The sequence below is a fragment of the Salegentibacter sp. Hel_I_6 genome (genome assembly GCF_000745315.1).
In the GTDB taxonomy this organism is placed as follows: domain Bacteria; phylum Bacteroidota; class Bacteroidia; order Flavobacteriales; family Flavobacteriaceae; genus Salegentibacter.
In genome coordinates, this window is record NZ_JQNQ01000001.1 from 3,978,783 (window position 1) to 4,036,453 (window position 57,671).

Below are 57,671 nucleotides of genomic sequence, written 5' to 3' on the forward strand. Positions count from 1 at the left end.
TCTATTAGTATATTTTACTTTTAAAATGATCATAAAATGGTTTGGTCCGCTTATACTTAAATATTTTTTGCGGAAAATGGGAAAACGTTTCGAACAGCAGTTTAGACAACAGCAAGATCCCGCTTCTCGAAAAAAAGAAGGAAAAGTAAGCATTGACAAAAAACCGAAAACTGGCAGGAAATCTAATAAAAACGTTGGGGAATATATAGATTACGAGGAAATTGATTAATTTCGGGATCAATTTTTTATATTGAATAGGGAAGAAGCTGCCCGTTCAGTTTAAACAGAAAGTGATCTAAAAAATTTCAGATGGCCAATCTTAAAAAGTTTCTACCGCATCTTCTCGTTTTGGTAGGCTTCGTAATAATTTCTTTATTTTATTTTAGTCCTGTTCTTGAAGGGAAAAAGATTTTTCAAAGCGATATTGTTCAATATATCGGGATGGCCAAAGAGCAAAATGATTTTCGTGACCAAACCGGCCAGGAACCTTATTGGACAGATTCTGCTTTTGGAGGAATGCCTACCTTTCAATTAGGTGCCTATTATCCGCATAACTACGTAAAAAAACTTGATTCCGTTTTACGATTTTTGCCAAGACCTGCCGATTATCTTTTTCTATATTTTATAGGTTTTTATATTCTCTTACTCTGTTTGAAATTAGATTTTAGGCTCGCGCTTTTAGGTGCTTTAGCCTTCGGATTTTCTACCTATCTTATTATCATCCTTGGAGTAGGGCATAATGCCAAAGCCCATGCAATAGCCTATATGCCCATGGTTTTAGGAGGAATTATTCTCACTTTTAGGCAAAAATATTTATGGGGATTCTTATTATTATCTCTGGCAATGGCCCTCCAAATAGGTGCGAATCATTTCCAGATGACCTATTATCTTTTATTACTGGTAATAGTGCTGGGAATTGCATATTTAATTGATGCCTATCGAAAAAATATAATTCCGAAATTCTTTAAAGCTTTAGGCGTAATGGTTGTGGCGGTTATACTAGCCATAGGTGCTAACGCTACAAATTTACTGGCTACCCAGGAATATACTGCGCATAGTACACGTGGCGACACCGGTTTAACTATTGCCCCCGATGGTTCTGAGAAACCGGCAGCGGGCTTAACTTTCGATTATATTACAACATACAGTTATGGGATTATCGAATCTTTAAACCTGTTTGTTCCCAGGTTTATGGGGGGCTCTAATGCAGAAGATATCGGTGAAGATTCAGAAATTTACGATGCTTTGCTCAAACTGGGTGCTTCCCCGGTGCAGGCAGCTGATTTTGCTAAAAGCGCACCTACATACTGGGGAGATCAGCCTTATGTTGGGGGTGCTCCATATATTGGTGCGACAGTAATTTTCTTATTTATTTTCGCCTTTTACCTGGTTAATGGCCGTTTAAAATGGTGGATTGTAGGAGGAAGTATTTTAGCATTACTTCTTTCATGGGGTAAAAACTTTGCCTTTTTTACAGAGTTTTTCATCGATTATGTTCCACTTTACAATAAGTTTAGAGCAGTTTCTTCTATACAGGTAATTATAGAATTGTGCGTACCAACTTTAGCAGTTTATGGACTATATAAATTATTTGATCCTAAACTTCAAAAAGAGGCAAAAATACATGCGCTTAAATGGTCGGGGATTATTATAGGGGGAATAGGGCTTGCATTATTGCTATTCCGTTCTGTACTATTTGATTTTAGCGGAGCAGGAGATTCGGCTTTAATTCAGCAACTAGGAGCCGATTTTGTAAGAGCACTTAAAGAAGATAGAAAAGCTATTTATACCGAAGACCTTATTCGGTCACTTATTTTTTCAGTATTAACAGCCGCGGCAATTTGGTTATATATTAAACAGAAAATTACACAAAATTGGTTAATACCTGCTTTAGCCGTTCTGATTTTAATCGATTTAATTCCGGTTGATAAGCGTTATGTAAACGATGACGATTTTGTAAATGCCAGTCAAATGGATCGACCTTTTCAGCCAAACCAGGCCGACCAGCAAATTTTACAGGATGATTCACATTACAGAGTTTTGGATGTATCAGCAGATCCTTTTAATTCTTCTCGTGCCTCTTATTTTCACAATGCCATAGGTGGTTATCACGCGGCCAAACCCGGTAGAATGCAAGATTTATATGATTTCTATATTTCACAGAACAATATGGAAGTTCTAAATATGCTGAATGCCAAATACTTTATTGTTCCTTCTGAAGGTGGGCAGCCACAGGCACAGCAAAATCCAAATGCCTTTGGAAATGCCTGGTTTGTAGATAATATTAAATGGGTTGAAACCGCCAACGAGGAAATATTGAGTTTAAAGGAAGTTGATCTTCAAAATACTGCGGTACTAAATTCAGAATTTAAAAGCGATGTTTCTGAAGAGTTTAATGCTAATGGAAATGCAGAAATTCAATTACAGAGCTATCAGCCGAATGAATTGGTATATGAAACCAATGCTTCGTCGCCTCAATTTGTAGTTTTCTCTGAAATGTATTACCAACCTGGTTGGCAGGCATATTTAGATGGGGAAGAGGTTGAACACGTTCGCGCTAATTATCTGCTACGAGCTATGAACATTCCTGCCGGTGAGCATACCGTAACTTTTAGGTTTGAACCTGAAGTAGTAAATACCGGGAGCAGCATTGCCCTGGCAAGTTCTATAATATTGGTTTTAATTATTTTAGGCGGATTTTACTATAAATTCCGAAACAGGGAATAGTGCTTAAATGGAGAAGGTACTCATCATAACTTATTATTGGCCACCGGCCGGAGGTCCGGGCGTGCAACGCTGGCTTAAGTTTGTAAAGTATTTGCGAGATTTTGGAATTGAACCCATAGTTTTTATTCCTGAAAATCCCAATTATCCTATGTTGGATAATTCCCTGGAAAGTGAAATTCCTGAGGGAATTATTATTCTTAAGAAGCCTATTTTTGAACCCTATCAGTTAGCTGGTTTTTTTGCAAAAAACCAAACTAAAACCATTAGCAAAGGAATTATTGCCGCAGAGAAAAATCAGTCCTTTTTACAGAAAAGCCTACTTTTTATTCGTGGCAATTTATTTATTCCTGATGCGAGGAGATTCTGGATAAATCCATCGGTGAAATTCCTAAAAACCTATTTGGAAGAAGAAGGTATTAAAAAAATAATTACTACCGGTCCACCGCATAGCTTGCATCTAATTGGTTTAAAGCTTAAAAAGGAACTCGACTTAAAGTGGATAGCCGATTTTCGGGATCCCTGGACACAAATTGGGTATCATAAAAAATTGAAGCTTACCAAAAGCAGTGAACAAAAGCATAAAGACCTGGAACGGGAGGTGTTAAATTCAGCCGATCAAATTATCACTACCAGTTTTGCAACCAAAGCGGAATTTGCAGTAAAGACTAATAAGCCAATAAGTGTAATTACCAACGGGTTTGATGCTGAAGAAAATGAAGCAAAAACCAACGAATTAGATAATAAGTTCAGTATTTCTCATATCGGTTCCTTGCTTTCAGAAAGAAATCCCGAACATCTCTGGAAAGCCATAGCAGAACTTACAAAAGAAAATATAAGCTTTGCAGAAGATCTAGAGTTAAAATTAGCCGGTACGGTAAGTGAAGAAGTAATTAATTCAATTAAATTGGCTGGATTAGGGGAGAAGCTTCAGTTATTAGGATATGTAAGTCATAAGGAAGCAATTACTCTTCAGCAGGAAAGCAGGTTATTGTTATTAATTGAAATTAACAGCGAAGAAACCCGAGGAATTATTCCGGGGAAATTGTTCGAATATTTAAGGGCTAAAAGACCCATTTTAGCCATTGGTCCGAAAAAATGGGATGTTCAGAAAATCTTAGAAGAAACCGGTGCAGGTGAATATTTTCAATATTCAGAGAAAGACAAACTTAAAAGCCTAATTTTATCTCATTATGAGAAATATAAAAATGGAGATGCTAATATTGTAAAGGGGGATATCCAGCAATACCACAGAAAAAACCTAACGCGAAAACTGGCGAGTTTGATAAAGAACGTATAAAATGGGCGTAATTATAAAGCAATCTTTTACAAACCTAATTACTACCTATTTTGGTTTTGCGATTGGCGCAATTAACACCCTCTTTTTATTTACCTATTTTCTAGAACAAGAGTATTATGGCCTGGTTACTTTTCTACTATCGGCAGCAAGTTTACTTTGGCCCTTTATGGCTTTTGGCGCGCATAGTACACTCACAAAATTTTTTACTTTTTATAAAACTAAAGAAGAAAAAGACAGGCTTTTAAATTTAATCCTGTTTTTACCTATAGTAGTTTCCGCAGTTCTAGGATTGATTACAGTGTTGGGTTATTCTTTTCTAATCGATTATTTTACACAGGGCAATGGACTGGTTAGACCTTATATCTGGTTAATCTTTCTAATCGCTTTCGCCACTTCTTATTTCGAGATCTTTTTTGCCTGGTCTAAGCTATATTATAAAAGTGTCTTCGGAAATTTTATGAAAGAGGTTTTTCATAGGTTCTGCATCAGTTTATTGCTTTTGGCAGTCTATTTTAACTGGATTACGGTTCATCAGTTCATCTATTGCATTGCCGGAGTCTTTACATTACGACTCATTGCGATGATGATCTATGCGTTTTCGCTGTATTTTCCTAAACTAGACTTTAAATTTCCGCAGAATTTATCTCCTGTCTTAAAATTTACTTCACTAATTCTTATAGCTGCTTCTGTGGCTACGGCTTTGTTGGATTTGGATAAAGTGATGATAGAATATTTTATGCCCATAGAAAACGTGGCTATCTACGGAATTGCGATTTATATCGCTACAGTGATTTCGGTGCCGCAAAAGGCAATGCACCAAATTACAAACCCAATGACGGCTGAATTTCTTAATACTAAGAATAACAAAAGTCTCGAAGATCTTTATAAAAAGAGTTCCTTAAATTTATTGATTGTAAGCTTACTGATTTTTATTTTGATAATTACGAACGTAAAACAACTTTACGAACTAATTCCCGATGAATATGAACTAAGTATTCTAGTGGTTTTATTAATCTCCCTGGTGAAGCTTTATGATAATCTTCTTGGAAATAATAACAGTATTCTTTTTAATTCGGACTATTACCGAATCGTCCTATTTATTGGCGTTCTACTTGTGTTAATCGCGTTTGTTTTAAACCTAATTTTCATTCCTAGCTTTGGGATAGAAGGAGCAGCTATCGCTAGTTTTGTAGCTTTTTTTATCTATAATTCGGTTAAGATATGGTTGGTGCATAAAAAGTTCAATTTTCTTCCTTTTACATCCAAAACCTGGTTAGTATTATTGGTTGGAAGTATGCTATCTTTTTGCTTTTATTTCTGGGATTTCGACTTCCATCCAATATTGAACATCGCAATCAAATCTATTTTGATAGGAATAAGCTATGTGGGCTTAGCGTATTTCCTGAATTTCTCTACTGAAGTAAATAATATAATTAATAAAGCTCTAAGGATCAAAACCTCCTAAAAACGGGAAACCCCCGAAGCTTTTGAGGCTTCAAGGGGTTTCCAACTAACCAACCAAAAAATTAAATTATGAATTCTTTATTATCTGTTATCCACATTTCGTGCCGAACTTCTTCCTCTTGAAGAAGAATTTGATGTTCTTCCCGAAGATCTTGTATTAGTGCTACTTTTTACAGCTCTTGTGTTATTACTTCTACTGCTGCTTCTACTGGTTGCCTGAGTTTTTCTTTGAGTAGGTGCAGTTCTAGCATTACTGCTTTGTCTTGCTGGAGAACTCTTTACATTTCTACTCGAAGACCTACTGCTTACCGCTTCACTTCTCGTATTTCTGCCTGTTCTGGCTTCACTCCTGGAACGTGTATTTTTGGTTTTTACAACATCATTAGTGTTTATACTTCTAGATGATCTTACTGCGTTTCCGCGGGAGTTAGTACTACTATTTCTTTCAGAACCCACAGTTCTGCTTCTATTTGCAGTAGCTTTAGATCTTTCAGAATTCATATTACTTCTCACATTATTTGAGTTTGTAGCTACTCGTCCTTCATCATTTCTAATCTCTTTTAAGTCACGTTTTCCGGAAGTTCTTCTTCCATTATTATAGGAAACTGCTGTTTGATTTGGCCTGTAAAAATTTCGATTTATATTTTGATTATAACTGGTATTGTAATAATTAACATGTTGAACATACGTAACCCGGTTTGGCTGGTAATAAGCTCTGTAAGGCTGGCCAAACACTATACTTACCGCACTTCTGGGTCTTGCATAATAATCATGCCAGGGCCTGTAAACGTACCTGTGATTATAATTATTTATGAATCCGGTATAACTGGTAATTCGGTTAAAACGGTTATAATGAATATGTAAACCTCCAACTCTTGCAATACGACCGCGACGGTTATAATCTATAAATACATCACCGGCACGAATAATCCTTCCGTAGTAATCATAAAAAACCGGAACACTTTCAATTTGAATTACCGCTCCATAATCGTCATACTGAACATATGCATCATAATTACGACCAGAATTGAAACTGATATTTGAATTTGGGGTAGAGATATTTACAACATTCGTGCTTCTAAATTCAGGGTTGTAATAGAAATCAAACTCCCCGTTAGGATAAATGGCAAACTCAACACCATTTTCAACAAATATAAAAGCATTATTGTAGGCATTGCGAGGAAAAGCTTCTGAAGCTTCTGTAGCCGATATGCCAATAAATAAAAAGCTGATTAAAAAGGCGATATTTTTCATGGTTTGCGATTTAGTGGTTATTGATGTAATTCTCTATGAAAATCATTACTTAAAATACAAACCGCGTGCCAAAAAAAGAAAACCTCTAAAAAAGCTTATTTTTAGAGGTTTTATGTTGAAAAACGAATAGTTCAGTAGAAAATATTCAATAGAAATGAAATTTTGCGTGTATTTTTTCAGAAATAATAATAATAACTATAATTTTTCCTTGAGATACTTTGCGGTAAAAGATTTTTTTGATTTAATAATTTCTTCGGGAGTACCGTTTGCAACAATATTTCCGCCGTTTACTCCGCCACCAGGCCCAATATCAATAATATGATCGGCACACTTCACCAGATCCATGTTATGTTCTATCACCACCACGCTATGTCCTTTTTCAATAAGTGCATTAAAAGACTTCAATAGCTTTTTAATATCGTGAAAGTGAAGTCCCGTGGTAGGTTCATCAAAAATGAACAATGCTTTTTCTTTGGTAGCACCTTTTACTAAAAATGAAGCCAGTTTTATTCTTTGTGCTTCACCACCAGAAAGAGTGGAGGAACTTTGCCCCAATTGGACATAACCAAGACCAACGTCTTGCAAAGGTTTTAGTTTTCTAACAATTTTGTCAAGTTTGTTTTCAGCAAAAAAGTTAGTGGCGTCATCGATAGTCATATTCAGTACATCGTCAATATTTTTTCCTTCAAACTGAACTTCCAGCACATCTTTTTGAAAACGTTTCCCGTTACAGGCTTCACATTCTAAATGAACATCGGCCATAAACTGCATTTCTATGGTAACTTCTCCTTCACCTTTACAAACTTCACAACGGCCTCCTTCTACATTAAACGAAAAATGTTTAGGTTTAAAACCTCGAATATTCGATAATTTTTGATCAGAAAAAAGGTTTCGAATATCATCGTAAGCCTTGATATAGGTTACAGGGTTGGAGCGGGAAGATCTACCAATTGGATTTTGGTCTATATATTCTACGCTACCCAGGTTTTTAAAATCGCCTTCAATATCGGTGTACTGGCCAGCTTTTTCTCCGTAGCCTCCAATTTTCTTCTGAACTGCGGGATAAAGAATTTTCTTTACCAGTGTACTTTTTCCACTTCCTGAAACTCCGGTTATCGCGGTAAAGGTTTTTAGCGGGATCGTTACATCAATATTTTGAAGATTATTTTCTCTTGCTCCCAAAATCCTGATTTCTCCTGAAGCTTTTCTGCGCTCTTTAGGTACAGGTATTTCCTCTTTTCCATTAAGATATTGAGCGGTGAGCGAATTTGATTTTAAAATTTGTTTTAGTGTTCCTGTGGCTACAACCTCACCACCGTGAGTTCCTGCTTCAGGGCCAATATCAATAATTTCATCGGCAGCGTTCATAATATCCTCATCGTGTTCAACCACAATTACGGTGTTACCAAGATCACGCAGGTTTTGAAGTACCCCAATTAAACGTTCTGTATCGCGTGGATGTAAGCCAATAGAAGGTTCATCTAAAATATACATAGAACCCACTAAACTACTTCCCAGGGAAGTTGCCAGGTTAATTCGTTGCGATTCACCGCCCGAAAGAGTGTTTGACTTTCTGTTTAAAGTGAGATAATCTAAACCAACTTCAGATAAAAACTTAAGTCGGTTGTTGATTTCTGTAAGCAGTCTTTTCGCTATTTGTTGGTCGTATTCATTTAATTTTAGGGTATCAAAAAACTCCCGAACTTTATCTAAAGGTTTTTCAACTAAATCGGTGATGCTATGGCCATCTATTTTTACATAATCGGCTTCCGGCCTTAAGCGTTTTCCTTTACAGGTGGTACAACGCGTTTTTCCGCGGTAGCGGGACAGCATCACTCTATTCTGAATTTTATAAGCTTTGCTTTCTAAAAACTGGAAGAAATCGTTTAAACCTTCAAAATGTTTATTTCCATTCCAAACCAAATCTTTTTGTTCCTGTGTAAGCTGAAACCATGGTTTATGAATTGGAAAATCGAATTTATGCGAATTATTTACTAATTGATCGCGGTACCAACTCATACTATCGCCGCGCCATGGGAAAATGGCATTTTCATAAATAGAAAGTCCAGTATTAGGAATCACAAGATCTTCATCAATCCCTATAACATCACCGTAGCCTTCGCATTTAGGGCAGGCACCATAAGGATTATTAAAGCTAAAAAGGTGCACATTTGGCTCCAAGAAACTAATCCCATCTAACTCAAATTTATTGCTGAAATGTCTCTTTTTTCCAGATTTTAAGTTTTCAATATACAGTTCACCTTTGCCTTCAAAAAATGCGGCATCGGTAGCATCAGCCAATCTATTATAAAAATCTTCTTCATCTTTGGTGATAATTCGGTCTACCACCAATAAAGTATCTTCAGCTTTAATTTTTTCAAGATCAGCCTCGTCTATTCTAAGAACTTTGTCTTTTACTTTAATCCGGCTGTATCCTTGCTGTGCCAGGACTTTTATTTTTTCTGAAAGCGTCCGGCCTTCCTCAATATAAATTGGTGCTAGTAATAATAATTTTGCACGTTCTTCAAAAGATTTTACGTGATCTATTACATCGGCCACGCGATCTCGCTTTACCTGGTTCCCTGAAACAGGGGAGTAGGTTTTACCTATTCTAGCAAAAAGTAGTTTTAGATAATCGTAAATCTCCGTAGAAGTTCCTACGGTAGAACGCGGATTTGTAGAATTTACTTTTTGTTCTATGGCAATGGCGGGAGCAATACCTTTTATATAGTCAACCTTGGGCTTATTTAAGCGGCCTAAGAATTGACGGGCATAGGAGGAAAGACTTTCAACATAGCGCCGTTGGCCTTCTGCATAAAGTGTATCAAAAGCTAAACTGGATTTTCCGGAGCCAGAAAGTCCCGTAATTACCACCAATTTATTCCTCGGGATAACTACATTTATATTCTTAAGATTGTGCAGTTTTGCACCTTTTATAATTATGTTCTCCTTAGGGTTTACCTTGGCAACGTCAATATTCATGCTCATTTTTATAGTTCAGGGATGCAAAGATACTTAATAAGCGGCAGGGTAAAAAGCCATAAAATTCTTATTGTATTGTTAAAAAATTAAACTTTTGTTTGCTTTTGTCGAATTTATCTTGCTATATTTGGCCATTAATATCTTTTAAAATACACCTGCCTATCGCATAAAGTTACTTTTAGAACTAAATAACCTAATCTCGGGAGCCCCTACCGTCCTGAACAAAAGTAACTAATATGAATAACGTTGAAATCACTGACGCTGTTCTTGTGCGTGAATATATGCACGGAAACGAAGGCGCACTAAGCAAGCTTATTAACAGGCACCAGCACCGAATTTACAGTTTTATTTTCTCAAAAGTTTTTGATCGTGATGTCGCCGAAGATATTTTTCAGGACACCTTTATTAAAGTCATCAATACTTTAAAGAAAGGAAAATATAATGAAGAAGGTAAATTTCTCCCCTGGGTGATGCGCATTGCTCATAACTTGGTGATTGATCATTTTAGAAGAAATAAACGTATGCCAAAATTTGATAATAGTGGCGACTTTAATATTTTTTCGGTTTTGAGTGATTCAGATTTAAATGTGGAAACTCAAATCATCAAAGATCAAATAGAAAATGATGTAAAGGAACTTATAAAAGAGTTACCAGAAGATCAATTAGAAGTTCTTACCATGAGAATTTACAAGGATATGAGCTTCAAGGAAATTTCTGAACGTACGGGGGTTAGTATAAATACTGCTTTAGGCCGAATGCGTTATGCTTTAATAAATCTTCGGAAAATTATCGAAAAGCATAATCTCGTTTTAACAAACTGATTTATAATATTTCTCAAAAGATTGCGTTAGAATAAGAAACCAACGCAAAAATTATCTAATGAGGAAACTTTACACTAAGAAACTATCTAAAAAAGATCAGTTCAGGAATTTAGAACCTAAAAAAGAGACTGTACAGTTTCTTTTAAATTATTCTAAAGCATTAAGGATGGTAGATTGCCAGGGAATAAAATTTGGCACTATTCTTAATTAAAATGCAGAAAAAAGACCTGTTGGTTAGCCAACAGGTCTTTTTTGTTTTTAATGCGTTATTTCTTCTTTTTATAATAGTCAGCAATAACTGTTTTCCTGCCTATCTCTGTGGTAATAATATCTTTTTCAAGATCCCAGCCTCTCGCAGGGGAATATTGCCTCCCGTACCAAATAATTTGTAAATGTAATTTGTTCCAAAGATCTTTTGGAAATAATCGTTTCGCATCTTTTTCTGTTTGAGTAACGTTTTTACCATTACTTAAATTCCAGCGAAACATCAAGCGGTGAATATGCGTATCTACCGGAAAGGCAGGAACATTAAATGCCTGCGCCATTACCACACTTGCGGTTTTGTGACCTACTGCCGGTAAAGCTTCCAGGGCTTCAAAACTTTGTGGAACCTGCCCATTATGTTTTTCAAGAATAATTTCAGATAGCCCATGAATTCCTTTAGATTTCATAGGGGATAGGCCAACCGGTTTAATTATTTCCCTGATTTCTTCTACTGAAAGCTTCACCATATCCATTGGGTTATCGGCTATTTCAAAGAGTTTTGGAGTAATCTGGTTTACTTTTACATCGGTACTTTGGGCTGAAAGTAAAACTGCAATTAATAAAGTATAAGGATCTTTGTGATCTAGCGGAATTGGAATTTCGGGATAAATATCGTTTAAGGTATCAATTACGAACTGAACCTTTTCTTGTTTGGTCATATTGCTTAAATTTACTAGATAAATGAGATTTAAAACTAATTATAATACTCTTGAGGTCAACTCAGGATTAAATCGATACAAAAATAAGAATTATGACAACATTAGAAGCGGGGGATAAGGCCCCTGAATTTTCAGTAAAAGATCAGGATGGAAATACAGTTAAATTATCAGATTTTAAAGGCAAAAAACTGGTTCTGTTTTTTTATCCAAAAGCGAGTACACCGGGTTGCACGGCTGAAGCCTGTAACCTAAGAGATAACTGGGAGCGTTTTCAGGAAAAAGGTTATGCAATATTAGGCGTAAGCGCCGATACTCAAAAAAAGCAATCCAACTTTAAAAATAAATACGAATTTCCTTTTCCGCTATTGGCTGATGAAGATAAGGAAGTGATCCAGGCTTACGGCGTTTGGGGGCCTAAGAAATTTATGGGAAAAGAATATGATGGAATTCACAGAACCACTTTCGTTATTGATGAAGAAGGGAAAATTGAAGAAGTGATCAAGAAAGTGAAAACTAAAGAACATACCGATCAAATTCTTTCTGAGTAGATAGAGTCTATAAAAAAGAGTTTGTCTATTAGGTGTAACCTTTAGGCAAACTCTTTTTAATTTAATCTTTTAAAATTGCTTTCTGAATAGTCGCTGTGCTATCGCAATTTTCTATTTGAAGCTCAAGGATTGCTGAATTTACTTCGTTGGTAACCAGGTAAATATTACAAGGTTTTGCATCGGTATTGCTTCGGCTAAAATCTACATCACCATCTTCAAGGCTTTGAGAAACTAAAGCCGTGTCTAATTTATTATTCTCAAAAAAGCTAAAAGCTTCCGCAGAAAATTTGCGCTCTTTTATTTTGATGTTCTTTAAAACACGGGCATCGGGTGAGTAATCGCAAGAAGTCTTTTTTCCACTTAAAAAGAAAAGTAAAAGCACTATCCCGAAGAATAAGCCTACCGAAAAATATCCAATTCTATGAATTAATTTCATTTAAAAAAATTTGGGAAGCAATACTGATAAAAATCGATCTAGAAAATAAGTAAATTAATATCCCTATAAGAAAGATCAAACCAGTCGGCTATAGATTTATTGGTTAAAATTCCGTGGTAAAAATACAAACCATTTCGCAATCCTTTATCAAAACGCAGGGTGTTTTCCAGGCCACCTTCTTCAGCAATGTGCAAAAGGTAAGGTGTGAAAATGTTACTTATTGAAAGTGAGGACGTTCTTGCATAGCGCGATGGAATATTTGGCACACAATAATGTAATACACTGTGTTTAGTGAAAATAGGTTTATCGTGCGTGGTGATCTCGCTGGTTTCTATACAGCCACCCATATCTATGCTCACATCTATAATTACGGCGCCACGTTTCATACTGCTCACCATATCATCGGTAATAAGCACCGGCGAACGGTTTTTACCGCGTACGGCTCCAATTAAAACATCACAACGTTTTATTGCTTTACTCAGGTTTTTAGGCTGAATGGTAGAGGTGTAGAAGGTTTGATTTAAATTAGATTGAATATTTCTAAGCCTGGTAAGAGAACTATCGAAAACCTTGATACTTGCTCCAAGTCCTAAAGCAGATCTGGCGGCAAATTCGCCAACGGTTCCAGCACCAAGAATCACAACTTCAACCGGGGGAACACCGCTAATATTACCAAACATTAAACCATTTCCATTAATGTTATTGCTCATGATTTCAGAAGCAATTAAAACGGAAGCCGTCCCGGCAATTTCGCTTAATGCTCGAACAATGGGATAACTCCCGTCATCGTCCCTAATAAATTCGAAACCAAGAGCGGTAATTCTTTTTGTAGCTAACTTTTGAAAATATTCTTTACACTGCGTTTTTAGCTGAAGCGCAGAAATTAAAATTGTTTGTGGATTTATTAGATCCAGTTCTTCTATAGAAGGTGGTTCGATTTTAAGAATAGTAGGGCAGGAGAAGACTTTCTTAGTGTCTTTAGTAATTTCAGCGCCCGCATTGGAATAATCTTTATCACTAAATCTTGCCCATTTTCCGGCTCCAGATTCTATCATTACCCTGTGGCCGTGAGCGGTTATCGCTGCAACTGCATCGGGACTTAAACATATACGTTTTTCCTGGTAAGAGGTTTCTTTAGGAACTCCAATGAAAAATTGTCCCTTATTTTTGTAGATTTCCAGGGTTTCTTCCTGCGGAATTAATTGCTCTTTGGTAAAAGGCGAAACCTGTTTGGCCATAATTAATTGCTAAAAACTTTAAAGAAGGAAAATTACAACTATTTTTGAAAATAGCGATTATTAAAGTCGGGTATAGTATTCCTCTTCTGCCGGTTCCCAGTATTTTTCTTCCTCTTGCTGGAAAGATTTTACTTCCCGACGCTCAGTTTCAGAAATTGGTGAAAATACAGAAACATCGGTTTCATCTATCTCACTAAGGTCTATACCATAAACACGGTCAAAGATTTTTATCCGGATAAGATAAACCAAAGATAAAATTATGATAAAAAAAGGTGCTAAATATACTAATCCATCTGTATCCATAATAAAAGAACTATCGCCATATACATCGTCATAAAAGGTTACTATAATCTGGTAAAAATACATGGCAATTGGAATTAATATTGCGTGGTACCACCAATGTTTGCATGTGAAAAACCATATAAATAACAAAAAAAGAGGGGTTAGTTTCCCAAGATAAGTCCAAGCTGCGGTCATTACATCTTCATAATATTTGCTTTCATAGGTAAAAAAAGAATTTTCCCAAACTCGACCGTTTGGGAAAATTTCATATGAATAAAATAAATATGGTGAAAATGAAATACTGATCGCAATAATACTACCCAGCAGAAGGAATTTTGATGAGTCTTTTGTCGACAGCTTGTTCTTTAATTTCGTCATTATTAATTGAATCGTTATCTGAAGTTGAAGTTACAAAAAAAGATGCTCCAAAAATTGCTACTGAAAAAAGTACTGCTTTAAGTTTCATAATATTATAGTTTAGATTGTTATTTCGTTTTGTTTACTGAAGCAAACCTATAAAATTATAAAACACTAAAAATTAATACATTAATCGTACTTTTGCGCCCTTTTTTAAGCAAAAATATGGCTATTTTTTATGAAAAAATACTTTACACTGATAAAAGTTTAATGTCGAAAAATATCATTAAAATGCATATTTCTAATTTTAACTTTATTAATCTATACTAAAACCTAATTGATTGCTAACACTACTATTATTTTCAAAAGAGGATACTCTTAACAATCCATTAACACAACTTTAACATTCTTATATTTTTGTCTTCGATAATAATCTCAACTTTTTGAAAGTTTTCCTCCAGGAATTCCTGTATTTTTTGTGGCCATTCAATAAAAATCCAACCTTTAGAATTAAAATATTCTTCAATACCTATATCCAGAGCTTCATTGGGGTCTTCAAGTCTATAAAAATCAAAATGATAAATTGGTTCCCGGGGAGTGTGATATTCATTAACTAATGAAAATGTTGGGCTTGATACTTTATCCTTACTTCCTAAAGCTTCTACTAAAGCTTTTATAAGTGTAGTTTTACCAGCACCCATCTCGCCATAAAATAATAGAACATTACTTTTAGCGTGTTTAATAATATACTGTACAGCCTCGTCAATTTGGGCTAAATTGTAGGTAACAGGCATTGGTAATATAGATTTTAGGCATAGCAAAGATAGGGAATAAATTAATATCCCCTATATTTTGCTAGAAATCAGGGATTAATCCCCTATTTTGGATTCATTACTACAAAAGGAATAATCATTTCTTCCAGGGAAACACCACCGTGCTGATAAGTGTTACGGTAGTAGCTTACATAATGATTAAAATTATTAGGATAAGCAAAAAAGAGATCGCCTTTCGCAAATATAAAGGAGCTACTCATATTTATACTGGGAAGGTGAATACTTTTAGGATCGGTCGCCGCTAAAACATCTTTATCTTCATACGTAAGGCTTTTTCCGGTTTTATATCTAAGATTTAAACTGGTGTTTTTATCACCAATTACTTTAGAAGGATTTTTAGCATTAATAGTACCGTGATCTGTAGTTAGGATCAATTTAAACCCAAGTTGTCTCGCCTGCTGAATAATATCAAGTAAAGGCGAGTTCTTAAACCAACTATGAGTAAGTGATCTATATGACTTATCGTTAGAAGCAAGCTCTTTAATTACTTCCATCTCTGTTTTGGAGTGGGAAAGCATATCTACAAAATTGTAAACGACTACCGTAAGGTCATTGTCCTTTTGTTTTTTAAAGTTCTCGGCTAATTTCTTTCCTGCTTTTAAACTGGTGATTTTATGATATTCGTGCTTATAAGTTTTTCCAAGTCTCTTCAGCTGTTCATTTAAAAACTCGGCTTCATGATTGTTTTTTCCGCCTTCATCAGTATCGTTTTTCCAATACTGCGGAAATCTTTTTTCCATATCGGCGGGCATTAAACCCGAAAACATTGCATTACGAGCATATTGCGTGGCGGTGGGTAAAATACTGTAATAAGGTTCCTCTTTTTCCTTTTTGTAATAATTTGATATCACTGGTTCCAGGGCCTTCCACTGGTCGTATCTTAAATTATCTACAACAACAAGTAAAGTAGGTTGTTCGTTGCTAATTTCCGGAATTACTTTCTCCTTAAAAATAGTGTGCGACATTATTGGTGCATCTCCACCTTTTTCAAACCACTCCGGATAATTTTTATCAATAAACTTGCAAAATTGCGTATTTGCTTCGTTCTTTTGAGATTCCAGAATTTCAAACATCCCACTATCTTCAAGACCTTCAAGTTGAAGTTCCCAGTAAATTAATTTCTGGTAAAGCTCTGCCCATTCTTCAAAAGAATTAACCTGGCTTAGTTCCATCGCAATTTTTCTAAATTCCTGCTGATAGCTGGAAGTAGTTTTTTCAGAAACCAAACGGGAATGATCCAGGTTCTTTTTAATACTCAACAGAATTTGATTTGGATTAACCGGTTTAATAAGATAATCGGCTATTTTACTACCAATAGCTTCCTCCATAATATATTCTTCCTCACTTTTTGTAATCATTACAATAGGAAGGTTTTCCCTTTTCTCTTTAATCTCTGCAAGCGTTTCCAGGCCGGTAAGTCCCGGCATATTTTCGTCCAGGAATACAATATCAAAACTCTCTTCTTCTATTTGTTCTAAAGCTTCAGTCCCGCTTTGGCTGGTTACAACTTCATAATCTTTAGATTCCAGAAACAAAATATGAGGTTTCAGTAAATCTATTTCATCATCTACCCAAAGTATTTTTATCTTATTCATCCTTCAATATTTTTACTCATAATTATGAGATTTGATTCTTTAATTATTGTTTCGACTTTACCAGTCGTTTTCTAAAATTATTTACTCCTCACTTATGTGAGATAGTTTGTTTTTTATAACTTAATTATTGCTTTTTGTACTTCCCAAAGCTATATATGTATATTTGTTATAAATTAATACGTTATATAGCTTGGCTTCAACTAACAAACTTAAAATACTAAACGACCCAATTTACGGATTTATTACCATCCCCAGTGAGCGAATCTTTAGTATTATTGAGCATCCTTACTTTCAACGTCTTCGTAGAATTTCCCAAATGGGAATGTCTTATATGGTATATCCCGGGGCTCATCACACCAGGTTTCATCACGCCATTGGTTGTGTTCATTTAATGCAGAAAGCAGTGCAAATACTTCGGCATAAAGGGGTTGTGATTTCTGAAGCCGAAGAAGAAGCCTTGCAAATTGCAATTTTATTACATGATATAGGCCATGGGCCGTTCTCGCACGCGATGGAACACAGCATAGTAGAAGGCGTTGATCACGAAAGTATTTCATTGCTTTTTATGGAAGAAATGAACCGTGACTTTAACCAAAGTTTAACGCTGGCCCTTCAGATTTTCCGTGGAACCTATAATCGAAGATTTTTAAATCAGTTAATCACCAGCCAGCTGGATATGGATCGTCTCGATTATTTAAAAAGGGATAGTTTTTATACCGGTGCTGCTGAAGGAAATATAAATAGCGAACGTTTAATTACCATGCTAAACGTGGTAAATGACGATTTGGTAATTGAAGAAAAAGGAATTTATTCTGTAGAAAAATTTTTAGTCGCCAGGAGGTTAATGTATTGGCAGGTATATCTTCACAAAACCAGTTTGGTAGCTGAGCAGCTTTTAATTAGGGTCTTAAAACGCGCTAAAGAGCTTATTGAAAAAGGGGAAACATTAAATGCCAGTAAACCACTTTTATATTTTCTTCAGCATAAAATAGGACCTGAAAATTTTACTTCAGAAACCTTAGCGATTTTTGCACGTTTAGACGATTATGATATTATTTCAGCAATGAAAGAGTGGCAGGATCACGATGATTTTGTTTTGAGTAATTTGTGTAGTATGATAATTAACCGGGATCTTTTAAAAGTGAAAATTAAACGGAAAAAACCATCAGCTGAAAAACTTGAAAAACACCGATTAGCGCTTCAGAAGAAGGAAAATATTACTGCTAAGGAAGCCGATTATTTTGTTTTTAGTGGTGAAGTGACCAACACCGCTTATAAAAGTGAAAATAATAATATAAATATTTTACATAAAAACGGAAAGATTAGTGATGTTGCTAAAGCATCAGACCAATTAAATTTAAAAGCGCTTTCAAAAACGGTGGTTAAGTATTATATGTGCTACCCGAAGACCAAACATTAACGCTTTTTTTTTACTTTTGCCAGAATGAAATTTACAGCAGCACAAATAGCAGAGATTCTCGACGGAGAGATTGAGGGCAATCCCGAGGTCGAAGTATCTGAATTAGCTAAAATAGAGGAAGGCGGGGAAGGTTCCCTTACTTTTCTAAGTAACCCGAAATACATTTCTTATATATATACTACCCAGGCTTCAATAACCATTGTAAATAATGATTTTAAAGCTGAAGAACCTATAACTACTACTTTAATAAAAGTTAAGGATGCTTATAAGGCATTTTCTAAATTACTTGAGTATTATAATCAAATAAAGCTAAATAAAAAGGGAATTGAACAGCCCAGTTTTGTTTCAGATTCAGCTGAATTTGGAGAAAACCTCTATTTAGGAGCCTTTGCTTACATTGGTGAAAATGTAAAAATTGGAGATAATGTAAAGATTTATCCTAATGCTTATATAGGTGACAATGTAAAAATAGCCAACGACGTTATAATTTTTCCTGGAGTAAAAGTCTATTCAGAAACAATTATTGGAAATAACTGCGTTTTACATAGTGGAGCAATAATTGGTGCCGATGGATTCGGTTTTAGCCCCGGTGATGATGGAAAATATTCTAAAGTTCCACAAATTGGAAATGTGATTATTGAAGATAATGTAGACATTGGAGCAGGCACAACTATAGATAGAGCTACTTTAGGATCTACGATAATAAGAGAAGGAGTGAAACTGGATAATCAAATTCAGATCGCCCATAATGTTGAAATAGGCTCTAATACAGCCATAGCAGCGCAAACCGGAATCGCGGGTTCTACCAAAATAGGCAAGAACTGTCTTATTGGAGGTCAGGCCGGGATTGCAGGGCATTTACAAATAGGAGATCGGGTTAAAATACAGGCACAATCTGGAATAGGCCGAAATGTGAAAGATGATGAAATGTTGCAGGGTTCACCTGCATTTGGTTATGGAGATTTCGCCAAATCTTATGTTCATTTTAAAAACTTACCTAAATCTATAGATACACTTAACCAATTAGAAAAAAAGATTAACAATGGCTTATAAACAGGCGAAACAACATACCATAGATCAGGAGATTTCCCTTGAAGGAGTTGGGCTGCATACCGGTCAAAAAGTTAAAATGACTTTTAAACCTGCTTCAGAAAATACCGGTTATGTTTTCAAAAGAATAGACCTTGAAGGAGCACCCGAGATTGAAGCAGATGTAAGTTACGTGGTAAATACACAACGCGGAACCAATCTTGAAAAAAATGGCGTGAAAATTCAAACTTCAGAACACGTTCTTGCAGCCTGTGTTGGTTTGGATATAGATAATATTATTATTGAATTAAATGCTTCTGAACCTCCAATAATGGATGGTTCATCAAAATTCTTTGTAGAAGCTCTAGAAAAAGCAGGAGTCGTTGCCCAGGAAGCTGAGCGTGAAGAATTTATTGTAGATGAAGTAATTACCTATCATGACGATGAAAGCGGAAGTGAAATTATCGTTATGCCGGCCGATGAGTACCAGGTCACTACCATGGTAGATTTCGGTACCAAGGTTTTGGGCACGCAAAATGCTTCAATTTCTCATTTATCACAGTTTAAAGATGAAATATCCAATGCGAGAACTTTCAGCTTTTTACACGAATTAGAAGCTTTATTAGATCACGGATTGATAAAGGGAGGCGACTTAAACAATGCTATTGTTTATGTAGATAAAGAAATAAACGAGGATACCTTACAAAAACTTCGGGCAGCCTTTAAAAGAGATAATATTGCCGTTAAGCAAAACGGAATCCTGGATAATCTTACTTTACATTACCCTAATGAAGCAGCAAGACATAAACTTCTTGATGTTATGGGAGATCTTGCTTTAGTAGGAACACGAATTCGAGGAAAAGTGATTGCCAATAAACCGGGACATCATGTAAATACCCAGTTTGCCAAAAAATTGGCCAAAATAATTAAAGCTGAAAAAAGGAATAATGTACCCAAGATAGATTTTGATCAAAAGCCTTTGATGGATGTGACTGATATTATGGATATTTTACCACATCGCTCACCGTTTTTATTGGTAGACAAAATTTATAGTTGTACAGATACATGCGTGATTGGTTTAAAGAACGTAACCATGAACGAGCCTTTTTTTGTTGGTCATTTCCCGGGAAAACCGGTAATGCCAGGAGTGCTTCAGGTAGAAGCTATGGCGCAAACTGGTGGAATCCTTGCTTTAAAATCTGTTCCAGATCCAGAAAATTATCTTACTTATTTTATGAAAATAGATAATGTAAGATTTAAACAACAGGTAGTACCTGGAGATACTTTAATATTCAAATTAGAATTACTGGCGCCTATTCGCAGAGGTATTTGCCAAATGCAGGGTTATGCCTATGTAAATGGTAAATTAGCTACCGAAGCGGTACTTATGGCGCAAATTGTAAAATCAAAATAAAAAATATGAACCAGCCTTTAGCTTACGTACATCCGGGAGCCAAAATTGCTAAAAATGTAGTGATAGAACCTTTTACTACCATACATAATAACGTAGTAATAGGCGAGGGAACCTGGATAGGATCTAACGTAACTATTATGGAAGGTGCCCGTATTGGAAAGAACTGCAGTATTTTTCCGGGAGCCGTTATTTCTGCTATTCCGCAGGATAAAAAGTTTGATGACGAAGATACCATAACGGTTATTGGTGATAATACCACGGTTAGAGAATGTGTGACCATAAATCGCGGAACCACAGATAGAATGAAAACCGTGATTGGTAAAAATTGTTGGATTATGGCTTATTGCCATATTGCACACGATTGTACTGTTGGAGATAATTGTATTTTTTCTAATAACAGTACTCTTGCAGGACATATTAACGTTGGAGATTACGTGGTTTTGGCAGGAATGGCTGCTATTCAGCAATATTGCAGTATTGGTAGACATGCTTTTGTAACCGGGGGCTCTCTGGTTAGAAAAGATGTTCCACCTTTTGTTAAAGCAGGTAGGGAGCCACTTTCTTATGTAGGTATTAATTCTATTGGTTTACGCCGAAGAGGTTTTACAACCGAAAAAATTCGGGAAATACAGGATATTTATAGAATTTTATATCAGAAAAATTATAACAATTCCCAGGCTGTTGCAATTATTGAAGCTGAAATGCAGGCAACCGCCGAAAGAGACGAAATTTTAGAATTTATTAAAAACTCGCAACGAGGTATCATGAAAGGATACTTTAGTTCAAATTAAAATTGATTTAAAATGGCAAGTACAAGTGATATTAGAAACGGGTTATGTATTCGTTACAACCACGATATTTATAAAATAACAGAATTTTTACACGTAAAACCTGGTAAAGGTCCTGCTTTTGTAAGAACTAAACTTAAAAGTGTAACTACGGGGAAAGTAATTGAGAATACTTTTTCTGCCGGTCATAAGATTGAAGATGTACGTGTAGAAACGCATAAATTCCAGTATCTATATAATGATGGTGAATTCTATCATTTTATGAATGTTGAAGATTATACACAAATTCGTTTGGTTGAAAGTGTATTAGATCAGCCGAAACTATTAAAAGAAGGCGAAGTTGTAACTGTAATTATCAATACTGAAGATAATGCGCCACTTTCTGTAGAAATGCCTGCAAGTGTTGTTTTAGAAATAACACATACCGAACCCGGAGTAAAAGGAAATACGGCTACAAACGCTACAAAACCCGCAACTGTAGAAACAGGTGCCGAAGTTAATGTTCCTCTTTTTATAAACGAAGGAGACAAAGTTAGAATTGAAACTGAAAAAGGGACTTACAAGGAAAGAATTAAAGAATAGTTTATATTTTTTTCGAAAAAGCTTTTTTCGTCAATCTGAACTTGTTTCAGCTTCTAATATGTTTTGATAATAAACACGTTAGATCCTGAAAAAAATTCAGGATGACTAATTTTTTAAATTAGCATATGAAATTTCCACAGGAACATACACTTCAGCAAATCGCTACAATTATTGATTGCCAATATATTGGCGATGCCAATTTCCCGATTTTGGGAATGAATGAAATTCACGTGGTGACACCAGGCGATATTGTTTTTGTAGATCATCCAAAATACTATGATAAAGCCTTAAACTCTGCTGCAACTGTAATTCTAATTAACAAAAGAGTTGATTGCCCGGAAGGAAAAGCTTTGCTTATATCTGAAGATCCTTTTTCAGATTTTAATAAACTTACTCAATATTTTAAGCCTTTTAAAAAAGCTGAAAAATCTATTTCAGATTCGGCCCAAATAGGGGAGGGCACAATTATTCAGCCTAATACTTTTATTGGACATAATGTGAAGATTGGAAGTAATTGCCTTATTCATGCTAATGTTAGTATTTATGATAATGCGGTGATTGGAAATAACGTGATTATTCATTCGGGAACTGTTTTAGGTGGTGATGCTTTCTATTATAAGAATCGTACAGAAGGCTTTGATAAACTGCGATCTGGTGGTCGCGTGGTTATTGAAGATAATGTTGAGATTGGCGCAAATTGCACCATAGATAAAGGGGTTACCGGAGATACTACTATAAAAGAAGGCACTAAACTGGATAATTTAATTCAGGTGGGTCATGATACGATAATTGGAAAAAAATGTTTAATCGCAAGTCAGGTAGGAATCGCAGGAGCTGTGATTATTGAAGATGAAGTAACCGTTTGGGGGCAGGTTGGAATGCGTAGTGGAATAACCGTAGAAAAGGGCGGTGTCCTTATGGGAAAAGCCGGAATTACAAAATCGACCAAAGCCAATAAAATTTATACCGGAAATCCAGCTATGGAAGCCAGAGCTAAATTAAAAGAATTGGCACTCTTAAGGCAATTACCTAAATTGCTGGAAAAATTAAAATAAAATATACTATGGGCGTAAAAAGTAAAGAGATTGTTGAGAATTTTTATACTTCCTTATTTAATGGTGATAAAGGAGTTTTAGACAATTATTTGCATCCCAATGTTAATCTTACCTGGTATGGCACCACCGGACTCAAGAAACTGGATTTTGAAGAGATTCTGGTTATTAGAAACGATATGGCTAAAAATTTTGAGTCTTTAAAAGCTGAAGTTGAAAAAGTTGTAGAAGAAGCTAACCAAATCGCTATTCAGTTTACTTATTACGTAAAAACTATAGAGAATCCAGATGAAGAAATGCCTCTTGCGCATTTTATGGCTATTTGGGAACTTAAAGACAATAAGCTTTTTAAAGGTGTTCAAATCTCACAACTTGGTGAGGAGATAGATGAAAGTCCCTGGTCTTAATTTTTTAGCTTTCTTAAATAATATGGTTTTAGGCTAAAATTTTAGTTCAATTTTAAGACTAAAACCCCAATAAAGATTGAAAAAACTTTAGGTTTTATATTTAAAAACCTACTTTTGTAATCGCAAAAATCAAAAAATTTATGAGCGTTTTAGTCAATAAAAATTCAAAAATAATAGTTCAGGGATTTACCGGTAGCGAAGGTACTTTTCACGCTGAACAAATGATAGAATACGGAACCAACGTTGTTGGAGGTGTAACTCCAGGTAAAGGAGGTCAAAAACACCTTAACAAACCGGTTTTTAATACAGTATCTGATGCTGTTGAAAAAACTGGTGCAGATGTTTCTATAATTTTTGTACCACCAGCCTTTGCTGCTGATGCAATTATGGAAGCTGCAGATGCCGGGATTAAAGTAATTATCACAATTACTGAAGGTATTCCTGTTGCCGATATGGTAAAAGCATACGATTATATTCAGGATAGAGATTGCCGTTTGGTAGGACCTAACTGCCCTGGGGTAATCACTCCTGGAGAAGCAAAAGTTGGTATCATGCCAGGCTTTGTTTTCAAAAAAGGAAAAGTAGGAATTGTATCTAAATCGGGTACTTTAACTTATGAAGCTGCAGACCAGGTTGTAAAGCAAGGTCTTGGAATTACTACCGCTATTGGTATTGGTGGAGATCCAATTATTGGAACTACAACAAAAGAAGCTGTAGAATTACTGATGAATGATGATGAAACCGAATGTATCGTAATGATCGGTGAAATTGGAGGCCAATTAGAAGCAGATGCAGCTAAGTGGATTAAAGAAAATGGAAATAGAAAACCGGTTGTAGGTTTTATCGCGGGAGAAACTGCACCAGCAGGTCGTACAATGGGTCACGCAGGAGCAATTGTTGGCGGTAGCGAAGATACAGCTCAGGCTAAGAAAGCTATTCTTAAAGAAAATGGAATTCACGTTGTAGATTCTCCAGCAGAAATTGGAAAAAAAGTAGCCGAGGTTATGAAAGGCTAAATGTGAAAATCTAAATAAAAATGTAACGTTTTAAGTTCGCTGATGTCTAACATTAGCGAACTTTTTGTTTTTAACCAATTTTTATTTAGTATGAAGAAATTCTATTTTCCTTTATTTGCCTTTCTTTTCATTTTAGCTACGGCTTGTAACGATGATAAAAAGGAAGAAAAAGCTTCCGAAAATCACACCGATGATGCTGGCTTTAATTATGTAACTTACGCTAACGATCCCACCGGTTTACGCCTATACACGCTAGATAATGGCCTTAAGGTTTACTTGAGTAAAAACGAGGAGGAACCAAAAATCCAAACCCTTATCGCCGTGAGAGCAGGTTCAACTTACGATCCTGCAGATAATACCGGTCTTGCCCATTATTTAGAACATATGGTATTTAAAGGTACCAGCGAAATTGGCACCCAGGATTGGGAAAAAGAACAGGTACTTTTAAAAGAAATTTCAAATCTTTATGAAGAGCACAAAAGTACTACAGATGCAGAGAAAAAGAAAAAGATTTACAAAAAAATAGATTCGGTTTCTCAAGAAGCTTCTAAACTATCTATTGCTAATGAATACGATAAAATGGTTAGCTCTCTTGGTTCTGAAGGCACAAACGCTTTCACTTCCAGTGAACAAACCGTTTATGTAAATAAAATTCCTTCTAATGAACTTGATAGATGGCTAAAGGTTGAAAGCGAACGTTTTAGTGAGTTGGTATTAAGATTATTCCATACAGAACTTGAAGCTGTTTACGAAGAATTTAACCGTGGCCAGGATAGTGATGGACGTAAGCAATACCAGGCAGTTTTAGAAGGTCTTTACCCTAATCATCCTTACGGAACTCAAACTACTATTGGAGAGTCAGATCATTTGAAGAATCCGTCTATGGAAGCAATACATGATTACTTTAACAAGTATTACGTCCCTAATAATATGGCGGTAATCTTATCTGGAGATCTTAATTTTGATACTACTATTCAAAAAGTGAGTGATGCTTTTGGAACTTATGAGCAAAAAGAAGTAAACCACCCATCCTTTGCGGAAGCTGAACCAATTACTGCGCCTATAGAAAAAGAGGTTTTTGGACCAACTTCAGAATCTGTTTATTTAGCGTATAGAACAAATGGTGTTGGTAGTGAAGACCAAAAGAAGGTAGTTTTAATAGATTATATTTTGGCAAATTCACAGGCAGGTTTAATAGATTTAAATCTTAATCAGCAGCAAAAAGTACAAAGAGCCTCTTCCTTTACCAATTTTGATAACGACTATGGCTTTCATTTGCTTTACGGAATGCCGAAAGAAGGCCAGTCTTTAGAAGAGGTAAAAGATTTATTGATTGGAGAAGTAGAAAAGATTAAAAGTGGAGATTTTGAAGACTGGCTTATTGAAGCGGTTATAAATGATCTTAAATTATCTAATATTCGTCAATACGAAAACGCATCGGCAGTAGCTTATGCGCATTTAGATGCATTTATTCATTTTCAGGATTGGGAAGAAAACTTGAAATTTCTTGACGAGCTTGCTACTATTTCAAAACAGGATTTGGTAGATTTTGCTAATACGTATTATAAAGATAATTATGTAGCTGTTTACAAGCGTAAAGGAGAAGATCCAAATATTGCTAAAGTTGAAAATCCAGGGATTACACCTATTCAGCTAAATAGAGATAAAGAATCAGATTTTATAGCTGAATTCAATAAAACCGAATCTCCAGAGCTACAACCTCAATTTGTTGATTATAAGAATGCAATTAAAGAATCTGAAACAGAAAATGGACTTCCGGTTTCATATATCTTAAATGAAACTAACGATTTATTCAACCTATATTTTATTTTCGATATGGGTCAGGATAACGATAAGGAGTTATCGCTGGCAGCAGGATATCTTGATTATTTGGGAACAGATAAATATTCTCCAGAAGAGGTGAAGCAGGAATTCTATAAACTTGGGATTAACTATTTTGTGAACTCCGGAACCGATAGAACTTATGTTGGTATAAGCGGTTTAAAAGAAAACCTGCCAGAAGGCATGAAACTTTTAAATCATCTTTGGGAAAATGCAACAGTAAACGAAGAAGTTTACGAAAAATACGTAGATCAAATTCTTAAAGAACGTCAGGATGGTAAAACCCAAAAGGGAAATATTCTTTTTAACGGTTTAATGAATTACGGTAAATATGGTGAAGATTCTCGTTTAAGAAATGTGTATACCGCATCAGAACTTCAGGAAAAAGATCCGGAGGATTTAGTTCAGAAGTTAAAAGATTTACGCAATTATAAGCAACGAATTTTTTACTACGGAAAAGATGTAGAGAACGCAGTTGCTGCTTTAGATGAAAATTACAAAGTTCCATCTGATTTAAAGGAATATCCAGAGGCGAAATCTTATACCGAAAAAGAAACCGGCGGCAATGTTTACTTTGTAGATTACGATATGGTGCAAAGTGAAATGCTTTTCTTAGCCAAGGGTGAAAATTTTGATGCAGAAAATATGGCTGCAACCTCATTGTTCAACACTTATTTTGGTAGCGGACTTTCTTCTATTGTTTTCCAGGAAATTAGAGAGTCTAAATCCCTGGCTTATTCGGCTTATTCGAGCTATCAAATGGCTTCAGAAGTTGATAAACCAAATTATGTGATGGCTTATATCGGTACCCAGGCTAATAAAATGCCACAGGCCGTAGATGCTATGATGGAGCTAATGACCAACATGCCGGAAGCCGAAGAACAATTTCAGGCTGCTAAAGAAGCTGCCCTTAAAAAGATTGCTGCAGAGCGTATTACAAAAACTTCAATTTTCTGGAGTTACGAGTCTTTAAAGAAAAGAGGCCTGGATAATGATATGCGCAAAGAGATGTATGAAACTATTCAGGATATGAGCCTGGCTGATTTAAAGGAATTCTTTAATAAAAATATTAAAGGCCAGAATTATAATGTTTTGGTTATTGGTGATAAAGAGGAAGTAAATATTGAGGCGCTTTCCAAACTGGGACAAGTTCAGGAAATGGATATTGATTTCTTATTTAATTACGAGAAACAAGTACCTGCTGAAGTGAAAATGTAATCGCCATAGAATAAATAAAAACCTCCTGAGATTTCAGGAGGTTTTTTTATACCCTAAGTTTAGTATTATTATATTTGATTTATATTAAAAAATAAGCCAGAAAATGAAATTATTAGAAGGAAAGAATGCCATAATAACCGGTGGTAGCCGGGGAATAGGAAAAGGAATAGCTAAAGTCTTTGCAGAACACGGTGCCAATGTAGCTTTTACCTATAATTCTTCGGCCAAATCAGCCAACGCATTAGCCGACGAATTGAGCAAACTTGGAGTAAAAGCGAAAGCTTATCAATCTAATGCTGCCAGTTTTAAGGAAGCAGAACAGCTTATTAAAGACGTGGCAGAAGATTTTGGAAGTATAGATATTTTAATAAATAACGCCGGTATCACAAAAGATAATTTGCTGATGCGAATGAGCGAAGAAGATTTTGATAAGGTGATTGAAGTAAACCTTAAGTCAATTTTTAATATGACCAAAGCGGTACAACGTACTATGTTGAAACAACGCAAAGGTAGTATCATTAATATGAGTTCTGTAGTTGGAGTAACCGGAAACGCGGGCCAGGCAAATTACGCGGCTTCTAAATCTGGTATTATAGGTTTTTCTAAATCTATGGCGCAGGAATTGGGTTCTAGAAATATTAGAACAAACGTGATCGCTCCCGGTTTCATAGAAACCGAAATGACTGAAAAACTAGACGAGAAAGTTGTGGATGGCTGGAGACAGGCAATTCCTCTGAAACGTGGTGGAGCTCCAGAAGATATAGCCAACGCTTGCGTTTTCCTTGGAAGTGACCTTAGTTCTTATATCACTGGACAAGTACTTCACGTTGACGGCGGAATGCATACCTAGATAAGTTAGTAGTTAAGAGTTAATTGTTATTAGAACTTTTAACTTTTAACCAATAACGATTAACTATCTTAACTTTAATGGATCTATCAACAATTTTAATTATCGCCCTGGCTGCAATTTTCGCGCTGGGGTTTGCTTTTTTTCAATATCGCTATAGATCAAAAAGAAGAGGTAAGGATATTTATATTCTTTTTGCATTACGTTTTCTTTCCGTTTTTGTGCTTTTTTTATTGCTCATTAATCCAAAAATCACTTCTACAACATACGAACTTGAAAAGCCAGATTTAATTTTAGCGGTAGACGATTCTGAATCTATCATGCATTTAGAACAGGGCAACACGGTTCAGGAACTTCTTCAGAGGTTGAAAGAAGATGACGCAATTCAGGAGCGTTTTGAGGTGTTTCAATATAACTTCGGAAATGAATTGCTAAATTCAAATACTGCTGAATTTAAAGCCCGGCAAACCAATATAAATAGCGCGCTGGAATCGTTTAAAGAATTATCCAGAAGAAAAAGCGCTGCCGTAGTATTGATTTCTGACGGAAATCAGACTACAGGCCGGGATTTTCGCTATTTCAAACCTGGTAGCAGTCAGCAAATTTATCCTCTTGTGGTAGGGGATACTACACAATATCTAGATTTAGAAGTTTTACGCTTAAACACAAATACCTACGCTTTTTTAAATAACCGCTTTCCGGTTGAAGCTTTTGTTTCCTATTCAGGAGAAGAACCAGTAAATTCTCGGTTTTTAATAAAATCGGGCGAAAAAGTAGTTTTTTCTGAAGATGTTTCTTTAGATTCTGACAATAGATCTTTATTGATCCAAACTGAGCTTCCTGCTTCCAGCCTTGGGGTGCTTTCTTATGAAGCTGAAATTGTAAAGCTGGACAATGAAAAGAATACGGCAAATAATAGCAGAAGTTTCGCGGTTGAAGTGATTGATGAACGCAGCAAGATTTTACTTATAAGCGCTATCCCACATCCAGATATTGGTACTTTTAAAAAATCTATAGAAACTAACGAGCAAAGGCAACTGGATATAAAATATGTGGGTGATGATCTTACTAATCTTAGAGAATATCAATTAATAATTTTATATCAACCCAATTCAGCATTTACTTCTATTTTTGAGGATTTACAGGAAAATAATCAGAATTACCTGCTGATCTCAGGCACAGAAACCGACTGGAATTTTGTTAATAGTATTCAGGATGCAGTAAGAAAAGATTTCTCCAACCAGCCCCAGGAAATTTTTGCAACTAAAAATCCTAATTTTAATCAGTTTCAATTCGAGGAAGTGGGTTTTAATAATTTTCCGCCACTTGAAGATACATTCGGTGAGATAAGCATTCAAAGTAATGATTTTGAAAGTATCTATTTTCAGCAAATAGAGAATGTAGAAACTAACCAACCATTAATTGCTATACAGGGAGAGGGACAAGGTAAGAATGCTTTTATTTTTGGGGAAAATATTTGGAGATGGCGTGCTGCAACTTACTTGCAGGATAAATCTTTTGAAAATTTCGATAATTTTATAGGAAAGCTTGTTCAGAATCTTGCTTCAGCCAGGCAGCGAGAACGTTTAACGATAAATTATAAATCATTTTATTATGAAAATGAATTTATTAAGTTAATGGCCAATTATTTTGATCAAAACTATCAGTTTGATTCAAATGCCAGTTTGGAGATTTTCGCAAAAAATTCAGAAGAAAGTATTGAATCAGAATTAGTTTTAAAAAACAATGGCTATGAGGTTAATTTAGGAAATTTAAATCCCGGTACATATAATTTTAAGATTTTTGAAGCTAATAGTGACATTTCCCGCTCCGGTAGCTTTGAGGTAATTCCTTTTAACATTGAACAGCAATTTATTGGTGCCAATAAAAATGCAATGACGGTATTAGCAGAAAACTCTGGCACAGCGTTATTTTATCCGGATAAACTTCAAGAGCTTAAAAACGAACTTCTTTCCAATGATAAGTACAAACCTGTTCAAAAAAGCCAGCAAAAAAACGTACCTTTGATAGACTGGTACTACCTTCTCTTTCTGCTTGTTTCAATACTTGCCGCAGAATGGTTTTTCAGGAAATACAAAGGATTAATTTAAATACAATAATATATGGAAAGATTACCCAAGCTCGGAATACCTATTCTAATAGGAATCGTAATTTTAATAATTTTTGTCGCTAAATCTACGGTTACTATTGGTTCTGGTGAAGCCGGGGTTTTATATAAAACTTTTGGCGGGGGTGTGGTTACAGATGGACCACCTTTAAATGAAGGTTTTCATCTGGTAGCTCCCTGGAATAGAGTGTTTATTTATGAAGTTAGACAACAATCCCTGGAGGAAAAAATGCAGGTTTTGAGCTCTAACGGACTTCAAATTGATATTGATGCTTCAACCTGGTTCCAACCTTCTTATGAAAATCTTGGAAGTTTACACCGTGAAAAAGGAGAAGAATATATTAGGCGTTTGCTGCAACCCGCAGTAAGGTCGGCTGCAAGATCGGTTGTTGGAAGATATAATCCAGAGCAATTGTATGCCAGTAAAAGAGAAGCAATTCAAAAAGAAATTTTAGAAGAAACTCAAATTTTACTTAAAGATCAATATGTTCAGGTGAATGAGGTTCTGGTAAGAGATGTTTCTCTTCCTCCAAACATAAAAGATGCAATTGAACGTAAGTTACGCCAGGAACAGGAATCTTTGGAGTATGAATTTAGGTTGACTAAAGCTACTCAGGAAGCAGAACGTCAGCGTATTGATGCCGAAGGTAAGGCTCGTGCAAACGAAATCTTAAACGCTTCCTTAACTCCTAACATTTTAAAGGAAAAAGGAATTCAGGCTACCCTGGAACTTTCAAAATCGAGCAATGCTAAAACAGTGGTTATAGGCTCTGGTGAAGGAGGATTACCCTTAATTTTAGGCGGATCAAATTAAAATATAGAAAATGAAATCTATTTTCTTAAATATAACAAGGCTTTCTATTTTTATAGGAAGCCTTGCTATTTCAGCCCAGACGCCTTCCGTTAATAATTCCGGAACACTCCAATCGGCTGCTCCTGCTGAAGTAGGGATGTCTTCAGAAAGAATTCAGAAGATTGAAGAAATGCTCCAATCGGCTATTGAAGAAAAACAAATACCAGGAGCGGTTGTTTTAATAGCCCGAGATGGGAAAATTGTTTTTCACGAAGCTTACGGCGAAGCAAATGCCTCAGGAAAAAAACTTGCAAAAGATGCTATTTTTAGGTTAGCCTCTCAAACAAAAGCTATTACGGCTACAGCGGTAATGATGCTTTGGGAAGAAGGAAAATTCCGTTTAGACGATCCTATTTCAAAATATATCCCTGAATTTAAAGATCCCAAAATTTTAAAGAATTTTAATGAAGCTGACAGCAGTTTTACTTCTACGCCAGCTGAAAATGAAATAACTATTCGGCATTTGCTAACACATACTTCCGGACTTGGTTATGGAGCGATAGACAGTGACGAACGTATTAAAAAGATTTACGCCAAAGCCGGGATTACTGAATTGTTCACTGAAGAAAAAGTTAGCATTGGAGAAAATGTTAAAAAATTGGCCGCATTACCCTTACATCATGAACCTGGAGAAAAATTCACTTATAGTTTAGGTTTAGATGTACTGGGTTATTTTATAGAAGTAATTTCAGGACAGGGTTTTGATGAATTTCTGAAAGAAAGAATTTTCGATCCTCTGCAAATGGATGATACCAGGTTCTATCAATCTTCATCTAAAAAGGATCGCTTAGTGGCTATTCAACACAAAAAGGATGGAGAATGGGAAAATTTTCCGAATACATTTTACAATACCAATTATCCGCTAACAGAAAATGGCACTTTCTTTTCTGGTGGTGCGGGACTTTCTGGTACGGCAGAAGATTATGCTAGTTTCCTTCAAATGTATTTAAATGAAGGAGAATATAATGGAACTCGTTTATTAAGTCGAAAAACGGTAGATATTATAATGGGAAATCAAACTGGAGAAAAATTTAATTTTCCAAATCAGTATTATGGTCTTGCTTTTGGCGTTGTTAGCGAAAAAGGAGAAATTGCAGGAGGGCAGGGAAGTGCCGGTACTTTTGATTGGGGTGGTTATTTTAATACCCAGTATTTTGCCGATTCCGAAGAGCAAATAATCGGTATTTTGTTGAAGCAAACACAAGGAAATACCGGTGATGAAACAGCCTGGAAATTCAGGCAAGTGCTTTTTAGTGCCATAGATGATTAGCTATAGAATCAACTTAATTTTGCTGCTAATGCAAACTTCAACAGATTCTCAGAAAATTATTTCAAGTGAGATTCCGAAATAGCAAAAGGAGTAATTTAGAATCTAATAGGCCTCGAAGCATTTAATTCTAGGTTATCTAGTAAAACAATTCATAAAAAATAAGAAAGCTGTTTTGCAGTTTAAAATTTATATTTAGATTTGTAATCACAATGAAGAATTTTCAATTACATCACCATCATATTTACTACTGCGCTCAGGCGAGGTAAATTTGGTGTGTTGTGATTTCAGCATATTTAAAACCCGTTTGAGCTATTCAAACGGGTTTTTTATTTTATAGCCAACAACCAAAGTTTAAAAGAAAAATTAAAAAAATGAGCCAGGAAAAATTAAGAATTGCTATTCAAAAATCAGGTAGATTAAACGAAGATTCGCTTAAAATATTAAAGGATGCAGGCATTTCAATAGATAATGGAAAGGAACAACTCAAAGCTTCGTCCCGTAACTTTCCTTTAGAAGTAATGTATCTTAGAAACGGCGATATCCCGCAGTATTTAAGAGATGGCGTAGTAGATGTAGCCATTATTGGGGAGAATGTTTTAATTGAAAAAGGTAAAGATATTATCCAGGGTGAAAAGCTTGGCTTTTCCAAATGTCGTGTTTCTCTTGCTGTACCAAAATCGATGAAATATAATGGTATTAATGACTTGGATGGAAAAAAGATAGCCACTTCATACCCAAATACCGTAAATGAATTTTTGGAAAAGAAAGGAATTACAGCCGAATTGCATATTATTAATGGTTCAGTAGAAATAGCTCCAAATATTGGGCTTGCAGATGGTATTTGTGATATTGTTTCCAGCGGAAGCACGCTTTTCAAAAACGGATTAAAAGAGGTAGAAGTAATGCTGAAGAGTGAAGCTGTGCTCGCTATCTCACCTAAAATTTCTGAAGCTCGTCAACAGATCTTAGAGAAATTGCAATTCAGGTTGAAATCGGTTTTAAATGCGCGTACTTCTAAATATATACTTTTAAATGCGCCCAATGAGAATTTAGAGAACATTATCAAATTATTACCAGGAATGCGTAGTCCAACTGTTTTGCCGCTTGCTGAAGAAGGTTGGAGTTCTATACATACCGTAATTAACGAAGAGCGTTTCTGGGAAGTTATAGATGAATTAAAACAAAATGGTGCCGAAGGTATTTTAGTAGCGCCAATCGAAAAAATGGTACTTTAAGATGAAAAAGTTTTTTAATCCTACTAAAGCCCAATGGCCTGAAATTTTAAAAAGGCCCACCCAAACGGTTGAAGATATTGAAGAAACGGTGAACCAGGTTTTTGCTGAAGTAAAATCCAAAGGTGACGCCGCGGTTTCTAAATATACCGAACTTTTTGATGGTATAAACCTCACAAATACTCAGGTTACAGAAAAAGAAGTAAACACCGCTTCACATGAGGTTTCTAAGGAATTGAAAGAAGCCATAAAATTGGCAAAAAGTAATATTGAAAAATTTCACATCGCTCAGAAAACCGATAGGATTGAAATCGAAACTACTAATGGCGTAAACTGTTGGCAGGAAAAAAGGGCGATTCAAAAAGTTGGGTTGTATATTCCCGGCGGTAGCGCTCCTTTATTTTCTACTATTTTAATGTTAGCCGCACCCGCAAATATTGCGGGTTGTAAGGAAATTGTGCTTTGTACTCCACCAGATAAGAACGGAAATGTGCACCCAGCCATTTTATACACCGCCGAACTATGTGGAGTTACCAAAATATACAAAGTTGGCGGAATCCAGGCAATTGCGGCTATGACCTTTGGGACAGAAAGTATTCCTAAAGTTTATAAGATCTTTGGACCCGGAAATCAATTTGTTACGGTAGCCAAACAACTGGCAACTCGCCATAATGTAGCTATAGATATGCCTGCCGGTCCTTCTGAACTACTTGTTTTTGCCGATGATTCTTCTAATGCTGCTTTTGTGGCTTCAGATCTTCTAAGCCAGGCAGAGCACGGCGCAGATAGTCAGGTAATTTTGGTTTCTACTTCTAAAGATTTAATTGAAAAGGTGGAGAAAGAGGTAGAAAGTCAGTTGGAGGTTTTACCCAGAAAAAGTATTGCTGAAAAGGCTATAGCCCACTCGAGGCTAATTTATGTTGAAAGGAAAGAAGATGCGCTGGAGTTAATTGACGAATATGGGCCAGAGCACTTTATTATTTGTGCCGCTGATGAGGCCTTTTTTACTGAAGGAATTCAAAATGCAGGTTCGGTTTTTATAGGAAACTATACCCCGGAAAGTGCGGGAGATTATGCTTCTGGCACAAACCATACTTTGCCAACGAATGGCTACGCTAAGCAATACAGCGGTGTAAATCTTGATAGTTTTATGAAGAGTATGACTTTTCAAAAAATATCAGAAGAGGGAATTAAGGAAATTGGGCCCGCCATAGAATTAATGGCAGAAGCGGAAGGTTTGGAAGCGCATAAAAATGCGGTGACATTGCGATTAAAGGAATTAAAATAAGTGTGTAAGTAGCTTTTGACGGTCATTGCGAGGCACGAAGCAATCTGTAAACTGTAGTAACTAAATGTTGAGATTGCTTCACTTTGTTCGCAATGACATTTTAATCCAATTTGATATTTTAAATGAAAGAATTCAATATAAATAACCTGGTAAGGCCAAACGTGGCCTGTTTAAAACCTTATTCTTCGGCCCGGGACGAATACCAGTCTACGGGATCAGAAATGGTTTTTCTGGATGCTAATGAAAATCCATTTCAAACCGATGTTAACCGTTATCCAGATCCGCAACAACGAAGCTTAAAGGCTGAGTTGGCAAAAATCAAAAATGTTTCGGCGGAACATATTTTATTGGGGAATGGGAGCGATGAAGTGCTGGATCTATTGTTTAGAGCATTTTGTGAACCAAGTAAGGAAAATATAATCACCTTGCCGCCTACTTATGGAATGTATAAGGTGTTGGCTAATATTAATAATATTGAGAACAGGGAAGTTTTGCTTAATTTAGATTTCGAACCTAATGTTGAAGAAATTCTGAATTCGGTAGATCAAAACACAAAAATGATCTTTTTGTGTTCGCCGAATAATCCTACCGGAAACTCATTTTCAGAAGAAAAGATCATCCATATTCTTGAAAACTTTAAAGGATTAGTAATTATTGATGAAGCCTATATTGATTTTTCGGCTGGAAAAAGCTGGCTAAATAAATTGGAGCAACATCCAAATTTGGTAATCACCCAAACGCTTTCAAAAGCATTTGGAATGGCGGGTATTAGATTGGGGATTTGCTATGGTTCCATAGAAATTATTGAGATTTTAAATAAAATAAAACCTCCTTATAATGTAAACGAATTAACTCAGTCAAGAGCTTTAGATCGGTTGCTGAATATGGAAAATGTTGATTCGGAAATATTTGATCTACTGAAAGAAAGGAATCATTTAAGTGAAGCTTTGGTTGAAGTAAATTTTATAGAAAAAATATATCCTTCTGATGCTAATTTTATATTGGTCAAAGTAGATGACGCTAATAAACGTTATGACCAACTAATAGAAAAAGGTATAGTAATTAGAAACCGAACAACACAACCGCTTTGTAAAAATACCTTGCGATTTACGGTTGGGACTGGAGAGGAGAATGAGAAATTACTAGAGGCATTGAAAGATATAGATTAAACGTTAGCGTCATCCTGAACTTGTTTCAGGATCTAAGTTGTTAGCATAAAAACATATTATAAGCTGAAACAAGTTCAGCTTGACGTGGTGGTTAGACCATCGTAGAAAAAATAGATTATGAAAAAAGTATTATTTATAGATCGTGATGGGACTTTGATTCACGAACCGGAAGATTACCAGGTAGACCGTATTGAAAAGCTGGAATTTTATCCGGAAGCTTTATATTATTTAAAGAAAATTGCCGCAGAACTGAATTTTGAGTTGGTAATGGTAACAAACCAGGATGGTCTGGGAACTGAGGCATATCCTGAGAAAGACTTTTGGCCTATTCAAAATTTTATTCTTCAAACCTTTAAAAATGAAGGAGTGGAATTTAAAGAGGTTTTAATGGACCGTACTTTCGCAAAAGATAATTCTCCAACCCGAAAACCTAACACCGGACTTTTAGAGGAGAAATATCTAAATAACGAGAAAAACTACGATCTGAAAAATTCTTTTATGGTCGGCGACCGACTTACAGATATTGAATTCGCTTATAATTTTGGTGGGAAAGGTATTTTTATAGATACTCACGAAGATCTCGCCACTGACGAAATTAAAAACGATCAGGAAAAGGTTAGGGAAACTATCGCTTTAAAAACCGATAGTTGGAAAGAGATCTATGAATTCTTAAAGCTTGACGATAGAACCGCTGAGATTTCAAGAAAAACCAATGAAACCGATATATTTATTAAACTAAATTTAGACGGTACCGGAAAATCTGATATCACTACCGGAATTGCATTTTTTGACCATATGCTAGATCAGATTGCACGTCACGGCCAAATGGACCTTTCTGTGAAAGTTAAAGGAGATCTGGAAGTTGATGAGCACCATACCATAGAAGATACGGCAATTGCGCTTGGAGAGGTTTTTAGCAAAGCTTTGGGGAATAAACTTGGAATAGAACGATACGGTTTTTGCCTGCCCATGGACGATTGTTTGGCCCAGGTGGCTATAGATTTTGGTGGCAGAAACTGGATAGTTTGGGAAACCGAATTTAAACGTGAGATGGTTGGAAAAATGCCTACAGAAATGTTTTATCATTTCTTTAAATCCTTTACCGATGGAGCTAAAGCCAACCTCAATGTAAAAGCTGAAGGTCAAAACGAACATCATAAAATTGAAGCGATATTTAAAGCTTTTGCCAAAGCGATTAAAGTAGCGGTAAAACGCGATGCTGAAAAAATGATACTTCCATCAACTAAAGGAATGTTATAAGCCCCCTAGCCCCCGAAGGGGGAATAACGTGAACTAAAAAATGTTTAGATTTTGAAAATTGAGAATGAAATAAATAAAAAGCCCTCCCCCTTAGGGGGAGCCGGAGGGGGCTTGAAGATTGTAATAATAGACTACGGAGCAGGTAATATTCAAAGTATCAAATTTGCAATAAAGCGACTTGGATATGAGGCTATTTTAAGCAGTGATGCCGAAGAAATAAAGTCAGCAGATAAAGTAATTTTCCCAGGAGTAGGAGAGGCCAGTAGTGCAATGAAAATGCTAAAGTCTACCGGTTTAGATAAAGTGATTCCTACACTAAAACAGCCGGTTTTAGGAATTTGCCTGGGAATGCAGTTAATGTGTACTTATTGCGAGGAAGGAGATACAGACGGACTTGGAATTTTTCATGCTGATGTGGTGAAATTCGAAAATCAATTAAAAGTTCCGCAAATTGGGTGGAATAAAATTTATGATTTAAGTTCAGACTTGTTTACTGGAATTTTGGAAGGAGAATTCGTGTATTTAGTACATAGTTTTTATGTAAAGGAATGCGCAGAAACCATAGCATCAACTGAATATGGAGTGGAATATACTTCGGCAATTCAGAAGGATAATTTTTACGGTGTACAATTTCATCCTGAGAAAAGTAGTGACGCGGGAGAGAAAATTCTGGAGAATTTTTTGAAAGTCACAAAATCCAATACGGTAAAGTAGATTTAAAGAATATTTCATTGCGATGGAGGCACGACTGAAGCAATCTGTTCAACCGGAAAACTTCTATCAAAAGATTACCACGCTCCTTTGTCGCTCGTAATAACCTAAAGAAGTAAAATTGATAATAAAACAAATTATTAGTGAATTCGTGGCAAAACAATAAGTAAAAACAAAAATGAGAATAATTCCCGCTATAGATATAATTGAAGGTAAATGTGTTCGCCTTTCTAAAGGTGATTACAATACCAAGAAAATTTATAATGAAAATCCGCTAGAAGTAGCTAAGAATTTTGAGGCGCACGGTATTCAGTATTTGCATTTGGTAGATTTGGATGGTGCCAAATCAAAGAATATCGTAAACCATAAAATCCTGGAAGAGATCGCTTCAAAAACCAGCTTAAAAGTTGATTTTGGCGGCGGATTAAAAACCGATAAGGATTTGCAAATCGCTTTTGAATGTGGAGCACATCAAATTACCGGCGGAAGTATCGCGGTTAAAGACCCTGATATTTTTAAATCCTGGATTCAGAAATTTGGTTCAGATAAAATAATGCTGGGAGCTGATGCGAATAATGAAAAAATTGCGGTTAGCGGTTGGCAGGAAGAATCCAATAAAGAACTGATCCCTTTTATCCAGGAATATCAGCAAGAAGGGATAAACTATGTAATTTGCACCGATATCTCTAAAGATGGGATGCTGGAAGGTCCTTCCTTTGAGCTTTACCGCAGAATTCTAGAAGAAACTTCATCAGAAGATAAAAAACTAAAACTTATAGCTTCGGGAGGAATCTCTACCTTTAGCGAGTTACCAGAACTGGCTGAGCTTGGCTGTGAAGGCACTATAATAGGGAAAGCGATTTATGAAGGTCGTATCCAAATGAAAGAATTAGAGGGATTTATTTTAGAAAATTAATTGTCTTCTCCTTTTTAAGAAGGGGTGTCTGAAGGACGGGGTGGTTGAACCCTTCCGACCTTCGGCCACCTTCCCTTAAAAAGGGAAGGAACTTTAAAATATAAACAATGCTTACAAAACGGATTATACCCTGCCTGGATATAAAAGACGGAAGAACCGTTAAAGGCATAAATTTTATAGATTTACGCGATGCAGGAGATCCTGTGGAACTGGCGGAGATCTATGCAAAATCTGGTGCAGATGAATTGGTTTTTCTTGATATTTCGGCTACTGAAGAGAAACGAAAAACCCTGGCCAATTTAGTGAGACGGGTTGCTGAAAAAGTGAACATTCCGTTTACCGTTGGCGGTGGAATATCATCAGTAGAAGATGTGGATATTTTGCTTAAAAATGGCGCCGATAAAGTTTCTATAAATTCTTCGGCGGTGAAAAATCCTGGACTAATTAACGAACTTGCGGCTAAATTCGGGAGTCAGTGTATTACAGTAGCTATTGATGCCAAACAGGTAAACGGCGAATGGCTGGTACATCTGGTTGGTGGAAAAGTGCCTACAGATATCAATTTATTTCAATGGGCTAAAGAAGTTGAAGAGCGTGGTGCCGGTGAAATTTTATTTACTTCTATGAATAATGATGGAACTAAAGAAGGCTTTGCCAATGAAGCCCTGGCAGTTTTATCTTCAGAATTAAATATTCCAATAATCGCCTCAGGTGGTGCCGGAAATATGCAGCATTTTTGTGATACTTTTATTGAAGGAAAAGCAGATGCCGCACTTGCAGCCAGTGTTTTTCACTTTAAAGAAATAGAGATTAAAGATTTAAAAGAGGAGCTTCGAAGGAATGGAGTAGAAGTTAGACTTTAAGATTCAAGAAAAGAGAAAAAAGAGAATAGAGTATAAAAACTTTATTTTCTATTATTTTTCAACAAAAATATTAGATCGTGAAGTAAAATTCAGGATGATGTATAAAAAAATAAATATGAATATCGATTTTAATAAAAATAACGACGGACTTGTTCCTGCGATAATTCAGGATGCATCAACTAAGAACGTACTTATGTTGGGGTATATGAACGAGGAAGCATTTTTGAAAACCAATGAAACCAAGAAAGTCACTTTTTTCAGCAGGACCAAAAACCGTTTGTGGACCAAAGGCGAAAAAAGCGGCAATTACCTTCATTTAGTCAACATTAAAAATGATTGCGATAATGATACCTTGCTAATTTCGGTTAAACCTGAAGGTCCAACCTGCCACAAAGGAACTGATACCTGCTGGGCAGAGGATAACGAACTTAATTTCGGCTTTCTATCTCAATTGGAAGGCATCATCGCCAAACGAAAAAGGATGAGCGAGGTAGAGCCTGAGTTACGAGAAGATAAAAACTCCTATGTGGTTTCGCTTTTTGATGCCGGAATGAATAAGATTGCTCAAAAAGTAGGTGAGGAGGCTGTTGAAACAGTAATTGAAGCCAAAGATGATAATGAAGAGTTGTTTTTAAACGAAAGCGCCGATTTACTTTTTCATTACTTGATTCTGCTAAAAGCTAAAGGTTATTCCCTAAAAGATATCGTCGAAGTTCTGGAAAAGAGACATTAAGAAGAAACCTAACCAAATATATTTTGATGGAACTGTTGTTAGTTGGCCAAAATGATTTCTTATCTCTTGGAATCATTTATTTCCAACCAGTTTCCGTCAGGGTCGGTGATATAAATTTGTTCTACTCCGTCAACGCGATTAGTAACCGCTTGTTTTTCTCCCAGCCAGTTTTCATAAGGTATTTTATTTTTTTCCAAAATCTTTATAAAATTAGGAACAGATGGGACAGACAAGGAAAGATGGCTGTTTTTGTTAGGTTCAGTAATTTTAGACGCACCTTTAATTAAATGCAGTTGTACAGATCCTAAAGTAAACCAGGTATGTTTACCATCCTTAAAAGGCTCGGGTATCTTTTCCAACCCAATGATGTTTTCATAGAAATTGGTGCTTTTATCAAGATCAACTACATAGACCGCGATATGATCAATAGTGATTTTAGAATTAAGTTCCTGAGCTTTTGTAGAAAGCGTAGTAAATATGAAGAATAAGGGAATTAAAATCAATGATTTTTTCATATAGTTTTGTTGTTTAATGCAGCATCAATATTAATTTTTGCCGTTCGACTGCTATTTTAGCTGAACACTTTAAATTCTCTTTACAAATATACTTTGTGGAATCGACTGATAATCCTTCTTGTTCAATTAGGAACACTTTTCACTATTCATTTGATTTCTGTAACCTAACCCTTGTATTTTTTCACTCTAATAACGAAAAATGCAATGGAAACCGAAAATAGAGCTTCCATTACACAAATAATAGGTTACATTTTATAATTCTAAATACTTTCTGCAGCGTAATTTGCAACCGCGTGATCGTTTTCTACAGAACTTCCAGAAACTCCTACGGCTCCAATAATTTCACCGGTTTTGTTTTTTAAAGGAACACCCCCAGGAAAAGTTATAAGTCCGCTATTAGAATGTTCTATATTAAAAAGTGATTCGCCTGGTTGGGATAATTTTCCGATTTCTCCGGTATTCATATCAAAAAACCGTGCTTTTTTGGCTTTTTTAATTGCAATATCAACCGAGCCCAGCCATGCGCCGTCCATTCTGGCGAATGCAGTTAGATTTGCGCCAGAATCTACCACCGCAATATCCATTTTCACATCTAATTCCTTCGATTTCTTTTCGGCGGCAGCAATTATCTTTTGCGCCTGTTCTAAAGTAACATTCATAATTTAAGGTTTTTAATTTGTCCTAAATTAAAGAATGAAATACGGAATGCAATGATTTTAAGATGATTATAACTAAGACCTAATCTTTATTTCTTACGTAAATGAGTTTGAATTTACTATTTTGATTGGTACGTGATTCAATTTCAAATTTATCTATAGAATGAATCATTGGGGTGAGTTTTTGAAATCCGAAATTTCGGGAATCAAAATTAGGTTGTTTTTTCTGAAGTAAACTTCCAACGTCACCAAGAAACGCCCAGCCATCTTCATCGGCAAGATCGGAAATGGTTTGAGAAATAAGCCGAACAACTTTCGGTGTGATTTTATCTACGTTTTTCTTCTTGTTATTCTTTGCATCTTTTTCTGTTCCCTGGTCGCTATCTTTATCAGAATTCTTTAAAATTTCTATATAAATAAACCTGTCGCAAGCTACAATAAAAGGCTCAGGCGTTTTCTTTTCACCAATTCCAATAACATTTTTTCCAGCTTCACGCAGTCGTGTTGCCAGCCTGGTGAAATCACTATCACTGGAAACCAGGCAAAATCCATCTACTTTATCTGAATATAAAATATCCATCGCATCAATGATCATTGCTGAATCTGTGGCGTTTTTACCCTGGGTATAACCATATTGCTGAATAGGATTTATTGCATTTTCCAACAATACATTTTTCCATTTCACAAGGTGAGGTTTGGTCCAGTCACCGTAAATTCTTTTAATTGTTGGATTGCCATATTTAGCAATCTCTTCCATCATTTCTTTTATATATGCTGATGGAATATTATCGCCATCAATTAGTACCGCCAGGTTGGTGTCCATAGAATTAATTATTTAAGGTAAAGATACTTTTTTTGCATAAAAAAGACGGCTCACGGCCGCCTTTTACTTTTTTTAGATCAAATATTATAATTATTTAAATCTATAGAGCGCATTCATTTTTGAATTTTTGTCTGGCATTTGTGCTTCTGGAATTAAGAAAACATTTCCTCCCTGTCTTAACACTTCTTTTGCAGCCCAATTCATCAAAGAGTAATTTCCGTTCTGTTGATCGTCCTGGATGGTAACGTTCATATTATCTTCATTATAAGTTCCCCAAATTTCGCTTCGGTTTTCCAGGAATAAAGTGTCTACTTTTCCTTGCTGAACTGCCGGGAGAATATCGGTTACTGAAGCTCCGGTATTATCAGTATTATTCAACTCATCAAATTTCTTCATTTTTTCAAGCTTTGTTTTTTCCATTACTGGCTCTAAAATTTGCAAAGCTTTTTCGTGTAAGCCAAACATATCACTATCAGAAGGGTTTCCCGGAACTACTTCTTCATAAAAATTTTGATAGGTGTTTGCTTCCTTATAAATGGGAAATAAATAATCCTGACAGGCTACCACTAATGGCAACTTTTCCTTTTGCAGGTATTCATTCAAACCTTTATCTACTGCACTGAAAAATCTTAATATTTCATCCTTTCTTTCTCTATCAGAACCAGCGTGGCCATGCATATTTTTCTGTCCCATGGAAGAAGCTCCACTTTTTTGTTGTAAGGTTTTTTCCTCATAATCATACCCCACACGATCTTCTAATCTAGAAGGAACCAAATCATCTATCTCTACGCTACCAATGCTAAATTTTGTGGCTTCGTATAATTTCACCTCTTCAACCTGAAGGCTAAGTATATTAAAGCTTGCATCTCCAGATAAAATAGGCACAATTGGTTTTATATAGAATTCCTCAGCTATATAAGTATGAGCTTCAAAATTGACCGGAAGTGTATATTTCTCAAAGAAATCTTCTGCGGCAAAAATAGCAAGACCATCGCTTTGGTGTCTCCAAAAAGCCCTGTCATTAATAAGCTCTTCTATAGGTTTTCCTATTTTTATAAGTACTTCTTCAGAAACCTTCTTATCTTTAAGCTCATTACTTACATCTTTCCAAAGAGATTTTAGGTGAGTTTTATTCTTTTCTTCTAAAACTTCCTTTCCTGCCCGTTGCGTAGGAATAAATATAGAGACACAAGTTTTATTCTGTACATTCATTAATTTTTCTAAATCCTTTTCATTTATCAAACTCATAATTTTATTTTTTGGTTAATTCACCAATCAAGATAAGTTGATTTTCCTATAATCCAATGGGGTTTAGCAGGGCTTTAACGCTAAAACTTTCTTAAGGAAATACTTTAAATTTCTATATTCGGCTCTACGTGAATAAGTACATCGAAAATTTCAGGAAAGTGGGCGAGGAGTTCATTTTTCACATTGTGTGCAATATCGTGCCCTTCTTTAACACTAATTTCAGCATTTACGATAATATGAAGATCTACGTGGTAGATCATTCCGGTTTTACGAACCTTACATTTTTCGGTATCTAAAACACCGGGAACATTCATACTAACCTCACGAATATCGGCAATCATATCATCATACATATGCTCGTCCATTACTTCTCCTAAAGCTGGTCTTAGAATAAGGTAAGCGTTATAAATAATAAATCCCGAGGCAAATAGTGCAGCCCAATCGTCTGCCGTTTCGTAACCTTTTCCCATAAAAAGCGCGATAGAAATCCCAATAAAAGCCATTAAGGAAGTGATTGCATCGCTACGATGGTGCCAGGCATCGGCTTTTAGAGAGGTACTATTAGTTTCCTCCCCTTTTTTTGAGACCTTTCTATAAAAATATTCTTTGATAATAACAATCGCTCCAAGTACAATAAGAGTGTAAGGCTCTGGAACTTTATGCGGAGTTTGTATATGCTGAATACTCTCGTATGCAATAACTGTGGCTGAAACCACTAAAAACCCTACTACCGCAAAGGTCATAAGTGGTTCGGCTTTTCCATGACCGTAGGGATGGTTTTTATCTGGCGGCCGGCTGGAATATTTAAGTCCGAGTAAAACCAGAAACGAAGAAAAAACATCGGTTGTAGACTCAATAGCATCAGCGATTAAAGCATAAGAATTTCCAAAAACACCGGTAATAAATTTAGCGATTGCCAATACTGCATTTCCCAGAATACTTAGCCAGGAGGCTTTTATTGCTTCATTGGTATTTTGATCCATTTGCGAATTCTGGTTTGGCCAACAAATTTAACTGATTATTATAAGTTTAGTAGATAATCAGGGTTTAAATGCTATTATGTATTTATTGAAATTAAAAAGCAGTTGTAAATAATATACTACCACCAAACCACAAAAAATCTTTCGAAAACATGTCCAGGTTTCTTCATCCAAATTAATGGCGCTTTTTTTCTTTCAAAAGAAATCTCTATTTGTGTTATTATTTCTGAATGATTGAACCAGGTATCGCCATGTTTAGGTAAAATTGGCCAATCTTGCTTCTTAGGAGCATAAAATTGAAAATTACGATATGCGATATCTTTAAAATCTTTGAAATGAAGCCAGGTACCTACTATACATTTATTGTTAATATGCGGGAATTGTTGTTCCTGAAGTTGCTTAGGAACAAATAAGTTTGCTTTAAAACAAGATTTCTGAAGGATTTCCAAAGGAGTTAAACCTAAAGAATCCAGGAGATCTTTAGTTTCGTTATTGAAAAGCAACGGAAATTGTTTTTCTTTTAATTTTTGAGATTTTTGTAAAAAAGTATCCTTGCGATTGGGACCAATCCAGCGTTGCATTTCTACAGAAAATGATGGATCATACACATAAAATTTATAAACCATTTCTATATGAATGGCTTTTTGAGTAATTAAATCTTTCAATAAAAAATCTAATTCCCCCAGGGTGATTTTATTGCGACTAATTTGAATATTTTCAGCTAGCAATTTATACCTGGGATTTTGCCTGATTATCCACTCAAAAAAACGTTCTACACGCTTTCCCATTACAAAATTAGTGGAAAGTGATGGTAGTTCTTCAACTATATTTTTACTTAAAGTACCATCGATTTCAGGCAATTCAAATTGTTGAATTGCCTGGAAAGTGCTTTCCCAAAGGGCAGGGGTGTTTATAAAACCTTCAAATTGTTTTTCTACGCGTTGCTGCATTTTCTCATTTAAAACCTGAAAATACTGCCTTTTATTTCAAAACAAAAGCTTTAAGCTTTGATGTTAAAAATTAACCTGTGCCTGTAGCCTAAGCAAACTTCCTTCCTGAAAATTGTTTTGAAGCATAAAATCTTCGTAACGGCGGGAGGAAATAGTATACATTGCCACTAGCTCGAAAGCTTTAAATGGTCTCCATTCCAAACCTAATTCAAGTTCACTTACTTCATAACTACGTGCATCTCGTTCAAATTTCTTACCTCCATCATAATAATGGTATCGCATAAAAGGATATAATAATTGATCGCCTATATTTGTTTTATAAGTAAGCGTCGCATACCCCCCGTGTAATGGCGTTTCTTCAATAGTGTTTGTCTCTTTATTAAATTCAGGACCACGACCAATATTATATTCAGCCTGGATTCCAAAAGGTTGGGGGTATAGCACGAAAGAAGCTGCCGCTCTTTGGTCTAAGTAATTAAGATCGGGATTTACAGTAACGCCATCGCTTAAATTTCCTGCCGGCATTTGATATTGACCAGTGTATGCCTGGATTCCTGGTTCTATAATTTGCTTACCAATCTTAAAAGGATAAGAAGCTCTGGCTACCACGTGTAAATCGTTATTAAGTTCTGGCGCGTTACCGGTTTGCCCATTAAAAACTCCTAGCCCAAGTACTCCATAATCTCCAGACCCTTTTAGACCTTCGCGAGTTAGCATTGCAAAACGTTTCCTAATTTCCTGTGGGGCCCAATAAAAGAAAACCCCTAATTCCCGTTCATTCTTAATAGAACTATTTAGCCCGTCGTTCCTATCTAGCGGTAATCTATTTTGGCTGGATTGCATATTTTCAAAACCAAAGGGTACTTTACTTTGCCCAATTCTAAACCGATATTCGCGTTTTTTATCTAAGCTAATATCCATATAGGCATCTCGTAGCTGACCATAATGTTGACCTGTACCACTTGCAGAACTGGCGAAATCTGGTTGGATGTAAAAATAAACATAATCACCAATATTTCCTGAAAATTTAAGACGTACCCGGCGTAGTGAAAATCCGTTTCCTTCTCCCCAACTGCCGTCACATTGATCACAACCTAACTGAGGATTGGTTTCAAATAAACGGTTATATCTCGCCTGTACATAACCACCAATAGTAAAACTATCAAACCAATTATCATATTTTTTAGCATAGGGAAGAGTATCGGTTTGCGCAGTTAGACTAAAAGTGAAAAGACCAATAATTAAAAGCAGAATATTATTTTTCAACACAAAAGATTTTTACAGGGTTGGTTTCTGAAAATTTTCGTGCAAATTAACGTAGATTTTAAGGAAAAAACATTCCCGCCACCATTAATTAAAGATTAGGTAACATTAAGTTAATCTTTACTTTCCTCATCGGTACTTAACAAATAACCAAAGGCCTTTAATGACGGTACGTGATTGAAAATTACGTTTAAAATTCCCAAAACCGGAATAGCTAAAATCATCCCCATAACCCCCCAAATCATATTCCCTAAAATTATAGCCAGAATTACAAAAAAGGGATGAATATCTACTTTATCCCCTACAATGAATGGTTCTAAAACATAACTTTCTATAAATTGAACCACGGTAAAGGTTAGTATTACGCCAATTAAAATACCGGTTTCTCCCTGGGTGAGATAGCCAAAAATTAAGGCAAGACCCATCCCAATAATATTTCCTATAAATGGAATTAAAGTTAAGAACGAAGCAATTACCGCAATTAAAATAAAATTATTCACTCCAGAAATACCCAAACCAATACTGTAAAGTATAGAGAGTATAACAATAAGAATTAGTTTTCCTCTTAAATAAAACTGTGCTACTCGTGCTGTCTCATTTATAATTCGCTTTACTTCTTGTTTTCTTTCATTGGAGAACAGCTTCAGGATAAAAATTTTAAAACGTTCTCTATAATTCAGAAGGAAGAAGATATAGATAAAAGTGAGCAAATAATTACTTATAAAGCTGGTAACAGAATTAAGAAAATTGAAAGCTTTTTCACCAGAATTTCCGCTAGAGGTAAGGAGACTTTGCATATCATGCTCTTCCTTATACTTATCAAGATCTTCACTACTTAAGGCAGTATGCTCGTAGGCATAATTTTGCAACTGCTCAATTTTAGGTGTCATGGTTTCTTTTATCCCAATCGTCTACAAAATTTTTAATTTGAAAAGAAAGTAGAACAAAAACTCCAATAGAAAACAAAAGCAGTAAAAAGGTACTTAAAAGCGAAGATACAAGCCGGTTGAGCTTGTTTTCCATTAAATTGCCTAACGGAATAAGTAATAACGCAAGGATAATAGCGGTGACCAAAGGGGCTAAAAAGTCTTTTGCATCACTTAATCCTGTGAAAATAAAATAAGCCCCTACCACAAGTGCTACAAGTGGATAAAGTAGAGTTTTATGCGCTGTATTCATTTAGAAGTTGGTTAGAAAATGTGAAGGTAGAAAAATAATTAGTTATTCTACCTTCATATACTTGAAACGAAATTTAATTATAGGCGGGAATTTCTTCCATTTCCACCAGATGTTTTAAAGATTTCAGCGCCTCATCCCAGCCCTGGTCACAATCTGAATAGAATTGACTGGCCCGGGATTTATTAGGAAAACCGGAGTGCTCCAGTTTTAGAATACAATATTTAGTTTCACATTGAATTCTAAATTTCAGCTTGAAATTTGCTTTAAAAGGTAAATATTCATTGTCGGCTAAATAGGTATAGTTACTCAAAGTAAGTTTTACATGGGGTTTAAATTCTGAAATAGTAGCTGATGCAATATAAATGGGTTTATCCAGATTTTCACCCCAGCTCAATGCAAAAACACCATTTTCATCTGGCACAACAATAGCCTGAGAAGCACCCCACCACTCTTTAATTAGGCTGGGAGTAATTAGCGCGTTAAAGACTTTACTTCCGTTTTCGTTAATGCGAATTTCCTTATTAATTTTTTGAGACATAAACTTAAATTTTAGGTTTAAATAGTTAGAATATAGTTCTAGTTAAAAATGGATATATTATAATTTACCAAGTTATTTTTTCTTTTATTCATTTAAAATTAAGAAAATTTAACAATATATATTAAATAAAAGTAATTTTTTTATTTTGTTTTATATGGTTATTGTTATACATATTAGAGGGACTTCTAAGGAAATATAGATCTACTTTTGAGAAAGAAAACTGCGGCAGGTTAGCTTAAACTGATAATGGTCATATTACTTCAAAAACAAGCTGGGTATTTTTGGATTAAAATAGTTGTATGCACTCCAATCTTATTAGCAAATATAACGTTCCGGGTCCCAGGTACACTAGTTATCCAACGGTTCCGTATTGGGATGAAAAGGAATTCTCCTTAGCGGCCTGGAAAAGAAGTCTTAAACGTAGTTTTAACGAGAATAAAGAAATAAGCCTTTATATTCATTTACCCTTCTGTGAAAGTCTATGTACTTTTTGCGGCTGTAATAAACGAATTACCAAAAAGCACGAGGTAGAATCTCCATACATAGAAAGCTTGTTACGAGAATGGGATCTTTACCTGGATGTTCTTGGTGAGAAGCCAACTATTCGAGAATTGCACCTTGGCGGTGGAACTCCCACTTTTTTTGCTCCTGAAAATCTTAAGTTTCTTATGAATATGCTTTTTCGAAAAGCAAACAGAGACTGTAAAACTGAATTAAGTTTTGAGGGCCATCCAAATAATACTACAAAAGATCATCTAAAAGTTTTTGCAGATTTAGGTTTTAAGCGGGTAAGCTATGGCGTGCAGGATTATAGCGAAGAAGTGCAAAAAGCAATTCATAGAATTCAACCTTTTGAGAATGTAAAAAGAGCTACGGAAGAAGCCCGGGAAGCCGGTTTTAACTCTATAGGGCATGATATTATTTTCGGACTTCCTTTTCAAACAAAGGCCGATATTATTGAAACTATTGAAAAAACAAAGCTATTAATGCCAGATCGTATCGCGTTCTATAGCTATGCGCACGTGCCCTGGATAAAAGGAAACGGACAACGTGGCTTCAATGATTCTGATCTTCCCGGGGCAAATGAGAAACGCGAAATGTATGAAACCGGAAAACAAATGTTGGAAGCAGCCGGTTATGTAGAAATAGGAATGGACCATTTTGCCTTAAAAACCGATTCTTTATACAAGGCGATGAAAAATAAAAATCTACACCGAAATTTTATGGGATATACTACTTCTTCAGGGGCCTCCATGATTGGTTTGGGAGTTTCAGCAATAAGTGATAGTTGGTTCGGATTTGCTCAAAATGAGAAATCGGTTGAAGTTTATCAGCATCTTATTTCTGAAGGAATTATTCCGGTTTTTCGCGGACATATTTTGGAAGAAGAAGATCTGGTGATTAGAAAACATATTCTTAATTTAATGTGCCGTTTGGAAACGAGTTGGGCTGCTCCCCAGGATTATTTTGAAGAACTACCCGAAGTTCTTTCAAAACTAAGCGAGATGGAGGACGACGGGCTAATTAGTTTCTCTGAAAATAGATTAACAATCCCTAAAAAAGGAAGGCCTTTTGTGCGCAATGTTTGTATGGCTTTTGATCTAAGAATGCAGGCAAAGAAACCAGATACGCAATTATTTTCAATGACGGTTTAGTTTAAGAGTTGTAACCGCAGTAAAAAAGTCCTTTGGGAAATTTCCTAAAGGACTTTTTTACGCGATAATCGATAATTAAATAATCTTTAAATCTCTATTTTTGAGATTTTTAGTCTCTATCCTTTCCGCTGTTCATCATATTTAAAACGATGAGTACCAGCCCGGCGCAAACCACGAAAAACATCCCGATGAGGAACGTTCCCATTTCCCAGTTTACCAATGCAATAGTGTTTAATATATTCATAGCAATTATTTTAAATTAGTGACAAGTTTGGGTTGCCGTAATTTTCGGAGTTATTTCCATAGGGGAGAGGTATGGAATTCCGAGTCCCATTCCTCTAATTATAAATAGTAATCCAATAATGACTACAAAAACAGGAACCGCTTTTCTAATCTTAGACCTAAGGTTCAGGTTTAAAAAATTACCAAGATAAATAGCGGTGGTCATTAAGGGAATTGTTCCCAGGCCAAAAACCGCCATATATAAACTTCCTTCCAGGGCTGTCCCTGATGCTATAGCGCCGAAAACTGCCATATAAACGAGTCCGCAGGGTAGGAAACCATTTAGAAATCCAATGGTATAAAAAGTATCTGCTGATTTTTGTTTTAACTGCTTTCCAAGATTGCTTTTTACTTTTGAAACAATTTTAAAAATAGGTTTTGAACCGTTATACTTATTGATTTTTTTATACGGAATAACAATTACCAAAATCATTAAAACTCCAACTAAAATTGATAGTTGCTGCTGAAGGCCAAAAAGACTAAAACTTTTACCAAGCAATCCGAATAAAAGTCCAATAATGGCATAAGAACTTAGTCTTCCAAAATGATAGAGTGAGATCTGGCCAAGTTTTTTGAAATTGTTTTTATGATCTACCGGCAATAAAAAAGCAATAGGACCGCACATTCCCACACAGTGGAAACTTCCCAAAATCCCAAATATTAAAGCCGAGATCAACATTTAATAAACAATTTCGTTTTTATATAAATAGGATTTTCCTTCATATTCCCAGTGAATATTGATATTCCATCGGCCTGCTACCAATTGATCATCAGCAATAAAAACTTGATATTCTTTTAGTTTCAGCGGAATATTAAAATCGAGTTTTTCATTAGAAGGTCTATAAAAATTAAGGTTTCCTGAGATTTTAGAAAGTTCCAGGTTTTCGGGAAATTCAACAAGCCAACCATTTTCTACCCTTCGATCACTTATATTTTCTTCCAAAGCAAAAGCATTGGTTTCTGCATCAATCTCCTCCTGGTAATGCAGTTCTTTTTGGTAATAATCTTCAGTTACCAAATCGTGATCAAATTTTCTATCGGTTAGCATATTTATCACTAAATACATAATGAAACTTATAAAAAGTGTCATTCCAATTACAATTCCTGTTCCCCAGTTTATTTTCATTTTTTCCAATTTTACTCGATAGTCGAGATTTAATAAATCTTGTGTTATTATGCTTAGTTTTTAATTAAAACTGCGCGGCCCCATAAACATAGTGCTGGTTGTTTCTATTAACCGCTCCCTGCTATAAATCCCAATTTTCAACTTTTCTTTTTCGTTTTCCAATGCGGCTGTATGTATTTCAATAAAGAGCGTTCCCTCGGTTAACTCCTGTCCCGGAACCGTAATATTTGAAGTCTTTACCGGCTTTATTGTTCCCTTGTGAGACAATAATCTAAATTCAATATCTTCAAAATCGGCTGTGGTTTTATTTACCAGCTTATAGGTAAAAACATTGCTAACCACGTTATCGGCCTTGCGTTCGTATAATTGCCCGGGTAATCTTAAAATACGGGCTTCAACTTCACTTCTTATAAATAACATTCCTACCAGAACTGCGGTTAAAATTCCTAAAACTATACTGTAACCTTTTAACCTGGGCGTAAACCTGAATTTTGCTTTCTTTTCAATATTTTCTTCACTAGCGTAGCGAATTAAACCTTTTGGAAGATCTACCGCTTCCATCATACTATCGCAGGCATCTATACAAGCGGTACAGTTTATACACTCCAGCTGCGTACCGTTCCTAATATCTATTCCCGTTGGGCAGACCTGCACACACTGGAAACAGTCTATGCAATCTCCTTTACCCGTTGCCTGCCGGTTCTCATTTTTCTTGAATTTTGCTCTGCCTTTTTCTTTTTCCCCACGTTTGTGATCGTAGGCTACTACTATAGATTTATTATCTAAAAGCACTCCCTGAAGCCTTCCATAGGGACAGGCAATTACACAAACCTGTTCTCTAAACCAGGCAAAAACAAAATAGAATACCGCGGTGAAAATCAGTAACGAAAAAAAGGTGCTTAGGTGGTTTTGGGGACCATCTGTTACATATTGAATTAGTCGGTCACTTCCCATGATATAAGCAAGGAAAACATTGGCAATTAGAAAAGAGATGATAAAGAACAAAAACCATTTTAGAGAGCGTTTTCTAATTTTTTCAGCATCCCATTTTTGCTTTTCAAGTCGCATTTGTTTTCCCCGATCGCCTTCAATCCAGTATTCAATTCTTCTAAAAACCATTTCCATAAAAATAGTTTGTGGGCAAAACCAGCCACAAAATATCCTACCGAAGGCTACCGTAAAAAGAATGATAAAAACCACCCCTATTACCATCATAATTACAAAAATGTGAAAATCCTGTGGCCAAAAAGGAAATCCAAAAATATTGAAACGCCTTTCGAGGATATTAAACATTAGGAACTGATTGCCATTAATTTTTACGAAGGGAGCAGCAAACAGTAAGATTAGCAATACATAGCTAACGTATTTTCTATACTCATAAAATTTCCCTGAAGGTTTCTTTGGAAAAACCCATAATCTCTTGCCCTCGTCATCTGCCGTGGCTATTTTATCCCTGAATTTTTCCTGATTTTCCAAAATCTATTCTTCTAAAACTTATTCTGAATCTGCTTCCCAAATATCTCCTTCAGGTCCTTTTGGATCTGTAGGATTGGTTCCTTCAAGACTTAGTACATAACTAGCCACCTGGGCAACTTCCTGCGCGCTTAATTCAGATTTCCAGGCTACCATACCTTTTCCATCACGACCACCCTCAGAAATTGTTTGAAAAACATTGCTTATCCCGCCACCTAAAATCCAGTGTTCATCGGTAAGATTTGGACCAATAGCACCACCGCCATCGGCACGGTGACAGGCCATACAACTGGTCATATAAATTTCTTCTCCGGCTTTTAAATCTGAGGCTTCGGTCAATAATTCTACAGATGAGGCATCTATAAGATCTGGATTTTCTCTTTTATAAGCTTCTATCTCTTCGTTGGCCCGGGCAACTTCAGCCAAATATTCTTCTCTTTGTGTGTCGCCATCAAAAATGTGGTAATAGGCCATGTAGACAAATGCAAAAACTATACTTACATAAAAACCATACAGCCACCATGAAGGAAGATCGTTATCTAGTTCTTTGATGCCATCGTAATTATGATCCAAAAGAATTTCTTCTTCTTTTTCAATTGGTTTTTGGTTCAACATCTTTTTGTAAAACCTTTTTAAACCCAGGAATTGTTTATCTGAATTCTCAATTTTCAATCTGGTATAATGCTGCTGGGCATCGGGTTTTAAACTTCTAAAAACCATATTTTCTAATGCCGCAATGGATACTTCAATAGCAACCGCTATAATCAAGACTACAGCAAGTATCCACCAAATAACTGGATACTCTTGAATGGCCCAACCACTTTCTGTCTCTACGGTTAATTCTATTAAAGCCAGTGCCAGAATTATAAATCCGGCAATTCTTAAATATGCTGTAGTTTTCATAATTGTTGATTTTCCTGGTTATTATCTAAGGGAAGTTGGCTAACCTCATCGATGTCTTTCTTTTTTGCAGTAATTACCCATAGAAAGAGGACTACAAAAAAAATGAAGAAAATAAGTAGGGAAATTAACGGGTAGATCATTACACCGTCTATACTTTCCATATGGCCTTTAACAAATTTGAACATCTTAATTAGTTTTGGTGGTTGAAACTTCTACATCTTTGGCTTTAATATCGGTTCCCAAACGCTGTAAGTAGGCGATAAGAGCAACGATTTCACGATTTCGCATTTCTACGAATTCAGTACCATTTTGAGCAGCAAATTCTTTTTCAGCTTCATAGGTCTTTACAAAATCGGGATCTGCATAAAGATTTTTCTCAATTTGAGTTCCCTGTTCTGACATCCACTTCTGGGCGTTTTCTATTTCCTCTAAAGTATATGGTACTCCAAGCTTGCTAAGAGCTCTCATTTTAGCTTCGGTATCACTTTTATCAAGCTCATCTGTAATTATCCATTTATAAGATGGCATGATAGAACCTGAAGAGGTGCTCTGCGGATCGTACATATGGTTAAGGTGCCAGTTATCGGAATATTTACCACCTACCCGCATAAGATCGGGACCAGTACGTTTACTTCCCCATAGGAAAGGATAGTCGTAAGCATATTCCCCGGCTTTAGAGTATTCACCATAGCGTTCTACTTCACTTCTAAAAGGGCGAATCATTTGGGAGTGGCAACCTACACAACCTTCTCTAATATAAATATCCCGTCCTTCAAGTTCTAGCGGAGTGTATGGTTTTACACTGGAAATTACCGGTACATACTCATCTACCATTAGTGAAGGTACTATTTGTACCACACCTCCAATTAAAATAGCGATTGTAGCGAAAATGGTAAGTTTAACCGGTCTTCTTTCTAACCAGGAGTGGTAAGCTTCACCCGTTGTTCTTTTTTTGGTTACTTTTTGCAAAGGAGCAGCTTCAGCCAGTTCATCTTCAACTGCGCTTCCCTGTCTAACCGTTTTTACAATATTATAAAGCAGGATAAATGCACCTACAATATATAAACTACCGCCAATAGCCCGCATCCAGTACATTGGGATAATTGAACTCACGGTTTCAAGGAAGTTTCCGTAGGTAAGTGTTCCATCAAGGTTAAATTGTTTCCACATAGAAGCCTGAACGAATCCAGCAACATACATTGGTAAAGTGTAAATAATAATTCCCAATGTCCCTATCCAGAAATGCGCATTAGCCAATTTAATAGAGTAGAGTTTTGTTTTAAATAATCTTGGTACTAACCAGTAAACCATACCAAAGGTTAAGAAACCATTCCAGGCTAGTGCCCCAACGTGCACGTGAGCAATAATCCAGTCACTAAAGTGGGCGATGGCATTTACATTTTTAAGCGAAAGCATTGGACCTTCAAAAGTTGCCATCCCGTATCCGGTAATAGCTACTACAAAGAATTTAAGAACAGGATCTGTTCGTACTTTATCCCAGGCTCCACGTAGGGTCAATAGTCCGTTTATCATTCCTCCCCAGGAAGGAAACAATAACATAACTGAAAAAGCAACTCCAAGGTTTTGCGCCCAGTCTGGTAAAGTTGAATATAGCAGGTGGTGTGGACCAGCCCAGATATATATAAATATCAGTGACCAAAAGTGAATAATAGAAAGTCTATATGAATAAACAGGCCTGTTTGCTGCTTTTGGAACAAAATAATACATTAAACCAAGGAAGGGGGTAGTTAGAAAAAATGCAACTGCATTATGCCCGTACCACCATTGCACCAAAGCATCCTGAACCCCGGAATAAACCGAGTAGCTTTTAAACGCGCTAACCGGAATTTCAATATTATTTACAATATGAAGCACCGCTACGGTTACAAATGTGGCAAGGTAAAACCAGATAGCCACATATAAATGGCGCTGCCTTCTCTTTATCATTGTTCCAATTAGGTTAGCGCCAAAAGCTACCCAAACCAATGCAATTGCTATATCTATTGGCCATTCCAGTTCTGCATATTCTTTAGAACTGGTGAAGCCCATAGGTAATGTGATTGCTGCAGCTACAATTATAACCTGCCAACCCCAAAAGTTGAAATTACTTAAGAAATCACTCCACATTCGGGCTTTAAGTAAACGCTGGGTAGAGTAATAGACTCCTGCAAAAATCGCATTTCCAACAAATGCAAATATCACCGCGTTGGTATGTAAAGGTCTTAAACGGCCAAAACTCAGCCAGGAAATTCCGTCCGTGATATTTGGAAATAAAAACATAAAGGCGAGCAACAGCCCAACACTCATACCTATTATACCCCAAAATAGGGTAGCCATCGTAAACTTTTTTACGATTTTATTATCGTAATGAAACTGTTCAATTTCCATAGTTAGTTAGATTTCTTGTTTTTGTTGGAATTGGATTTATCGGATTTTGATTTAACTAATTCATCATCAAAGAGCATCCTCACCGATGGAGTATAAACATCGTCATACTGACCTTTTTTTACTGAAAAAATAAAGGCAATAAAGAAGATTATAGCTACCAGAACACTTAAAGCAAGTAAGAGATAAATGATGTTCATAGAAGATGAATTATTTCAGCAAACTTAAAACTGTGTTAAAATTTAAAATATGATCTAGATCAGGTTTTAGGTGATACAGCATTTAATTTCTTGCCGGCAAAATTTGTTGCCAGGGTGGTAAAAGCCACAATACTTATGGAACTTAGCGGCATTAAAATCGCCGCGATTACCGGCATTAAATTTCCTGTAACCGCAAATGCCAGTCCTACTACATTATAACAAAGGCTTAGTACAAAACTCCATTTGATAATTTTTATACCCTTTTCTGAAAGTTTAAAATATTCGCTCAATTTGGTGAGATTTGATGCTTCAAGGATTCCATCACAAGCGGGGGAGAACACATTAATATTTTCTGAAACCGCAATCCCAACATCGCTTTGCGCAAGTGCACCCGCATCATTAAGTCCGTCGCCTATCATCATTACCGATTTTCCTTCTTCCTGGAGTTTTTTAATAAAATTGAGTTTATCGTCTGGCTTTTGATTGAAGTAAAACTTAGTATTTAACGGCAGCATATTTTCCAGCTTCTCTTTTTCGCCATCGTTATCGCCAGAAAGGATGAATAGCTGTTTATTCTCTCCTAATTCTTTGAATAATTCAGCAAGACCTTCCCGGTAAGAATTCTGAAAAATGTAGCAGCCTTTATATTCTTCGTTGCTACTAATATGCACCGCCGTTTTATTGAGCTCTTTAGTTTCAG

At 35.8% G+C, this 57,671-nt stretch carries 57 protein-coding genes (1 of these 57 only partly in view); 29 read left to right on the forward strand and 28 right to left on the reverse strand.

Translation table 11 applies throughout. From position 1 onward, the window contains the following. The first annotated feature begins 76 nt into the window (after window positions 1–76). The 4 genes from FG27_RS19465 to FG27_RS17530 all read left to right on the forward strand — a co-directional run bounded on the left by FG27_RS19465 (window position 77) and on the right by FG27_RS17530 (window position 5,489). On the forward strand, window positions 77–229 hold the full coding sequence (locus FG27_RS19465) for a hypothetical protein (protein WP_231563356.1): 153 nt from the start codon (window positions 77–79) through the stop codon (window positions 227–229). A gap of 80 nt (window positions 230–309) precedes the next feature. Next, window positions 310–2,727 carry a YfhO family protein gene (locus FG27_RS17520; protein WP_037321410.1) on the forward strand — a complete coding sequence of 806 codons (2,418 nt, stop codon included), beginning with the start codon at window positions 310–312 and terminating at the stop codon, window positions 2,725–2,727. A 7-nt stretch (window positions 2,728–2,734) separates the two neighbouring features. After that, complete coding sequence (locus FG27_RS17525) at window positions 2,735–4,024, forward strand: glycosyltransferase family 4 protein (RefSeq protein WP_037321412.1); 1,290 nt, start codon at window positions 2,735–2,737, stop codon at window positions 4,022–4,024. A gap of 1 nt (window position 4,025) precedes the next feature. Further along, window positions 4,026–5,489 (forward strand): polysaccharide biosynthesis C-terminal domain-containing protein, encoded by a 1,464-nt coding sequence (locus FG27_RS17530; protein ID WP_037321414.1) that lies wholly within the window; start codon window positions 4,026–4,028, stop codon window positions 5,487–5,489. 80 nt (window positions 5,490–5,569) lie between these two features. Here the strand turns inward: FG27_RS17530 and FG27_RS17535 are convergent, their stop codons facing one another. Further along, the gene (locus FG27_RS17535) at window positions 5,570–6,742 is read right to left on the reverse strand and encodes a hypothetical protein (RefSeq protein ID WP_037321416.1); all 1,173 of its coding nucleotides are present in this window, start codon (window positions 6,740–6,742) and stop codon (window positions 5,570–5,572) included. 195 nt (window positions 6,743–6,937) lie between these two features. Further along, the gene (gene uvrA / locus FG27_RS17540) at window positions 6,938–9,724 is read right to left on the reverse strand and encodes an excinuclease ABC subunit UvrA (protein ID WP_037321418.1); all 2,787 of its coding nucleotides are present in this window, start codon (window positions 9,722–9,724) and stop codon (window positions 6,938–6,940) included. Between the two features lie 236 nt (window positions 9,725–9,960). On the opposite strand from uvrA, the gene FG27_RS17545 reads away from it, so the two are divergent. Together FG27_RS17545 and FG27_RS19305 are read left to right on the forward strand one after the other, a co-directional pair. Then, entirely contained in the window at window positions 9,961–10,545 is a 585-nt protein-coding gene (locus FG27_RS17545; RefSeq protein WP_037321420.1) for an RNA polymerase sigma factor, read from the forward strand. Between the two features lie 58 nt (window positions 10,546–10,603). Next, window positions 10,604–10,756, forward strand: a complete 153-nt coding sequence (locus tag FG27_RS19305; protein WP_197051697.1) for a hypothetical protein — start codon at window positions 10,604–10,606, stop codon at window positions 10,754–10,756. Between the two features lie 55 nt (window positions 10,757–10,811). Here FG27_RS19305 and nth read toward each other — a convergent pair whose 3' ends face one another. Further along, complete coding sequence (nth, locus tag FG27_RS17550; RefSeq protein WP_037321422.1) at window positions 10,812–11,468, reverse strand: endonuclease III; 657 nt, start codon at window positions 11,466–11,468, stop codon at window positions 10,812–10,814. Window positions 11,469–11,560: 92 nt separating this feature from the next. On the opposite strand from nth, the gene bcp reads away from it, so the two are divergent. Continuing rightward, the gene (gene bcp / locus FG27_RS17555) at window positions 11,561–12,016 is read left to right on the forward strand and encodes a thioredoxin-dependent thiol peroxidase (protein ID WP_037321424.1); all 456 of its coding nucleotides are present in this window, start codon (window positions 11,561–11,563) and stop codon (window positions 12,014–12,016) included. Window positions 12,017–12,077: 61 nt separating this feature from the next. On the opposite strand, the gene FG27_RS17560 is transcribed toward bcp, so the two are convergent. The 6 genes from FG27_RS17560 to FG27_RS17580 all read right to left on the reverse strand — a co-directional run bounded on the left by FG27_RS17560 (window position 12,078) and on the right by FG27_RS17580 (window position 16,757). Continuing rightward, window positions 12,078–12,452 carry a DUF4258 domain-containing protein gene (locus FG27_RS17560; RefSeq protein WP_037321426.1) on the reverse strand — a complete coding sequence of 125 codons (375 nt, stop codon included), beginning with the start codon at window positions 12,450–12,452 and terminating at the stop codon, window positions 12,078–12,080. 38 nt (window positions 12,453–12,490) lie between these two features. Next, the gene (locus FG27_RS17565; protein ID WP_037321428.1) at window positions 12,491–13,690 is read right to left on the reverse strand and encodes an alanine dehydrogenase; all 1,200 of its coding nucleotides are present in this window, start codon (window positions 13,688–13,690) and stop codon (window positions 12,491–12,493) included. A gap of 60 nt (window positions 13,691–13,750) precedes the next feature. Then, window positions 13,751–14,056, reverse strand: coding sequence for a hypothetical protein (locus FG27_RS19470; RefSeq protein ID WP_231563357.1), 306 nt, complete (start codon window positions 14,054–14,056; stop codon window positions 13,751–13,753). Window positions 14,057–14,288: 232 nt separating this feature from the next. Next, a complete protein-coding gene (locus FG27_RS19310; RefSeq protein WP_197051721.1) occupies window positions 14,289–14,438 on the reverse strand; it encodes a hypothetical protein in 150 nt (49 codons plus the stop codon). 280 nt (window positions 14,439–14,718) lie between these two features. Further along, window positions 14,719–15,123: a tRNA (adenosine(37)-N6)-threonylcarbamoyltransferase complex ATPase subunit type 1 TsaE gene (gene tsaE, locus FG27_RS17575; protein ID WP_037321431.1), complete on the reverse strand. Its 405-nt coding sequence runs from the start codon at window positions 15,121–15,123 to the stop codon at window positions 14,719–14,721. 83 nt (window positions 15,124–15,206) lie between these two features. Beyond that, a complete protein-coding gene (locus FG27_RS17580; protein ID WP_037321433.1) occupies window positions 15,207–16,757 on the reverse strand; it encodes a PglZ domain-containing protein in 1,551 nt (516 codons plus the stop codon). A 190-nt stretch (window positions 16,758–16,947) separates the two neighbouring features. Here FG27_RS17580 and FG27_RS17585 point away from each other — a divergent pair, with 190 nt between their 5' ends. From FG27_RS17585 to hisIE, 21 genes are all read left to right on the forward strand, one after another. Further along, window positions 16,948–18,177, forward strand: a complete 1,230-nt coding sequence (locus tag FG27_RS17585; protein ID WP_037321435.1) for an HD domain-containing protein — start codon at window positions 16,948–16,950, stop codon at window positions 18,175–18,177. A gap of 24 nt (window positions 18,178–18,201) precedes the next feature. After that, complete coding sequence (lpxD, locus tag FG27_RS17590; RefSeq protein ID WP_037321439.1) at window positions 18,202–19,230, forward strand: UDP-3-O-(3-hydroxymyristoyl)glucosamine N-acyltransferase; 1,029 nt, start codon at window positions 18,202–18,204, stop codon at window positions 19,228–19,230. Beyond that, window positions 19,220–20,620, forward strand: a complete 1,401-nt coding sequence (locus FG27_RS17595; RefSeq protein WP_037321441.1) for a bifunctional UDP-3-O-[3-hydroxymyristoyl] N-acetylglucosamine deacetylase/3-hydroxyacyl-ACP dehydratase — start codon at window positions 19,220–19,222, stop codon at window positions 20,618–20,620. Before lpxD ends, FG27_RS17595 begins: the two co-directional genes overlap by 11 nt. Window positions 20,621–20,625: 5 nt before the next feature. Next, entirely contained in the window at window positions 20,626–21,411 is a 786-nt protein-coding gene (gene lpxA / locus FG27_RS17600) for an acyl-ACP--UDP-N-acetylglucosamine O-acyltransferase (RefSeq protein ID WP_037321444.1), read from the forward strand. A gap of 12 nt (window positions 21,412–21,423) precedes the next feature. Beyond that, window positions 21,424–21,990, forward strand: a complete 567-nt coding sequence (efp, locus tag FG27_RS17605) for an elongation factor P (RefSeq protein WP_037321446.1) — start codon at window positions 21,424–21,426, stop codon at window positions 21,988–21,990. Window positions 21,991–22,115: 125 nt separating this feature from the next. Then, window positions 22,116–23,045: a UDP-3-O-(3-hydroxymyristoyl)glucosamine N-acyltransferase gene (locus FG27_RS17610; RefSeq protein WP_037321448.1), complete on the forward strand. Its 930-nt coding sequence runs from the start codon at window positions 22,116–22,118 to the stop codon at window positions 23,043–23,045. An 8-nt stretch (window positions 23,046–23,053) separates the two neighbouring features. Continuing rightward, a complete protein-coding gene (locus FG27_RS17615) occupies window positions 23,054–23,449 on the forward strand; it encodes a nuclear transport factor 2 family protein (protein WP_037321450.1) in 396 nt (131 codons plus the stop codon). 140 nt (window positions 23,450–23,589) lie between these two features. Next, window positions 23,590–24,465 carry a succinate--CoA ligase subunit alpha gene (gene sucD / locus FG27_RS17620; protein WP_037321452.1) on the forward strand — a complete coding sequence of 292 codons (876 nt, stop codon included), beginning with the start codon at window positions 23,590–23,592 and terminating at the stop codon, window positions 24,463–24,465. 90 nt (window positions 24,466–24,555) lie between these two features. After that, window positions 24,556–27,525 carry a pitrilysin family protein gene (locus tag FG27_RS17625; RefSeq protein ID WP_037322459.1) on the forward strand — a complete coding sequence of 990 codons (2,970 nt, stop codon included), beginning with the start codon at window positions 24,556–24,558 and terminating at the stop codon, window positions 27,523–27,525. 103 nt (window positions 27,526–27,628) lie between these two features. Next, window positions 27,629–28,375 carry a 3-oxoacyl-[acyl-carrier-protein] reductase gene (gene fabG / locus FG27_RS17630; protein WP_037321455.1) on the forward strand — a complete coding sequence of 249 codons (747 nt, stop codon included), beginning with the start codon at window positions 27,629–27,631 and terminating at the stop codon, window positions 28,373–28,375. Window positions 28,376–28,452: 77 nt separating this feature from the next. Next, complete coding sequence (locus FG27_RS17635) at window positions 28,453–30,483, forward strand: hypothetical protein (protein WP_037321457.1); 2,031 nt, start codon at window positions 28,453–28,455, stop codon at window positions 30,481–30,483. A 12-nt stretch (window positions 30,484–30,495) separates the two neighbouring features. After that, a complete protein-coding gene (locus FG27_RS17640) occupies window positions 30,496–31,314 on the forward strand; it encodes a prohibitin family protein (protein WP_037321459.1) in 819 nt (272 codons plus the stop codon). Window positions 31,315–31,324: 10 nt separating this feature from the next. After that, the gene (locus FG27_RS17645) at window positions 31,325–32,623 is read left to right on the forward strand and encodes a serine hydrolase (RefSeq protein ID WP_037321460.1); all 1,299 of its coding nucleotides are present in this window, start codon (window positions 31,325–31,327) and stop codon (window positions 32,621–32,623) included. Window positions 32,624–32,994: 371 nt separating this feature from the next. Then, a complete protein-coding gene (hisG, locus tag FG27_RS17650; RefSeq protein WP_037321462.1) occupies window positions 32,995–33,858 on the forward strand; it encodes an ATP phosphoribosyltransferase in 864 nt (287 codons plus the stop codon). A gap of 1 nt (window position 33,859) precedes the next feature. Continuing rightward, window positions 33,860–35,143 carry a histidinol dehydrogenase gene (gene hisD / locus FG27_RS17655; protein ID WP_037321464.1) on the forward strand — a complete coding sequence of 428 codons (1,284 nt, stop codon included), beginning with the start codon at window positions 33,860–33,862 and terminating at the stop codon, window positions 35,141–35,143. A gap of 122 nt (window positions 35,144–35,265) precedes the next feature. After that, window positions 35,266–36,312 carry a histidinol-phosphate transaminase gene (gene hisC / locus FG27_RS17660; protein WP_037321466.1) on the forward strand — a complete coding sequence of 349 codons (1,047 nt, stop codon included), beginning with the start codon at window positions 35,266–35,268 and terminating at the stop codon, window positions 36,310–36,312. Between the two features lie 117 nt (window positions 36,313–36,429). Beyond that, window positions 36,430–37,572, forward strand: a complete 1,143-nt coding sequence (gene hisB / locus FG27_RS17665; RefSeq protein ID WP_037321468.1) for a bifunctional histidinol-phosphatase/imidazoleglycerol-phosphate dehydratase HisB — start codon at window positions 36,430–36,432, stop codon at window positions 37,570–37,572. 111 nt (window positions 37,573–37,683) lie between these two features. After that, complete coding sequence (hisH, locus tag FG27_RS17670) at window positions 37,684–38,286, forward strand: imidazole glycerol phosphate synthase subunit HisH (protein WP_037322461.1); 603 nt, start codon at window positions 37,684–37,686, stop codon at window positions 38,284–38,286. Window positions 38,287–38,461: 175 nt separating this feature from the next. Next, window positions 38,462–39,199, forward strand: a complete 738-nt coding sequence (gene hisA / locus FG27_RS17675) for a 1-(5-phosphoribosyl)-5-[(5-phosphoribosylamino)methylideneamino]imidazole-4-carboxamide isomerase (protein WP_037321470.1) — start codon at window positions 38,462–38,464, stop codon at window positions 39,197–39,199. Between the two features lie 107 nt (window positions 39,200–39,306). Further along, window positions 39,307–40,062, forward strand: coding sequence for an imidazole glycerol phosphate synthase subunit HisF (gene hisF / locus FG27_RS17680; RefSeq protein WP_037321472.1), 756 nt, complete (start codon window positions 39,307–39,309; stop codon window positions 40,060–40,062). Between the two features lie 97 nt (window positions 40,063–40,159). Next, entirely contained in the window at window positions 40,160–40,795 is a 636-nt protein-coding gene (hisIE, locus tag FG27_RS17685; protein ID WP_081912669.1) for a bifunctional phosphoribosyl-AMP cyclohydrolase/phosphoribosyl-ATP diphosphatase HisIE, read from the forward strand. 59 nt (window positions 40,796–40,854) lie between these two features. Here hisIE and FG27_RS17690 read toward each other — a convergent pair whose 3' ends face one another. The 10 genes from FG27_RS17690 to FG27_RS17730 all read right to left on the reverse strand — a co-directional run bounded on the left by FG27_RS17690 (window position 40,855) and on the right by FG27_RS17730 (window position 48,947). Then, a complete protein-coding gene (locus tag FG27_RS17690) occupies window positions 40,855–41,310 on the reverse strand; it encodes a VOC family protein (protein WP_037321474.1) in 456 nt (151 codons plus the stop codon). A gap of 260 nt (window positions 41,311–41,570) precedes the next feature. Next, on the reverse strand, window positions 41,571–41,969 hold the full coding sequence (locus FG27_RS17695; RefSeq protein WP_037321477.1) for a heme-binding protein: 399 nt from the start codon (window positions 41,967–41,969) through the stop codon (window positions 41,571–41,573). A 79-nt stretch (window positions 41,970–42,048) separates the two neighbouring features. Continuing rightward, window positions 42,049–42,789 (reverse strand): NYN domain-containing protein, encoded by a 741-nt coding sequence (locus tag FG27_RS17700; RefSeq protein WP_037321479.1) that lies wholly within the window; start codon window positions 42,787–42,789, stop codon window positions 42,049–42,051. 90 nt (window positions 42,790–42,879) lie between these two features. Continuing rightward, complete coding sequence (locus tag FG27_RS17705; RefSeq protein WP_037321481.1) at window positions 42,880–44,037, reverse strand: hypothetical protein; 1,158 nt, start codon at window positions 44,035–44,037, stop codon at window positions 42,880–42,882. Between the two features lie 104 nt (window positions 44,038–44,141). Next, window positions 44,142–45,020: a cation diffusion facilitator family transporter gene (locus FG27_RS17710; protein ID WP_037321484.1), complete on the reverse strand. Its 879-nt coding sequence runs from the start codon at window positions 45,018–45,020 to the stop codon at window positions 44,142–44,144. A 116-nt stretch (window positions 45,021–45,136) separates the two neighbouring features. Then, window positions 45,137–45,967, reverse strand: coding sequence for a DUF1853 family protein (locus FG27_RS17715; RefSeq protein WP_037321487.1), 831 nt, complete (start codon window positions 45,965–45,967; stop codon window positions 45,137–45,139). 63 nt (window positions 45,968–46,030) lie between these two features. Continuing rightward, window positions 46,031–47,233 carry a porin gene (locus tag FG27_RS17720; RefSeq protein ID WP_369794130.1) on the reverse strand — a complete coding sequence of 401 codons (1,203 nt, stop codon included), beginning with the start codon at window positions 47,231–47,233 and terminating at the stop codon, window positions 46,031–46,033. 110 nt (window positions 47,234–47,343) lie between these two features. Further along, window positions 47,344–48,120, reverse strand: a complete 777-nt coding sequence (locus tag FG27_RS17725; RefSeq protein WP_231563358.1) for an AI-2E family transporter — start codon at window positions 48,118–48,120, stop codon at window positions 47,344–47,346. Further along, on the reverse strand, window positions 48,110–48,409 hold the full coding sequence (locus FG27_RS19475; RefSeq protein ID WP_231563359.1) for a hypothetical protein: 300 nt from the start codon (window positions 48,407–48,409) through the stop codon (window positions 48,110–48,112). Before FG27_RS19475 ends, FG27_RS17725 begins: the two co-directional genes overlap by 11 nt. Window positions 48,410–48,482: 73 nt before the next feature. Further along, entirely contained in the window at window positions 48,483–48,947 is a 465-nt protein-coding gene (locus FG27_RS17730; protein ID WP_037321492.1) for an SRPBCC domain-containing protein, read from the reverse strand. A 299-nt stretch (window positions 48,948–49,246) separates the two neighbouring features. On the opposite strand from FG27_RS17730, the gene hemN reads away from it, so the two are divergent. Beyond that, the gene (gene hemN, locus FG27_RS17735; protein WP_037321495.1) at window positions 49,247–50,602 is read left to right on the forward strand and encodes an oxygen-independent coproporphyrinogen III oxidase; all 1,356 of its coding nucleotides are present in this window, start codon (window positions 49,247–49,249) and stop codon (window positions 50,600–50,602) included. 109 nt (window positions 50,603–50,711) lie between these two features. On the opposite strand, the gene FG27_RS19550 is transcribed toward hemN, so the two are convergent. The 9 genes in view from FG27_RS19550 to FG27_RS17775 are tightly spaced (at most 60 nt apart) and all read right to left on the reverse strand, a layout consistent with a single transcriptional unit that may run on beyond the window. Then, on the reverse strand, window positions 50,712–50,846 hold the full coding sequence (locus FG27_RS19550) for a hypothetical protein (protein ID WP_255351549.1): 135 nt from the start codon (window positions 50,844–50,846) through the stop codon (window positions 50,712–50,714). 15 nt (window positions 50,847–50,861) lie between these two features. After that, window positions 50,862–51,563 (reverse strand): sulfite exporter TauE/SafE family protein, encoded by a 702-nt coding sequence (locus FG27_RS17740; RefSeq protein WP_037321498.1) that lies wholly within the window; start codon window positions 51,561–51,563, stop codon window positions 50,862–50,864. Then, window positions 51,564–52,010, reverse strand: coding sequence for a FixH family protein (locus tag FG27_RS17745; protein ID WP_037321501.1), 447 nt, complete (start codon window positions 52,008–52,010; stop codon window positions 51,564–51,566). A gap of 60 nt (window positions 52,011–52,070) precedes the next feature. Further along, on the reverse strand, window positions 52,071–53,486 hold the full coding sequence (gene ccoG, locus FG27_RS17750; RefSeq protein ID WP_369794131.1) for a cytochrome c oxidase accessory protein CcoG: 1,416 nt from the start codon (window positions 53,484–53,486) through the stop codon (window positions 52,071–52,073). Between the two features lie 18 nt (window positions 53,487–53,504). Further along, window positions 53,505–54,386, reverse strand: a complete 882-nt coding sequence (locus FG27_RS17755; protein WP_037321508.1) for a cbb3-type cytochrome c oxidase N-terminal domain-containing protein — start codon at window positions 54,384–54,386, stop codon at window positions 53,505–53,507. After that, entirely contained in the window at window positions 54,383–54,571 is a 189-nt protein-coding gene (locus FG27_RS17760; RefSeq protein WP_037321511.1) for a CcoQ/FixQ family Cbb3-type cytochrome c oxidase assembly chaperone, read from the reverse strand. Before FG27_RS17760 ends, FG27_RS17755 begins: the two co-directional genes overlap by 4 nt. A gap of 1 nt (window position 54,572) precedes the next feature. Further along, the gene (ccoN, locus tag FG27_RS17765) at window positions 54,573–56,774 is read right to left on the reverse strand and encodes a cytochrome-c oxidase, cbb3-type subunit I (protein ID WP_037321515.1); all 2,202 of its coding nucleotides are present in this window, start codon (window positions 56,772–56,774) and stop codon (window positions 54,573–54,575) included. Window positions 56,775–56,776: 2 nt separating this feature from the next. Continuing rightward, window positions 56,777–56,971 (reverse strand): cbb3-type cytochrome oxidase assembly protein CcoS, encoded by a 195-nt coding sequence (gene ccoS, locus FG27_RS17770; RefSeq protein ID WP_037321518.1) that lies wholly within the window; start codon window positions 56,969–56,971, stop codon window positions 56,777–56,779. Window positions 56,972–57,030: 59 nt separating this feature from the next. After that, window positions 57,031–57,671 carry the 3' end of a heavy metal translocating P-type ATPase metal-binding domain-containing protein gene (locus FG27_RS17775; RefSeq protein ID WP_037321521.1) on the reverse strand. The gene runs 1,765 nt beyond the window's last position, so only the last 641 of its 2,406 coding nucleotides appear in the window; its start codon lies off the right edge, out of view; the stop codon is at window positions 57,031–57,033.

Excerpts from the sequence above, each read along its gene's own strand:
- FG27_RS19465 (WP_231563356.1), top strand. The coding sequence starts at position 77 with ATGGGAAAACGTTTCGAACAGCAGTTTAGACAACAGCAAGATCCCGCT.
- FG27_RS17520 (WP_037321410.1), top strand. The coding sequence starts at position 310 with ATGGCCAATCTTAAAAAGTTTCTACCGCATCTTCTCGTTTTGGTAGGC.
- FG27_RS17525 (WP_037321412.1), top strand. The coding sequence starts at position 2,735 with ATGGAGAAGGTACTCATCATAACTTATTATTGGCCACCGGCCGGAGGT.
- FG27_RS17530 (WP_037321414.1), top strand. The coding sequence starts at position 4,026 with ATGGGCGTAATTATAAAGCAATCTTTTACAAACCTAATTACTACCTAT.
- FG27_RS17535 (WP_037321416.1), bottom strand. The coding sequence starts at position 6,742 with ATGAAAAATATCGCCTTTTTAATCAGCTTTTTATTTATTGGCATATCG.
- uvrA (WP_037321418.1), bottom strand. The coding sequence starts at position 9,724 with ATGAATATTGACGTTGCCAAGGTAAACCCTAAGGAGAACATAATTATA.
- FG27_RS17545 (WP_037321420.1), top strand. The coding sequence starts at position 9,961 with ATGAATAACGTTGAAATCACTGACGCTGTTCTTGTGCGTGAATATATG.
- FG27_RS19305 (WP_197051697.1), top strand. The coding sequence starts at position 10,604 with ATGAGGAAACTTTACACTAAGAAACTATCTAAAAAAGATCAGTTCAGG.
- nth (WP_037321422.1), bottom strand. The coding sequence starts at position 11,468 with ATGACCAAACAAGAAAAGGTTCAGTTCGTAATTGATACCTTAAACGAT.
- bcp (WP_037321424.1), top strand. The coding sequence starts at position 11,561 with ATGACAACATTAGAAGCGGGGGATAAGGCCCCTGAATTTTCAGTAAAA.
- FG27_RS17560 (WP_037321426.1), bottom strand. The coding sequence starts at position 12,452 with ATGAAATTAATTCATAGAATTGGATATTTTTCGGTAGGCTTATTCTTC.
- FG27_RS17565 (WP_037321428.1), bottom strand. The coding sequence starts at position 13,690 with ATGGCCAAACAGGTTTCGCCTTTTACCAAAGAGCAATTAATTCCGCAG.
- FG27_RS19470 (WP_231563357.1), bottom strand. The coding sequence starts at position 14,056 with ATGTATTTTTACCAGATTATAGTAACCTTTTATGACGATGTATATGGC.
- FG27_RS19310 (WP_197051721.1), bottom strand. The coding sequence starts at position 14,438 with ATGAAACTTAAAGCAGTACTTTTTTCAGTAGCAATTTTTGGAGCATCT.
- tsaE (WP_037321431.1), bottom strand. The coding sequence starts at position 15,123 with ATGCCTGTTACCTACAATTTAGCCCAAATTGACGAGGCTGTACAGTAT.
- FG27_RS17580 (WP_037321433.1), bottom strand. The coding sequence starts at position 16,757 with ATGAATAAGATAAAAATACTTTGGGTAGATGATGAAATAGATTTACTG.
- lpxD (WP_037321439.1), top strand. The coding sequence starts at position 18,202 with ATGAAATTTACAGCAGCACAAATAGCAGAGATTCTCGACGGAGAGATT.
- FG27_RS17595 (WP_037321441.1), top strand. The coding sequence starts at position 19,220 with ATGGCTTATAAACAGGCGAAACAACATACCATAGATCAGGAGATTTCC.
- lpxA (WP_037321444.1), top strand. The coding sequence starts at position 20,626 with ATGAACCAGCCTTTAGCTTACGTACATCCGGGAGCCAAAATTGCTAAA.
- efp (WP_037321446.1), top strand. The coding sequence starts at position 21,424 with ATGGCAAGTACAAGTGATATTAGAAACGGGTTATGTATTCGTTACAAC.
- FG27_RS17610 (WP_037321448.1), top strand. The coding sequence starts at position 22,116 with ATGAAATTTCCACAGGAACATACACTTCAGCAAATCGCTACAATTATT.
- FG27_RS17615 (WP_037321450.1), top strand. The coding sequence starts at position 23,054 with ATGGGCGTAAAAAGTAAAGAGATTGTTGAGAATTTTTATACTTCCTTA.
- sucD (WP_037321452.1), top strand. The coding sequence starts at position 23,590 with ATGAGCGTTTTAGTCAATAAAAATTCAAAAATAATAGTTCAGGGATTT.
- FG27_RS17625 (WP_037322459.1), top strand. The coding sequence starts at position 24,556 with ATGAAGAAATTCTATTTTCCTTTATTTGCCTTTCTTTTCATTTTAGCT.
- fabG (WP_037321455.1), top strand. The coding sequence starts at position 27,629 with ATGAAATTATTAGAAGGAAAGAATGCCATAATAACCGGTGGTAGCCGG.
- FG27_RS17635 (WP_037321457.1), top strand. The coding sequence starts at position 28,453 with ATGGATCTATCAACAATTTTAATTATCGCCCTGGCTGCAATTTTCGCG.
- FG27_RS17640 (WP_037321459.1), top strand. The coding sequence starts at position 30,496 with ATGGAAAGATTACCCAAGCTCGGAATACCTATTCTAATAGGAATCGTA.
- FG27_RS17645 (WP_037321460.1), top strand. The coding sequence starts at position 31,325 with ATGAAATCTATTTTCTTAAATATAACAAGGCTTTCTATTTTTATAGGA.
- hisG (WP_037321462.1), top strand. The coding sequence starts at position 32,995 with ATGAGCCAGGAAAAATTAAGAATTGCTATTCAAAAATCAGGTAGATTA.
- hisD (WP_037321464.1), top strand. The coding sequence starts at position 33,860 with ATGAAAAAGTTTTTTAATCCTACTAAAGCCCAATGGCCTGAAATTTTA.
- hisC (WP_037321466.1), top strand. The coding sequence starts at position 35,266 with ATGAAAGAATTCAATATAAATAACCTGGTAAGGCCAAACGTGGCCTGT.
- hisB (WP_037321468.1), top strand. The coding sequence starts at position 36,430 with ATGAAAAAAGTATTATTTATAGATCGTGATGGGACTTTGATTCACGAA.
- hisA (WP_037321470.1), top strand. The coding sequence starts at position 38,462 with ATGAGAATAATTCCCGCTATAGATATAATTGAAGGTAAATGTGTTCGC.
- hisF (WP_037321472.1), top strand. The coding sequence starts at position 39,307 with ATGCTTACAAAACGGATTATACCCTGCCTGGATATAAAAGACGGAAGA.
- hisIE (WP_081912669.1), top strand. The coding sequence starts at position 40,160 with ATGTATAAAAAAATAAATATGAATATCGATTTTAATAAAAATAACGAC.
- FG27_RS17690 (WP_037321474.1), bottom strand. The coding sequence starts at position 41,310 with ATGAAAAAATCATTGATTTTAATTCCCTTATTCTTCATATTTACTACG.
- FG27_RS17695 (WP_037321477.1), bottom strand. The coding sequence starts at position 41,969 with ATGAATGTTACTTTAGAACAGGCGCAAAAGATAATTGCTGCCGCCGAA.
- FG27_RS17700 (WP_037321479.1), bottom strand. The coding sequence starts at position 42,789 with ATGGACACCAACCTGGCGGTACTAATTGATGGCGATAATATTCCATCA.
- FG27_RS17705 (WP_037321481.1), bottom strand. The coding sequence starts at position 44,037 with ATGAGTTTGATAAATGAAAAGGATTTAGAAAAATTAATGAATGTACAG.
- FG27_RS17710 (WP_037321484.1), bottom strand. The coding sequence starts at position 45,020 with ATGGATCAAAATACCAATGAAGCAATAAAAGCCTCCTGGCTAAGTATT.
- FG27_RS17715 (WP_037321487.1), bottom strand. The coding sequence starts at position 45,967 with ATGCAGCAACGCGTAGAAAAACAATTTGAAGGTTTTATAAACACCCCT.
- FG27_RS17725 (WP_231563358.1), bottom strand. The coding sequence starts at position 48,120 with ATGACACCTAAAATTGAGCAGTTGCAAAATTATGCCTACGAGCATACT.
- FG27_RS19475 (WP_231563359.1), bottom strand. The coding sequence starts at position 48,409 with ATGAATACAGCGCATAAAACTCTACTTTATCCACTTGTAGCACTTGTG.
- FG27_RS17730 (WP_037321492.1), bottom strand. The coding sequence starts at position 48,947 with ATGTCTCAAAAAATTAATAAGGAAATTCGCATTAACGAAAACGGAAGT.
- hemN (WP_037321495.1), top strand. The coding sequence starts at position 49,247 with ATGCACTCCAATCTTATTAGCAAATATAACGTTCCGGGTCCCAGGTAC.
- FG27_RS19550 (WP_255351549.1), bottom strand. The coding sequence starts at position 50,846 with ATGAATATATTAAACACTATTGCATTGGTAAACTGGGAAATGGGAACG.
- FG27_RS17740 (WP_037321498.1), bottom strand. The coding sequence starts at position 51,563 with ATGTTGATCTCGGCTTTAATATTTGGGATTTTGGGAAGTTTCCACTGT.
- FG27_RS17745 (WP_037321501.1), bottom strand. The coding sequence starts at position 52,010 with ATGAAAATAAACTGGGGAACAGGAATTGTAATTGGAATGACACTTTTT.
- FG27_RS17755 (WP_037321508.1), bottom strand. The coding sequence starts at position 54,386 with ATGAAAACTACAGCATATTTAAGAATTGCCGGATTTATAATTCTGGCA.
- FG27_RS17760 (WP_037321511.1), bottom strand. The coding sequence starts at position 54,571 with ATGTTCAAATTTGTTAAAGGCCATATGGAAAGTATAGACGGTGTAATG.
- ccoN (WP_037321515.1), bottom strand. The coding sequence starts at position 56,774 with ATGGAAATTGAACAGTTTCATTACGATAATAAAATCGTAAAAAAGTTT.
- ccoS (WP_037321518.1), bottom strand. The coding sequence starts at position 56,971 with ATGAACATCATTTATCTCTTACTTGCTTTAAGTGTTCTGGTAGCTATA.